The organism is Blautia sp. 2227st1_G12_2227SCRN_220401, assembly GCF_039062885.1.
Taxonomy (GTDB): domain Bacteria; phylum Bacillota; class Clostridia; order Lachnospirales; family Lachnospiraceae; genus Blautia_A; species Blautia_A fusiformis.
The window spans coordinates 1-57671 of the sequence record NZ_JBCLNI010000012.1; the positions used below are offsets into that span (position 1 = coordinate 1).

The window sequence follows — 57671 nt, forward strand, 5'->3', positions numbered from 1 at the left end:
TTGAATAAACGGGAGGCACTGGTTTTTGACAAGGAATGTTACGAAAAAAATGTCAAAAGGCAGTGCGAAAAAATAAATATATTATTCAAACTCAATCGTTCCAGGCGGCTTACTAGTAAGATCATAGAATACGCGGTTTACGCCCTTAACTTCATTAATAATACGGTTCATCACCTTATTAAGTACTGCATAAGGAATCTCAGCAGACTCCGCAGTCATGAAGTCAATGGTCTTAACGGCGCGAAGCGCCACTGCATAATCGTATGTTCTGAAGTCTCCCATTACACCTACGCTTCGCATATTTGTAAGGGCTGCAAAGTACTGGTTCGGCATCCAGGACGGATCTTCTCCGTGTTCTTTTTTGTAGTCGGCGGCTGCATTGTCGACTTCTTCACGGTAAATGTAGTCTGCATCCTGTACGATGCGTACTTTTTCCTCGGTGACTTCACCGATGATACGGATTCCAAGTCCCGGGCCCGGGAATGGCTGACGGAATACCAGTCTTTCCGGAATTCCAAGCTCAAGGCCGGCTTTACGGACCTCATCTTTGAACAGGTCACGAAGCGGCTCAATGATTTCTTTGAAATCAACGAAATCCGGAAGGCCTCCTACGTTGTGATGGGATTTGATCACTGCGGATTCTCCGCCGAGACCGCTCTCTACAACGTCCGGATAAATGGTTCCCTGTGCAAGGAAATCTACAGCACCGATCTTCTTGGCTTCTTCCTCGAAGATACGGATAAATTCCTCACCGATGATCTTACGCTTCGCTTCAGGCTCTGTAACACCGGCAAGCTTGTCGTAATATCTCTGCTGTGCGTTCACGCGGATAAAGTTTAGATCAAACTGACCATTCGGTCCGAATACACCTTCAACCTCATCACCTTCATCCTTACGAAGAAGGCCATGATCTACAAATACGCAAGTAAGCTGCTTACCGATCGCTCTGGAAAGAAGTCCTGCTGCCACGGAGGAATCTACACCACCTGACAGGGCTAGGAGAACTTTTCCATCACCGACTTTCTCGCGGATCTCTTTGATCGTATGTTCAACAAAGGCATCCATCTTCCAGTCTCCGGCACATTCGCAGACACCAAGTACGAAGTTGGACAGCATTGTCTTTCCTTCTACTGTGTGCAGTACTTCCGGATGGAACTGGATCGCATACAGTTTCTTCTCTTCATTCTGTGCAGTTGCTACCGGACAGTCTGCAGTATGTGCAGCGATCTCAAATCCCGGTGCAGTCTGGGAAATATAGTCTGTATGGCTCATCCAGCAGATTGTTTTGTCGGATACATTTTTGAAGATCCTGGAATCTTTCTTATCGATGAGAAGCTCTGTCTTACCGTATTCGCTGACATCTGCCTTCTCAACTTTTCCGCCAAGGACATGCATCATAAGCTGTGCTCCATAGCAAAGTCCAAGTACCGGAATACCAAGCTCAAATAATTCCTTCTGGTAAGTCGGTGAATCTGCCTCATAGCAGCTGTTTGGTCCGCCGGTAAGGATGATTCCCTTAGGATTCATCGCTTTAATCTTCTCAAGATCTGTCTTGTAAGAATAAATTTCGCAATATACATTGCATTCTCTGACACGTCTTGCAACCAGCTGATTGTACTGACCGCCAAAATCAATGACAATAACTAATTCTCTTTTCAAGGCTTTCCTCCTGTTATTTATAACATCTTTAGAATCTGTTACTCATTATAAATGAGTACATGCACTTTTACAATGCTAATTTTATCTCCCGCCGGAATTTTTATTTTCCGGAAAAATTTTTCACTACTTTTTTTGCCTGCTCATCCCAGTAAGCGCAGTCATTTCTTCCAATTACCTCCGATGTAAACGGAGTACCGTCATTCTTCTTATAATGTCTGGTCGCCCGGAAAACATATTTCGCACCGACATAAACGATCGGTACGTTGAAAAATACGATCAGAATATTTCCAAGATCAGAAAATGCCCAGAGATTTCCAAGCTCCAGTCCTGCGATATTACAGAGGATACCAAATGCGGCAACAAAAAGACCGATACAGCGTACAAAATTAATACAGATCTTATCTTTGCGGATACGGTTTGCTGCGATTTCCGAAAAGCTGATCATTCCAAGCAGACAGGTAAATGCAAACAGGCAGAAACATAAGGTTACAAGAAATGTAACGATCCCGTTCATTGCAGTTCCCGGAGTCAGCACAGCAATGGACTCCGTATATTTTGGAAGTTTATCAAGAGCCTGCCAGCTTTCCGCATCTGCTCCCGTCCAGCAATGTGCCATAACTACCACAAATCCGGTAAGTGTACAGATCACAATGGTATCAAGAAAAACTCCCAGAGAAGCGATCACACCCTGCTCACATGGATGCTTTGCGTCAGCTGCTGCCGCTGACATGGTGATCGTTCCCTGACCAGCCTCATTGGACATCAGGCCTCGTTTTACGCCCTGTGCAAGAACCGTTCCAAAAACACCTCCAAAAAATGCATCCGGCTTAAAGGCTCCTGCAAACACGCTTCCGAAGAAATACGGAATACGGGTAAAATTCAATATGATAAGAAGTAACACTACTACCATATAGAGCACCGCCATCACCGGCACCATCATATCTGTCCATTTGGATACTTTTTTGATTCCGCCAAATGCGATAGCTGCTGTGAGGATTACGATCAGCGTACCTACTATATAATAGAAGGCTGATCCGCTTGGGATGGTTTTTCCGGTTACGATCTCTGCCATGCGTCCTACTGATGAAACAACGTTAAAGCCCTGTGCCGGCAGACAGCAAAGCGCATACAGAATATACAATACCGAAAGAAAAACACCGATCCATACCTTATTTCCAAGAAGCTTTCTCCCATAAAAAGGAAGACCTCCTACGAACTCATCGTCCTTCTTCTCCTTGAAAATCTGAGCAAGGACACCCTCCATGTATGCAACTGCCATCCCGAAAAACGCAGATATCCACATCCAGAACAGGGCCCCCGGTCCACCCACTGCAACAGCACCTGTTACGCCCAGGATATTTCCCGGTCCTACACGCATAGCTGAACTCAGGAAAAACGATGCAAGCGGCGAAATTCCTGTTTCCACAACACGTTTCTCCGTCATGGTCCTGATTCCTTTTTTAAAGTAAGTCACCTGCATAAAACCGATCCTGAAACTGAAAAAAATCCCGGACCCAAGAAGTAGTATGATCGCAAAGGATATATTTCCCAGAATCGGGATACTGCTGTACCAGTCAAAATTCGTGGGGAACTCCCACAGAAAATCAGACAGTGGACCGATAAAGCTGAACACTCCATTGATCGCCTCAAACACTTTCTCCATAGCCATCTCCTCCCTTTTCATCTGAATACCTCAGAATTGAACCATCTTTCCGGATATCACATTTTCCGCTGGACATAAAATATAGATATATTCATTTATACCCCTCAGAAAAATTTCCGCACCTGTTCATATAACATGTGTACCACATCCATACTCGTTCATTTCCCCTCCGGATTTTTATGCTATGGTTTATTATACCGTATCGGCTTAAAAAAGTCTTATTTATTTTCACTATTTTTGTACAAATTTCAGAATTTTCTATTCTTACAAGCCCCACCGACTGCTATTGCTTTTCGCCCCCCGCAGGGGACTTACTTGATTCGAGTCAAGCGGATATTCGCAATCCGCTTCGCTACGCGGCTCTACACCGAATAACTGCTTCACAGTTTATCAGACTTTATAAGATATTTAGACTTTCCTCACAAATTTTTAAAACGCTTCTCACAGTTCCATCACATTTTGACGGTATATTATTAATCAAATAAAGCACAAAGCTTTTTCATCTTATAGATCATTACTTATTTTTCTTTTCATACTCTGCCGGGTCCCTTCCAAGACCCGGCCCTCCTTTTTATCTTCTTACAAACTCCCATAGTATACCATCCTTTCTTTATTCAAAAGGATCTATACCTATAATCATGGTGTCTATATTAGACATTCTGATTCTATCTGATGATCGACATTTTCATCTCGGTCCATTTACTCCGCATCACTTCACGCCCAGATATCCTTATCCCCTCTTAAAACCCGAATAAACACAACAAAAAAACACCGTCCCCGCAGCTCTATATCTGCAAAAACAGTGCCTTTAGTGCGTCTTCAGGGGTTCGAACCCTGGACACCCTGATTAAGAGTCAGGTGCTCTACCAACTGAGCTAAAGACGCTTATTTAATTGTTTGTCTTTCGTTTTTTGTTTCGTTCGTTCCTCAAGACATGTTGTATTATACGTTATGATTTGAGGAAAGTCAACACCTTTTTTTAATTTTTTTTATTTTTTTCTTTTTTATTTTTTATATCTTCATTTGATGCAATTTTGTTCAGTGATTTTTCTATTTCTGACAGCGAATTTCTGATCTGGGCAGCCTGGCTGTTAATGCTGCGGCTTACCGTATGGAGATTCTGCTGCATGGATCTGAATTTTCTTTTTTTCAAAACTTATGGCCTCCTGCTTTGCGCAAATACCTTTCCAACATCACGGATATTTTATTATATGAAAATATCCTGATCTGTTTCCTGATATTTGCGCAAAGTATTTAAAGCGGACTCTTAGAAATCCACTTTTTTCCACCAGCGCCATACCAGCACCACCGCCAGCACTGCCGTAAGGAAATCCGAGATTGCCTGAGAAGCCAGAACGCCATAATACCCTGCCACCTTAAGAGCGATCATCAATACAACCGCAAAGACCACTCCCTGTCTGCTCACTGATAACAGAAAAGCTCCCATAGCCTGTCCTGCAGACTGAAACGTACAGGTGCTGATCAGCACGATTCCCATACACAACATTCCCGCCAGCTGCAACCGAAGCATCAGCGCGCCATTTTCCACAACGGAAGGATCGCTCATAAAGATCTTTACCATCTGCGGGGCAAAAAATCCAAGTACCGCCATCAGTACAAGCGCCATTCCTCCCTCAAGAAGATATGCAAACTTCAAAGTTGCTTTCAACCTTGTGCGGTTTCTCGCGCCGTAATTGTATCCGGTCAGCGGCTGTCCACCAAAGGCAAAACCAACCAGGACCAACGCAGCGATCATATTAATTTTCATAACGATTCCCATAGCTGCAACCTTATCGTCACCAAATCCCAGCAACGCGCGGTTTGTCAACGCAATTCCGATGCTCTGCATCAGATTAGTAACAGAAGCCGGAATACCAATGGCAAAAACCGCTCCTATCTCCGACCTGGAAATGTGAAATCCCCTGGGATCCACAGAAAGATTTTTGCTCTTTTTAATAAGAAACCATACAAAGAAAATATCGGTACAAACATTTCCGATCACGGTCGCTGTAGCTGCGCCGGCCGCACCCCAGCCCAGTACAAAGATCATGATCGGATCCAGAATAATGTTTACAACTGCGCCAAGTACAGAACCAACCATCGAAGCCGTCGCAAATCCTTCTGTTCGTAACTGATTGGACGGTGTCAGCGCAACAATGATAAACGGCGCCCCCAGTGCAATACAGGTATAATACTGTGACGCATACTCCCAGGTGGCCTCGCTTGCACCCAGAAGTCCCAATACCAGACTTCTGAAGATCATCAGTACAGCCGCAACTGCAACACCGCTGACGATCGCGCCATAAAAGCTGAATACGCTGATCCGCTTTGCGTCCTCGTATCTTTTTTCTCCAAAAAGCCTGGAAATAAAAGAACTGCCGCCAAGTCCGAAAATATCTCCCAGCGCGATCATCAGGGTAAAGATCGGTGATCCAAGGGCAACCCCCGCCACCAGATCCGTATTGCCGGTTCCTGCGATAAAATACGTATCTACCATATTATAAACAAGCGAGATAACCATACTGAACACAACCGGAAGTGCCAGCTTAAAATATGCCTTTGGTATAGGATACTTTTCAAAAATTTCTTCCTGCATCTTATTCCCTCTATTTCTGTCTGATCACCATTTTACAGATCGGATTTCCCATAGAAGAAAACTTCTCCTCATATTCCGTCATGACATTTCCCTTCACCAGCTCCTCATCATGATGAAGATCAAAGGTACACACCTCCAGATTCCAATCGGAATCCCTAACCTCTTCCAGGGAAAACTCAAACAGACCACGGTTATCTGTCTTAAACTCTACAGTTCCTTCTTTTTTCAAAATCTTCTCATATCTTGCCAGAAATTCCCTGGACGTAAGTCTTCTCTTTGCATGACGCGCCTTCGGCCACGGATCCGAAAAATTCAGATAGATCCCATCAACCTCATCCTTCTCAAAAATCTCCGGCAGCAATCTTGCATCCACCCGGATAAAAACAAGATTGGAAAACTCCTCTCCTGCCGCTTCCAGTTCCTCTCTCTTCTGCAGCGCCCGAAGAAGCACACTGTCATACATCTCAATTCCTACAAAATTTCTCTCCGGATGAAGTCTTGCCATATCCATCAGAAAACGCCCCTTCCCCATACCAACTTCCAGAAAAAGCGGTCTCTTCACTCCAAAAACCTCATTCCACTTTCCTTTAAACCTCTCCGGCTCATCAATTACCCACTCACAATCCAAAATAGCATCCTTAGCACCCGGAATATTTCGTAATCTCATAAACAACCTCCAATAATCTTTCCATAATAATGTCTCAATGATTCTTATCAAACAACATTCCAATACTCAACTATACATGTAACCCCCACCCCGCCGCAAGCAAAAAATAAAAAAATTCTCAACCAAGCAACAGCAAAAACGCCTCGTCGTCCACCCCAACACCACCGCATCCTCTCAAACCCAACCAACCAGGCGACAGCAACGCGCCTCGCCGTCCACTTCCAACACCATCCGCATCCTCTCAAACCCTCTCAACCAGGCGACAGCAACGCGCCTCGCCGTCCGCATCCACATACATCGGCTCAACCTCACACATCCAACACCGCAGCATACATACACAAGTCAACAACCTCACACCGCCACAACCAAGAACTCCTAAAAAAAGCCCGAGGGGTGTGCAGAGGGGCCGTGGCTTTACGGCCCCTTTGCGGTTTTCATTTTTTCCCAAAACTCAATCATCGTCTAATAAACAAATTTCTTTTTTTCGTCTCTTTTTGAACATATTTATTCAATAATTGCAAAAAATTTAACAATTTTTTAGTTGTTTTTACCATAAAAAAGGTGTATCATATAAAAATCAATTATAAACAATAACCAAACAAGGAGGGCGTTATGGAACAAATCCTAAATAAGCTTTCGGAAATCGAAGCTACAGCCAATGCCATCATGCAGGACGCTGCGCGACAGAAACAGGCTCTCTCGGAAGAAGCAGAAAAACAGACGAAGGAATTCGACGCTTCACTTGAAAAAGAAACCAGCGACGAGATCCGGAAGATCCGTGAAGATCTGGCCCGCGAGAAAGACGCCCGGATCAATGAGCTTCGTGCAGAAACCGAAGACCAGCTATCCAGGCTGGATGCCTATTACGAAGCCCATCACGAAAGTCTTTGCAGTGAGCTGTTTCAGAAAATAACAGGCATCACCGAAACCTGAAGGGAAAGGAAGTGATTCAATGGGCTCTGTCCTCTCATACAGCGGACTCTCCACCAAGATCCGCGCCATGCAGAGCAGGCTTGTGACAGATGAGCAGCTGGAAGAAATCGTTCAGCTTCCCAATGTCCCCCAGGTAACAGCCTACCTGAAACGGACTCCCGAATATCAGAATATCTGGTCCGGTCTCGATGAAAATGATCTTCACCGCGGACAGATAGAAAAACTCCTGAAGAAATCCATCTTCCTGAATTTTTCAAGGCTTTACCACTTTGCAAATCAGGAACAGCGAACGTTCCTGTCGCTTTACTCGAAGCGTTATGAGATCCGCGTCCTGAAAGAAATCATGACGAATCTCTTTGACCACCGGGACACCGATCCCGTGGATATTTCTCCCTACCGCGATTTTTTCAGACATCATTCCAAGCTGGACATTGACAGGCTTACCGCCTGCACCAATATGGATGAATTCATTGCGGCACTGAAAGGAAATGATTTTTTTATTCCGCTGTCTCAGGTCAACGAACGTGGAAATGCCACGCTTTTTGACTTCGGCATGGCACTTGACCTTTCGTATTTTTCACAGATCTGGAATGTGCGGAAGAAGCTTTTCAAAGGTAACGATCTGAAACAGATCACCAAGGCTTACGGTGAAAAATTCGATATGCTGAACCTGCAGTTCATCCAGCGCTCCAAACGCTGCTTTCAGATGGAACCGGCTGCTATTTACGCATTGCTGGTCCCCATGAACTACAAGCTCCGCAAAGAGGAGATCACCACCCTTGTGGAGGCCCCTACACCAGAAGAGTTCCGTCGTATCTTCAATGGAACTTATTATGGTAAGAAATACGAACAGCTGACCGTCGCCAGTCTGGAAGAATTTTATAACTATATTCTTCGCAGCATACTGGAACAGGAAGCACGCAAGGATCCCTATTCCGTAGCAGTCATCTATTCCTATTTATATCACAAAGAACATGAAGTCAACCGTCTGACCATTGCCCTTGAATGCGTGCGCTATGGCGTGGACCCAGAACAATCCCTGCGTTATATACGCAACGGTTAATAACCAGGAGGTAGCAACGTGATTGAAAAAATGAATTTTCTAAGCATCACCGGTCCCAAGGCAGATATCGACCGGGTTGTAAACACCTACCTGTGCAAGTACGAGATCCATCTGGAAAACGCTCTCTCAGAGCTGACCACAGTAGAAAGTCTGACGCCTTTCCTGGATGTCAACCCCTACAGAGATGCCTTAAATTCCATCAATACCATTTATGAGGAGCTGAAAACTCCTCCGTCCACTTCCAACAGAAGCCCGGGTATTGAAACAGCACTTTCCACAGTAAAGGAGATCCGCTCCCAGGCGGATCAGCTCCAGAAGGAACAGTCCGAACTGGAAGAAAAATGTTCCTCTCTGGAAGAGTCACTGCGGATCATACGTCCCTTCCGAAATATTGATTATGATATTTCATCCATACTTCATCTGAAGTATATCCATTTTCATTTCGGACGTATCGAGAAACAGTATTATGAGAAATTCAAGAAATATATTTACGACAATCTGAACACGATCTTCCTTAAATGCGATGAAGATGACCAATACGTCTGGGGCGTCTACTTCGTACCGAAGCATGATGCGCACAAAATTGATGCCGCCTACTCTTCTATGCACTTTGAAAAGATCTTTGTGCCGGATAATTATACCGGAACTGCCCAGCAGGCATTTTCAAGCGTAAGCAAACAATACGAGGATGCTCTGAAGCATCTGGAAGCACAGAAACAGAAATACCAGAGATTTCTTGCGGATCAGGCAGAAACCATCGTTACCGCCAGAAACACACTTCTTCAGTTTTCCAGAAATTTCGATGTCCGGAAAGCGGCAGCCTGCACCGGAAAGCATGAAAATTTCTATATTCTCTGCGGATGGATGACAGAAGCCGACACCAGAGCTTTTCAAGCCGAAATCTCATCCGACGAAAAAATCTTCTGCCTGGTAGACGGAGAAGATACCAATACGCCGGAACACGACCAGAACCATCAGCCGCCGACCAAGCTGAAAAACCCGAAGCTTTTCAAGCCCTTTGAAATGTATGTAAAAATGTACGGACTTCCCGCCTATGGCGAGATGGACCCCACCTGGTTTGTTGCCATCACCTACTCCTTTATTTTCGGAGCCATGTTCGGTGATGCAGGACAGGGACTCCTGCTCTTTATCGGAGGATTGCTCCTGTACAAGCTGAAGCATATCGATCTTGCCGGAATCATCAGCTGCGCCGGAGTCTTTTCCACATTTTTCGGTCTGATGTTCGGAAGTATCTTTGGATTTGAGGATGTCATACCTGCTCTGTGGCTGCGGCCTGTGGACAGTATGACGACCATACCTTTTATCGGAAAACTGAATACCGTATTTATCGTTGCCATCGGCTTCGGCATGGGAATCATCCTCTTGTGTATGGTTTTCAACATCATCAATTCCTTTAAAACGCATGATGTTGAAAAAACCTGGTTTGACACCAACGCTGTGGCAGGACTTGTATTTTATGGCTCCGCAGTTCTCTGCATCGGACTCTTTGTATCCGGGCATGCAGTTCCGGGTGGTGCAGTCCTTGCCATTATGTTTGGTTTACCGCTGCTTCTTATTTTCTTCAAGGAGCCTCTTACAAACCTGGTAGAAAAAAAGGCCGAGGTTATGCCAAAAGAAAAAGGCATGTTTATCGTACAGGGTATCTTTGAACTGTTCGAGGTTATCCTAAGCTACTTTTCCAATACACTCTCCTTCGTGCGTATCGGTGCTTTTGCAGTCAGCCACGCAGCTATGATGGAGGTTGTACTTATGCTTGCAGGCGCGGAGAACGGCAGTCCGAACTGGATCGTCATCATTCTCGGAAACCTGTTCGTATGCGCTATGGAGGGCCTGATCGTAGGTATCCAGGTACTCCGTCTGGAATATTACGAAATGTTCAGCCGTTTTTACAAGGGCAGCGGACGGAAATTCGAGCCGTTCTGCTCAAAAAACAAATAAAATGCCAGAGTCGGAACGCATTCTGATCCGGGCATTCAATTAAACGAATATTAAGGAGGTCATCATCATGACAGTCATTACACAGATCACAATCGCAGTTGCACTTGTACTCAGCATCATTCTTCCATTTGGTTATTATCTTCTCGGCGAAAAAAGCCGCGGCCGCTACAAAACAGCTCTTGGTGTCAACGCCTTTTTCTTCTTCGGGATCATGCTTGTTGCCATTGCAGTAACATTTGCAGGCGGAGCTTCCGTACAGGCTGCTACAGGCGCTGACGCAGGCCTTGCAACAGGTATGGGTTACATCGCAGCAGCACTTGTTACCGGACTTTCCTGTATCGGTGGTGGTATTGCCGTTGCCAGTGCGGCAAGCGCAGCACTTGGAGCGATCAGTGAGGATCAGAGCATCCTTGGTAAATCTCTTATCTTCGTAGGTCTTGCCGAAGGTGTTGCTCTTTATGGACTGATCATCTCCTTCATGATCCTGGGTAAACTTTGATATGAAAATGTATCTGATCAGTGACAATATTGATACTCTGACAGGAATGAGACTGGCCGGTGTAGAGGGTGTGATCGTTCATGAGCACGACGAGCTGAAGGAAGCTCTGGAGCGCACCATCGCAGACAAAGAGATCGGAATCATACTCCTGACCGAAAAATTCGGCCGGGAGTTTCCTGAGATCATTGATGATGTCAAGCTTCATCACAAAACACCTCTCATCATTGAAATTCCTGACAGACATGGTACCGGCCGCAGACCTGATTTCATTACATCTTATGTAAATGAGGCCATCGGATTAAAATTATAGGCAGGTGATATTATGACAATTGAAGAGAAGCTTAAACACTTCTATGACACCTCCGTGGACGAAGCACGCCGTCAGGCGGAAAAAGATGTCCGGGAACACAAGGAAGCCCTGGATGCCGCACTGGAGGAACATAAAAAAATGTCTCTGGGAAATGCTGCCAGTTCCCGCAAAGCCGAGATCGCAAACGCAAAGCGTGAGATCAACAAGGCACTTTCCGCAGAGCAGCTTCACATCCGGCGAAACTGGACTGCCAGACAGAGCCGCTTAAAAGAAAAACTTTTTGCAGATGTCCGGGTACAGATCCTGAAATTCATGGAATCTCCCCGCTATGAAGAATATCTTTGTACAAAGATCGAGGAAGCTGTCTGCTTCGCGGAACACGATGAGATCCAGATCTATCTTTCAAAAGAAGATGAACCCCGTCTGAAGTCTCTCACTGTAAAGACCGGTTTCCCGCTGAAGGTTTCCGATGAATCCTTTATCGGCGGGATCAAGGCGATAATCCCTGAAAAAAATATCCTCATCGACAATTCCTTTGAGGAAGGCTATCAGGCAGCTTACAGAGAATTCAAATTTGACGGAGGTCCAGCACATGAGTAAAACAGGTATTATCTACGGTGTTAACGGTCCTGTTATCTACCTCAAGGGCGACACCGGCTTCAAGATCTCCGAGATGGTCTATGTAGGCCCCGAAAAACTGGTTGGAGAAGTCATCGGTCTTAAGAAACATATGACGACCATACAGGTTTTTGAGGAAACTACAGGACTGAAACCCGGAGAAACTGTTATCGGAACAGGAGACGCTATTTCCGTTCTCCTTGGTCCGGGAATCATCCACAATATTTTTGATGGTATCCAGAGACCTCTGGCAGAGATTGCCCAGGCCTCTGGAAAATATATTTCCCGTGGTGTCAGCGTTGACTCTCTTGACACAGAAAAAAAATGGGAAACCCACATTACCGTAAAGGAAGGTGACGTCATCGGCGCAGGCACGGTTATTGCCGAGACACAGGAAACCGCCTCCATCCTTCACAAATCCATGGTTCCGCCCACGATCACACACGGAACCGTTATCCATGCAGCTCCTGACGGTGCCTATACCGTTCTGGAGCCCATTGTTACCATCCGCCTTGATGACGGAACTGAAAAAGAACTGGCACTTGCCCAGAAATGGCCGATCCGTGTTCCACGGCCGACCTACAAGCGTTTCCCGGCCAGCGTTCCGCTCCTTACCGGTCAGCGAATCCTGGATACCCTTTTCCCTATTGCCAAGGGAGGCACTGCCGCAGTTCCCGGCGGATTCGGAACAGGAAAAACCATGACACAGCACCAGATCGCCAAGTGGTCTGACGCAGATATCATCATCTACATCGGCTGTGGCGAGCGTGGAAACGAGATGACACAGGTTCTTGAGGACTTCAGCAAGCTGATCGACCCGAAATCCGGAAACCTGATGATGGACCGTACCACACTGATCGCCAACACCTCCAACATGCCGGTTGCAGCCCGTGAGGCTTCCATCTACACAGGTGTTACACTTGCGGAATATTACCGTGATATGGGTTATGATGTAGCGATCATGGCAGACTCCACATCCCGATGGGCCGAGGCTCTCCGTGAGCTTTCCGGACGTCTGGAGGAGATGCCTGCAGAGGAAGGCTTCCCTGCATATCTGGCAAGTAAGCTTTCCGCCTTCTATGAGCGTGCGGGAATGATGCAGAACCTGAACGGAACAGAGGGTTCCGTATCCATTATCGGTGCAGTTTCCCCTCAGGGTGGTGATTTCTCCGAGCCGGTCACACAGAATACCAAACGTTTTGTCCGCTGTTTCTGGGGACTGGACAAGGCTCTTGCCTATGCCCGTCACTTCCCTGCCATCCAGTGGCTGACCAGCTACAGCGAATATCTGGAGGACCTGACTCCCTGGTACAGAGAGCATGTCTCCCCGAAATTCGTTTATGACAGAAACCAGATCATGGCTATCCTCAACCAGGAAAGCTCTCTTATGGAGATCGTCAAGCTGATCGGAAGCGATGTTCTTCCGGATGATCAGAAGCTGACGCTGGAGATCGCCAGGGTTATCCGTCTGGGCTTCCTGCAGCAGAACGCTTTTCACCAGGAGGACACCAGTGTTCCTATGGAAAAGCAGTTCCTGATGATGGAAACCATCCTCTATCTCTACGAAAAATGCCGTGCCCTTGTAAACCGTGGCATGCCGGTTTCCGTGCTGAAGGAGGATAAGATCTTTGAACGTATCATCGCCATCAAATACGAGGTTCCAAATAAAGAGCCGGAGCGTTTTGATGAATATCATAAAGATATCGACCGCTTCTACGACAATGTACTGGAAAGAAACGGTTAAAGGAGGGATCAGTTTATGGCAATCGAATATCTTGGCCTGAGTGAAATAAACGGCCCTCTTGTTGTCCTTGAGGGTGTAAAAAACGCATCTTACGAGGAGATCGTGGAATTCCACATGGAGGACGGCACTCAAAAGATCGGCCGTATCGTAGAAATCTATGAGGACAAGGCCGTTATCCAGGTTTTTGAGGGAACTGACAATATGTCCCTCGGCAATACACACACACGTCTTACCGGACATCCTATGGAGATCGGGCTTTCTCCTGAGATCCTGGGACGTACCTTTAACGGTATCGGCCAGCCCATTGACGGGCTTGGCGAGATCACACCGGAGGTCAGCCTGAACATCAACGGGCTCCCACTGAATCCGGTAACCCGTGAATATCCACGAAACTATATCAACACCGGTATCTCCGCTATTGACGGACTGACCACACTGATCCGCGGCCAGAAGCTGCCGATTTTTTCCGGTAACGGTCTTCCACATGATAAGCTGGCTGCGCAGATCGTTCAGCAGGCTTCCCTGGGAGCAGACTCCGATGAAAAATTCGCCATTGTTTTTGCGGCAATGGGTGTGAAATACGACGTAGCAGAATTCTTCCGCAGGACCTTCGAAGAAAGTGGTGCGTCCGACCATGTTGTGATGTTTTTGAACCTTGCAAACGATCCGGTTGTAGAGCGTCTTCTGACACCGAAGATCGCCCTCACTGCCGCTGAGTATCTTGCTTTTGAAAAAGGCATGCATATCCTGGTAATCCTGACTGATATCACCTCCTTCTGCGAGGCCATGCGAGAGGTTTCCTCCTCCAAGGGTGAGATTCCTTCCCGAAAGGGTTATCCCGGATATCTGTACAGTGAGCTTGCAACCCTTTACGAGCGTGCGGGAATCGTCCGTGGCGGCACCGGTTCTGTAACCCAGATTCCGATCCTGACCATGCCAAACGACGACATCACACACCCGATCCCCGACCTTACCGGATATATCACAGAAGGCCAGATCGTACTGGACCGCCAGCTTCACGGTCAGGCGATCTATCCGCCGATCAATGTTCTGCCATCCCTGTCCCGTCTGATGAAGGACGGTATCGGTGAAGGCTTCACACGTGCTGATCATCAGGATGTTGCCAACCAGCTCTTCTCCTGCTACGCAAAGGTAGGCGATGCAAGAGCTCTGGCATCCGTTATCGGTGAGGATGAGCTTTCTCCGCTGGATAAGCAGTACCTTGTATTCGGAAAAGCCTTCGAGGCAGAGTTTGTAGGACAGTCAGAAACAGAGAATCGAAGCATCATCGAAACTCTGGATAAGGGCTGGGAGCTTCTTGGCCTTCTTCCAAGAGAAGAGCTCGACCGTATCGATACCAAAGTTCTGGATCAGTATTACAGAGAAACCGTCCGTTAGTGAGGTGATTTTATGGATCCGAATACCTTTCCCACCAAGGGAAATCTCATACTTGCAAAAAACTCTCTGGCTCTTTCCAAACAGGGCTATGAGCTTATGGACAAAAAGCGTAATATCCTGATCCGTGAAATGATGGAGCTGATCGATCAGGCAAAGGATATCCAGTCACAGATCGATGAGACCTTCCGTACCGCTTATGCGGCTCTTCAGAAGGCAAATATGGAAATTGGAATCGCTTTCGTAGACCAGATCTCTCATACCGTTCCTGTGGAAGATTCCATCCGGATCAAAACCAGGAGTGTCATGGGAACCGAGATCCCTCTTGTGGAATATGACAAAAAAGCAGGCAACACGCCGACCTACGCCTACTACAGCACCAAGCTGTCCCTGGACGAGGCCAAGGCAGCCTTCGAGCGTGTAAAGGAGCTGTCCATCCAACTCTCCATGATCGAAAACGCCGCCATCCGTCTTGCCACCAACATCAAAAAAACCCAGAAGCGTGCCAATGCGCTGAAAAACATCACCATCCCCAGATACGAAACTCTCACCCGAGATATCACCAATGCTCTGGAAGAAAAAGAGCGTGAAGAGTTTACACGTCTGAAGGTGATCAAACGTATGAAACAAAATAGTTAAAAAAATCCTCCGCAGATCTTTCCGGTTCTGCGGAGGATTTTTTGGTTATCCACATTTATCCACACCTGAAAATGACTTTTCAACACCTTGCAGTGATCGTTTTAACTGGGCACTGTTCTTTTTTATCCTCATTTCCATACATCCGATAGTCCCCTTTTTAAATAGATTAGTTTTTCAAGAATTCATTTACTATTATCTGATTATTTGTTTTTATTCTTTTATATTATGTCTTTTTTGCAATAAATTTTATGATATTTAGAATTTAACAATGTCAATAGTTTTAAAAACTTTTTTCCCATTTTTTACAATTTTATCATTTTACACAAAACATATGTTTAAATTTATTTATGTAAATCAGGTCATCCACATGGTTATCCTTGTGGATAATGTGGATAAATTTGTGCATAACTTGATTATTGGCGGATTTGCGGATTTTTGTCATGTGGAAAACTTTTTGGAAAGTTTTTCACTTATCCACCATGGTTCGACAAGTTTTGTGCATATTGCCAGAACGACCTTTTCAAGGCTGATATTGCCCGTATCCGCACGCACCTGTCTAATGTTGCCAATCCTCTCTGATTTTATATCAAGCCTTTCTTTTTGCATCTTTTTATGGTGTTTCTCCTGCGTGCGGTCTTGACATCAGCACTGTTTTTTGTTAATGTGAAAACACTAAAACAACGTGTGGATTTTTCAGTTTTGAACTTTTTTCGCCACACAATCTGTCCGATTCGAGAAGACAGATTGTGTGGCTTTTATTATGCACAAAAAACACGCTCTGTTTTCCGCACCTGATATTCTTACGATTCTGATATAAAGGGGGATTTTTCATGAACAGCACATTTATGAAGGAAAAGCCTGTCGGCCCGCTGCTGGCATCCATGGCACTGCCTATGGTCTTTTCCATGCTTGTAAACTCACTATACAACATTGTGGACAGCTTCTTCGTGGCACAGATCAGCGAGCAGGCCATGACCGCCCTGTCCCTTGTCTATCCGGTCCAGAACATGATCAACGCCGTTGCCATTGGCTTCGGGATTGGAATCAACGCCAGAGTTTCCTATCACCTTGGCGCAGGGGACAAAAAAATGGCAGACACTGCCGCAACCCACGGATTTTTTCTGTCTGTGATCCACGGGATCCTGATGACTGTGATCAGCATCGCTGTTATGCCCGTATTCCTTCAGATGTACACCCAGGATGAAACCGTGATCCGGATGGGGCTGGAGTATTCTACCATCGTTTTCCTGTTTTCCACAGTAATTGCCATCAGCCTTTTCTTCGAAAAACTTTTCCAGGCTGTAGGACGGATGAAAGTATCTATGCTCGCCCTGCTGGTGGGATGTATCAGCAACATCATCCTGGACCCGTTCCTGATCTGGGGAATCGGCTTTTTCCCGAAGCTGGGTATCCGGGGCGCAGCTCTGGCTACTGGCATCGGCCAGGTGCTCACCATTGCAGTCTATATGGTCTTTTATATCCTGAAGCCTATTCCTGTACGTGTAACGCCCAAAGCCCTGAAAACAAGCAAAGAAACGGATCTGAGCCTGTATGCCATCGGTGTTCCCGCGATCCTGAACCTGGCACTGCCATCGTTTCTGATCTCTTTTCTGAACTCCGTGCTGGCCGCTTACTCGGACAGCTATGTGGTGATCCTTGGCATTTATTACAAACTGCAGACCTTCCTGTATCTCCCGGCCAACGGAATCATCCAGGGAATGCGCCCGCTGATCGGTTATAACTTCGGTGCCCGTGAGATGAAGCGTGTGAAAAAAATCTTCCGGCTCACCCTGGAATCCAGCTGTGTGATCATGCTCTTTGGAACCGTTATCTGCCTCCTGGCTTCCGGACAGCTTATGGGACTTTTCACAACTACCCCGGAAACCATTGCCGCTGGCTCCAGAGCACTGAAGATCATCAGCGCCGGCTTTCTTGTTTCTGCTGTATCCGTTACCACTTCCGGTGCCATGGAAGGCCTTGGAAAAGGCACGCAGTCCCTTGTAATTTCCCTTTTCCGCTATGTGGTCGTTATCATGCCCACCGCATATCTTCTGTCCCATTTTATGGGTCCTGATGGCGTGTGGAACGCATTCTGGATCACAGAGGTGTTTACAGCCATCGTTTCTGTCATGATTTATCACAAAACGTTGAAAAAAGCCTGAGAATGCAAATGTCCGGCCCACCGGCCTGTTTGCAGCCACCTGCAGGTTTACGTCCCGAAAGCACAAAAAGCTTCGATCCACTCTCTGAGCACATCGCTCATCGATGAGAGTTAGATCGAAGCTTTCTTTATTAACCAAACCGGGAAAATCCCATGAGTGATCGCTGATATCCTCTTGACTCAAACGGATATCCGTGATCTGCGTTCATTTAATTCGCGGAAATTTCCTCTGTATCTCTTACAGAAGTCCCTTCTCACGGATCAGCTTTAAAGCGCCTTCATCGGCCACTACCGTCACATCCGGGTGAAGCTGCAGGATAGATGCCGGCACGTTGGGCGTGATCGGTCCGTAGAGAGATTTGTAAAGAGCATCTGCCTTTGCCTCTCCGGTAGCGACCAGAAGGATTTTCTTTGCAGTCATGATGTTTTTGATACCCATGGTATATGCCTGCTTCGGCACATCATCCATAGTCTCAAAGAATCTTGCATTTGCCTTGATGGTGCTCTCCGTAAGGTCTACGCAGTGAGTCTCCTTCTCAAATGCTGCACCCGGCTCGTTGAAGCCGATGTGGCCATTTCCGCCGATTCCAAGCAGCTGCATATCGATACCACCCACGCTGCGGATGATCTCATTGTAATCCGCGCAGGCTTTCTCACTGTCCTCTTCCAGTCCGTTTGGCACATAGGTTCTTGCCTTATCGATATTTACATGGTCAAACAGATTTGTGTTCATAAAATAACGATAGCTCTGATCGTTATCTCCGGAAAGTCCTTTGTATTCATCAAGATTTACGGATGTGATCTGCGAAAAGTCCAGATCTCCTTTTTTGTACCACTCGATCAGCTGCTTGTACATTCCCACCGGTGTGGAGCCTGTAGCAAGTCCGAGAACGGCATTTGGCTTCATGATGATCTGTGCAGACATGATATTCGCTGCTTTTCTGCTTACGTCATAGTAATCTTTTCCTGTATAAATGATCATAATCTTTTTCCTTCTCCTTGTTTCGTATAGCTGATTTTCTTGTTACGTAAAACGTTTCGTTTTTTGTTAAGACTATCTTACCGCATCCGAAGCAGCTTTTCAAGTAAAATCATAGGGCAAAAATCATTTTTCCTATTTTTTACAATTATTCCGTCTTATTTTTGTGTACTTTTTTGTATCAGATTTTGTTAAACGTTTCATTTTTATCAATTTTCTGTACAATACGCTCGTTTTTTCTGATACTTTATGTGTGAAAAATGCCATGTGTATTGAGGCATTTTCTTTTTCATGATATAATATGAAAATACTATATTATCTGTAAATGCATCAGAACCGGAGGCTTTACATGAACGTTACGATCAATGATATCGCCCGTGCGACAGGCCTGTCCACCGCAACGATCTCCAAATATATAAACCACAAAAAAATACGGGAAGAAAATCGTATTCTTATAGAAAAGGCAATTCAGGAGCTTGGATATACCCCAAACCGGAATGCCCAGCTTCTTCGTGCCAAAAACACACATACCATCGGTATCCTGATCTCAGATCTTGGTAATTATTTCTGGGGCGAGCTTGTCAACTCCATTATCAAGCATTTCACGGATCATGGCTATACAGTTATTGTCTGTTCTTTCTTTTTTGAACATCAGAAGGAGATCGATACGATACAGGATATTATCTCCCAGCACTTTGACGGAGTTATCATGCTCCCATCCTGCTGGCATGATGACCTGTACCAGCTTTTACAGAATGCCGGCATACCGGTTGTAATGCTCGATCAGATTCCTGCTTCCATGAGACATTTTCCTGTAGACTGTGTTATTTCTGATAATTACAGAGGCGGTGCACTGCTGGCAGAGCACCTTTTGGAAAAAGGCCACACAAAGGTCTGGATCATGGAACAGTATCTGGCCTCCTACACCATCGAGCAGCGGATCCAGGGCTTTGTGGATGTATATCAGAAAAATGGCATTGACCTTCTGAAACAGCAAGATTCTTTTCCCCCTGTTTCTTTTGATTCCACTGCAGAAACGATCATCCAGAGCAACCTGCATTTCCAGAAGCTTATTGATTCTTCCGATCCCCCTACTGCTGTCTTTTTTGACTGCTATCTCTCCGCAATGGGTGGTTTAAGCGCTGCCAGCCAGGCACGGATTTCCGTTCCTCAGGATATTTCCTTTGTGTGCTTTGATGATGATCCGCTTTTCAAGACCATGAGCGCGACCATGACCTGCGTCTCACAGGATCTGACAAGTATGGGGAAACATGCTGTGGAATTACTTTTAAAAAGGATCCATGGAGACTATACGGATTTTCCCAAAATAGACATGCTGGATGTTGTATTCCACCCGCGGCGCTCCGTAAAAGACCTGTCCGAACACAACAGTACAGCATCCGGAAAGGATTGATTTATGAGTGCAACCATCAAGGACATTGCCAGAGAAACCGGTCTGGCACTGGCCACCATTTCAAAATATATCAACGGCGGAACTGTACGGCCGCAAAACAAAAAGCAGATCGACGAAGCGATCCGGAAACTGAATTACGTTCCACGAAACACGGCCCGGGGACTTCGTTCCTCCAAGACTTACCGTATCGGTCTGGTATCCGGTCCTCCCAATAATCCGCATAATGCTTTTCTTCTGAGCAAAATAGAAAACACCATGCGCGCTCACGGTTATTCTCTCACATTTATGAGCGACGACAAATATAAGGATCATGTCAATAAATTCGTCCCTCACATGCTTCGCTCCGGGATCGACGGTCTTATCATTTCTTCGTTCTGTCTGAGCAAGGACATCTGTTCCGCCGTAGAGCATACCAAGATCCCTGTTGTGGAACTGGAAGAGCACAGTCATTTCCACCGTACAGACTGTATACAGACCAGCTGTACCTCCGGAGCCTATGAGATCGTGGAGCATCTGATAAAAATGGGGCATCAGAAGATCGCCCTTGTCAACGGTTCCCCTGCATCCTATACTGCATGTGAACGAAAAAAAGGCTATCTCCGGGCACTGGAAGACTACGATATTCCTGTTAATCCCGATTATATCATCGCTGAAAATTACGCAAACAACTTTGGATATCAGGCAATGCAGAAATTATGGAATCTTCCGGAACGTCCGACTGCCGTATTTTCTGCGAACTATACACTATGCCTCGGTATTTATGAAGCGATCTACAGCCTTGGCATCCGGATCCCGGAAGACCTGTCTGTTGTCTCATTTGATGATTTTGAGCTGTCCATGCTGCTTTCTCCTCAGCTGACCGCTGTCCGTCAGCCGTTGGCTGATCTGGCAGAGCAGGCCTGTGATCTGCTGCTTCGAAGGATAAACGGAGACTACAGCGATTTTCCAAGGACGATCCGCCTGAAGCCGGAATGTATTTACCGGGATTCTGTGCGTAATCTCTTTTCTGATGGTAAGTAATGCAAAACAACTTTTATTACGGCAGTTTCGGGAAGTACAACAGGTATTCTCATTCCAATCTGCCCGCATATTCTGAACATCTGAACCACTGCAATAATTTCACAGCTTTTACAAAGGGCACAGACCGTCACCGACACAGTCGATGATACGGCCTGTGTTCCTTCTGTATATATCCGATATATCTGTTACATCAGTCTCAACAGCATATCTCCGGTTCCCACATTGTATCCGCTGGTTGCATAAATCCCATTCAGGCTTTTGTTTGTCACAATGATCAGCGGGAGCTTATCCGGATCTACGTACATTCTTCTTCCCAGTATATTGATGATCTCTGAAAAATCATCATATAAGATCTGAACATTTCCAAGCTTGCCCAGTGCTCTTGAAAGGGTAGGTGTCTCCAGCGCTTTTTTGCTTTTTACTACAAAAATGATTCTCTTCGCATATCGGGAAAAAGCTTCTTCCTGCTCCATCATCTCATTTAAGATATGCTCCGTCGGTTCTTTCTCCTCTTCCAGAAACGCCAGGATATGCTTCCCATCTGCCGTCAGTTCTGACGCCTTCACGGTGCTCCCATCCTCTTTTCTGAGAGTAAATTCCGGTATGGAAATATTCTCCAGCATGTCTTCCAGGTTTGCATTTCGAAATGCCAGCTCCACCCTCTTCATTTCTCCGATCTGAACCTCAAAATAATACTCCGCTGCAAATATATTTCCATTTGGCAATCTGTTTGAGGTAAGGATCCTGTAATTTCCCGCTTCCAGCGGCAGCTTCATCACCTGATCTCTGAAATTTTCGGCTTCCAGCTTCCGTGTGATATATTTTCCGGCTTCCAGTTTTGCGATGCTCCAGTTCTGGAAATATTTCCACTGTGTATCCGCACTTGCCTTCAGAAGGATCGATGCCTTTTTCTCCGTTTCCGCAGATACCGGGATGAATTTTTCGTTTTTCATATACTCCATGGAACGGTCATGAGGGTTCAGGCGTGCCGGAATTCCCAGCGTTCTCGCCATTGCCACAAAAAGGATCTTCTTTGACAGAAGACTTCCTGTTCCCGTTTTCAGACATCCGGACGGCGTAGTGATCACACTGCTGCGTTCTTTCTCCGGGCTGGAAACGATCTTATCCTCAATCCACTTCCAGATCTTCGCCGGTTCCTTTTGCAGCATATTTTTTTCTTCTTCCGACAGTTGCTCAAGAATCGCGTTTCTGTATTTCTGCAAAACTTCATCGTCAACTCTCGGGTTCAGTACATATGGTACAAAAATATCTGCATCCATGTTTTTTTCATACGGTAATGCAAATTTCAGGTGCTCCTCCAGAACCTGGCTGATACAGTCTGTTCTGTCTTTCTCTGTGAGGACTTCAAGGAGCTTTTTTCTCATTGAAGAATCTCCAGTTTCTTTTTCCAGGAATTTCCGACACTCCAGATTGCTCAGGTTTCTTACCTTCTGTTCCCTGTAAGCGTTTGCCTCTGCCAGACGTCTGCTGCCTCTTTCCTTCTGCTCCGGTGTTGGCATATCTTTATTTACAGGTGCATCATGAGGTGCGATCATATCGATCTCCGTCCACTCCTCATAAAAAATACCCTTTTCCTTTCCTACGGGCATCAGACAGATCTCACAACAATCCTCTGTTTTTGTATCTAGGCTGTTTTCTGCATGCAGCCATTCTCCCTCTGCATACATCCTTGCAGAAATATGGATACTTCCAAGCCCTGTTGTCAGGCTGACTTTTCCCAGACTGTCGGTTTTCAGTTCTGCGATCGGGGCATATTCCGAATAATTCAGCACCTCAAAAGAAACTTCTGCACCTTCTGCCGGTTTTCCATGTGAATCCTTTACGGACACAGTGATCTCTTTTGTCAGTGCATATCGTTTCAGCTCGTTGAGCATAGTCACCATACCATCTTTGCCGATCACTTCTCCCTCCGGGATCATGGTATCAAAAACTCTTGAATGGACCATCATGGCCCTTGAGGAAGCGTTGGTAAACCATCCCTTATTCAGGATCTCCTCCGGCTCACAGGCTCCCAGAAAATACCAGCTTCCATCGCACCAGATTTCCACCCAGGCATGATTGTCATCACAATGAGACCACTTTGGTGCATATACCTGACGGGCAGGTACACCAACACTTCTCAGTGCATTAACGGTAAATACAGATTCCTCTCCGCATCTTCCGTTTCCTCTGCGGTATACGGCAAGTGCAGACAGGGTACGATCATCTGTACAATGATAGGTAGCCTCCTGTGCACACCAGTAGTTCACCTCCAGGGCAGCTTCCCGGAAGCTCATTCCCCCAGTTCTCTCTCCGATCTCCCTGCGGAAAAATGTACGGCAGGGTGCGATCTCCTCCTCATTTACTCTATGAAACAGCACATAATTCAAAAAGATTTCCTCCGGCAGCTCTGCCACCCCGGAGTTTTTCTTCCATAAATATACGCCATTCTCCGCATAATCCAGGAATACTTCAAACGCGTAATTTCCGATATCACTGTACGGCATGAACGCATATAAATATTTGCACGCCAGAGCCACTTCGTCTGTGCATTCCGCAAGCTTTTTATCAATCTCCGCAAAAACCTGCGGTAACCCCATCATCTGCTCCCGATATTTTTTTTCGATCCGATCACGGTTTTCTTTCAGAAAAATCTTCCCCTCAGCCATTATAATTCCTCCAGAACTTTCTTTGCAGCACGAACATTTTCAATATCTGTACGCCATATCTCATATTCACTGAATGTCGGAAGTCCCATATTGACACCTTCCTTGCGAAACTGCATCGCACTGTCCGTTACAACCTTGCCGCTCATATGATAAGCCTTGATCCCGGTAAGGGGATAAAGCTGGCGGATCACTTCCGCACCGACGCCACTCCCCGCCTGGATGGTGATACGTCCCTGACTCCTGGTTTCCAGTTCCTTCAGAAGCTCCGCACCCTGAAGGCAGGTATTCTTCTGTCCGGATGTAAGGATCGTATCGATTCCCAGCGAGATTGCCTGTTCCATAGCCTCGATCGGATCTGCGCACACATCAAAAGCCCTGTGCAGCGTAACAGACATATCTCCCGCCGCATCCATCAGTTCTTTCATCTGTTCCATATTCAAGGTGCCATCCGGTTTCAGGATACCTACCACGACACCCTCCACTCCCATTTTGCGGAAATCCTTTACTGCATTCCTTATCATGGAAAATTCCGCATCTGTATAACAGAAATCTCCAAACCGCGGACGGATCAGCGCATGGATCCGGATATCCGAACGCTTCCTTATTTCCTCAAAAAGCCATGGGCCGGGAGTTGTTCCCCCGATGATCAGATTGCTGCAAAGCTCCAATCTGTCCGCACCACCTTCGGCTGCTGCCATAGCGGATTCCACAGAATCCACACAGGTTTCCAGAATATAGTCTTTCATGTAAAAATCCCCCTTTGTTACTGTCTACTCAGAGTAATTTCACTCCGGTATTCCTCAGTATGTTCACAATGGTATCATCCGGAAATTCATCGGTAATGATCCCGCTGATATCATCAAAATGTGTATATTTATAAGATTCGTTAAAATAAAACTTCTCTCTCTCCATAACCACATATTTATGTCTGCTGCTCTGCACTGCCGCCTTCTTGGTCAATCCATCCTCCACTCCGGATGTAGTAACTGCAAAATCTGTCATATCCACGCCACAGCTTCCCAAAAATGCCCGGTCAAAGCTGTACTGCTTGATCACCTCAATGGCCGCAGCTCCCATAAATCCGTTCACCGAACGGTACATAGTTCCCCCTGTGCCTATGGCCGTGATGGACGGATTCGCAGCAAGGACCTGCAGGATATCGATCATATTGCTGACAACCACAACATGCATACCCGACGAAGCGATAAGCCTTGCCAGCTCTATATTTGTAGTGGAAACATCCAGAAAGATCGTTTCGTTATTTTTGATCAGCTTGAAGGCTTTCGCAGCGATCACTTTCTTCTTATCAAGATTGTACATACGCCTGTCTACTACGTTTCTCTCCAGAGGATACTCCTGTGACAGGATCGCTCCTCCGTAAGTCCTCTTTAATCTGCCTGCATTTTCAAGGATCTTGAGATCCTTGCGGATACAGTCCTCCGTAACCTGAAACATCTCGCTTAATTCTTTGACCCTGACTTTTCCTTTTTCGCGGAGACATTTCTCTATTGCATTCTGTCGTTCTTCTGTAAACATGGTCCTATCTCCTCATTCCTGATTTTTCTGTGATAAAAGTTCCAGAAATCAACGCTCCGCAAAACAATATCCGGCGCATTGATCCCTGGAAAGCCTGTGATTTCAGTATAACAGTTCGATATCTTACTATCAATTATTTTGTATTGTTTTTTATTGTTTTATCGTATTTCGATCAAATCAAGTAATTCCACTGGTTCAATTGCGAACCTCCGCTTGCCCCCTGTTCCGGGAATCCCTTACAAAGCTGCAAATATCCCCCTGACTCAAAGCCACATGTTCTCTTGCGAAATTATAAAGGTCAATAAACATTGAAAATATTGAATAACTTATGGGGACTTGCCTGTACTCTTCCGAAACAGACAAGTCCCCACAGTTCCATAACAAATATCCAGTTATGAGCAGATAAAATCAGATTTTTACTATCTGCACATATATTCATCCAGCTCTCTGATAAATTTCCCCGGCATCTTTCTCTCAAATGGGAAAACCTCCGCATTCCCCAGTTCATCTGCAATACATCCCAGAAGGATCGCACTTCTCTCCAGCGACCAGGCAGACAGCAGATCAATGGTATCGTAACGGGTATGCATGCCAAAACCATCCCGGTTCAGAGTCATGGCCGGAATTCCCTTCCATGCAAAAGAATTGGAATCACTTCCCCAGATCTGATTCTTCACAGACGCTCCGATCCCTGCTCCGTCAGCGATCTCAAGAAGCTTATCACAAACAGAAGCCTCTCCCGTCACTCCCAGAACATTTCCTCCGATCAGCTGCCCGGCCAGATCTACATTCATATTAAAACGATGCGGTCCAAGCTCACTCTCATGAACTCTGATATAATCCCGGCTGCCCAGCAAGCCCTTCTCCTCAGCACCAAACCACACAAACTCCATAGTCCTGCGCGGTCTGTACTGCTGAAAATATCTGCAAAGCTCCATGATGATCGCCGCTCCGGCCATATTATCATAGGCCCCCGGTCCCTCCGGTACCGAATCATAATGCGCCGTAAGCGTTAAAATCTCATCTTTCTTATCCGTACCTTCAATCCTCGCCACTACATTTCGGGATGTACAGGCCGTCACTTCCTGTTCTACAGCCAGACAAACCACAGCTGCACCCTCCGTCACCAGCTCCACCGCATCTTTATAATGAAGATTCGCACCCGGGATCCTACCACTATATTTTTCCTGCATCTCGTGAATATCCTCTGAAGACTCCGACAATCCTTCTATCTCTCCTTCTGCATTTCCCGGAAAGATCATCGGCAGGCTACGCTGACAGGGAACCCTGTCCACTCCTTCATCCAGCGGAGAACCCTCCATACTGACAAAACCAACAGCCCCGGCGCTCACCAGTCTCTGATACACATCACCACTCACCCGGCCATTCACCATAACGATCTTACCCTTCGCCCGGGAAAGACTGACAGCATCTCCATTCTCCACATACAAAAAATCCGCTTTCAGACCTTCTGCCCCAGTATTTCCACATCTTCCATACCCGGTCACCACATACTCCTTCTGATAAGGCTCCACAACCTTAAGCACCGCCCTGTTGATCCGAAAACCCCAAAAAGAAAACTCCTCCATCCAATTCTTCACTCCGAAGCTGTCCAAAGTATCCCTGATCATCTTCGCCGCCTTCACTTCCCCAGCAGTACCCGCTTCTCTGACAAAATCAAACCCGGCCAGAAACTCCATCTGCCGCTTACCACTGATTTCCTTCGTATTCATAACCCCACAACCTTTCTGAATTTTATCTAAGTCCCCACCCACTGCTTATTGCTTTTCGCAACCCCGCAGGGAACTTCCTTGGTTCGGTTAAATTATACACTATTTTTCTTCAAAAAAACTGCCCGCAGCTATTTTTCAGCCAACCCAACCAAAAAATCTCCGCAGACAGTTTATATTTCATATCAGTAAATCATTTATATCTATATCCTAAGCCACAAACGAACCAACCGCAGCCGGAGCCCGGTAATCATAGTCGGAAACCTTAATCCCTGTAGCTGCTGTACTGGCGTGAACGATCTTGCCATCACCAATATAAAGAGCCACATGATCAATACCACCATCACCATAAAAAACCAGATCACCAGCCTCAATATCCGCAACACTCTTCTTCTCAGAAGCCGCACACTGAGCCGCAGCAACACGAGGAAGCTCATACCCAAACTCCGCAAACACTGACATCACAAACCCCGAACAATCCGCCCCGTTAGTCAGACTCGTACCACCATAAACATAAGGATTCCCCACAAACTGCAGCGCAAAATCCACAATCCCCTGTCGCATCTCCAGACGCGCCTCCTCAGCAGCCTTCCGCTCCTCTTCCGCCTTACGCGCAGCCTCAGCAGCCGCTTCAGCCTCAAGCCTCTCCTGTGCGATCACCTCAGCCTCAGCCTTCGCCTCCTGATACCCCTGAACCTCAGAAACCGTCTTATCCGCCAGAGCACTGGCAAAAGCAGAAATAGAATCCGCTCCATCCGAAAAACCATCCTCAATGGAAAGCACCTCCACATCTCCATCAGACACAGCACTAACATCATCCACATCCGCAAAAACAACAGAAGGAACCACACCCACAAGAACAGCACTCAGAACAACAGCAGCAAATTTCTTATAAAACATAAACAATAAAACTCCTCTCAGAAAACCACGCAGCAACACAATCCATCCATTCAGACAGAGATTCACAATCCACTTCGCCACGCTCCTCGCTCACTAATTTGTTACAATTTTATTAATTTTGTTACGTAAGTGTGTATCCTACCATAAAAATCCCCACCTGTCAAACCCTTTCACAAAACCTTCACACACCAATCAGCCATCCAGCACAGCGACGATGGCACATCCCTCACCTTCAGGCCACAGGAAACTCAGCCTTTCCTCCCAGCCATCCAGCGCAGCGACGATGGCACATCCCTCACCTTCAGGCCACAGGAAACTCAGCCTTTCCTCCCAGCCATCCAGCGCAGCGCTGATGGCTCATCCAACTCCCGGGAATCCACTCAATCCTCCAGCCCTCATCAATCCCCACTTCCGCCAGTCGCCCCACACCCCCATCACTACCTCCCGCCCGGAACCGAACAGCCGGGGAGACGGGTGCCGGTTGGCTACGACTCTGCAGGAGGGGAGCTGATTCTTGGCTGGCGGAAATCTGCGTTGTTTTTAAAAAGTCCGCTGTCTGAGCGGCAGCAAGCCGCGAGTTCGGACTTTTTAAAAACGGTTTTAGCAGAATTCCGGCAGCCTAGAAGCCAGCCCCCGACGAAGCCCGGAGCCAACCGGCACCCGTCTCCCCGGCGTCCGTCATCCGCCATCCGCCCTCCACCCTCCACCACAAAAAAAGAGCGCCCCGCAGCCCATCCAGACCACAAAGAACGCTCTCCTAATTCCATCAGCTTACAATCATACACAATCACCTACGATCAGCATACAATAATCCCATACGATCGCATCAAATATAACTCATAAACCCCTTCCCAACAACCTCACTACTCTTAGTAACCATCAAAAACGCCTGCGGATCCACCTCATCAATAAACCTCTGCAGAAGCACCGCCTGTCTCACATCAACAACCGTCAGAATAATCTTCTTATCCTTATGCGAATAACCCCCCTCCCCATGATAAACCGTAGCACTCCGATCCAGCCCATTCATAATAAACTCACAGATCTCATCCGGCTTACTGGAAATGATCGTAAAATACTTATTCAGCTTCATCCTCTCAATAGACTTATCGATCAGCAACGTCTTAGCCATAAGCCCCAGCACAGAACAAAGCCCCGTAGTAAGATCAAACACCATAAACGAAACAACAACGATCACACAATCCACCGCAAACAATGCACCCGAAATATTCATCGTAGAATACTTCTTAATGATCATCGCCACAATATCCGTGCCACCACCCGAAGCATTCTCAAAAAACAGCAGCGCCGCAGCCAGCGCCGGCAAAATGATCGCAAAGCAAAGCTCCAGCATAATATTCCCCGTCAGCGCCCTGTCCATAGGAAAAACCTTCTCAAACACATTCAGAAGCAAAGAAGAAACAACCGTAACATAAGCCGTCTTCACTCCAAAATCCCGGCCAAGAACAATAAACCCGATCACCAGCAAAATCAGATTGATCACCAGGTTGATCTGCGCAGACGTCATCGGAATAAAATGCGAAAACACAACCGCCATACCCGAAACACCACCAAAGGAAAAATTATTCGGAAACTTAAATACATAAATCCCCACATCCATCAGAACAACAGCAAATGTGATAATGATATACTCCATCACACGCTTTGGTATCAGATTTTTCATTAAAAAATATCCTCCTGATCTCCTCAAATAATTTTCACCGGTAACTACCAGTCAAAACCAGCAATCCCCGTATCCTCTTCGTTTATCATACCTTATATCACCAAAAATGCAAATAAAAAAAGACAGAGAAAAATACATTTCCCTGTCCCTTATATCAACGATCACGATCAACCACAGCTTACAGCCCGAAAAACCTCTCCAGAAATTCCGCCACACCATCATGATCGTTATCTCCGGTCACCTCATTCGCTGCATCCTTTACATACTGTTTGGAATTGCCCATAGCAACACCGATACCTGCACCCTCCAGCATTTCCAGATCATTCTCATTATCTCCGAAAGCGATCACATGCATCCGGTCAATACCAAGCTTTGTGCGAAGCATGGCAAGACCCACACCCTTATCCACGCCTGCTGCATTAAACTCCGCATTACCGCTGATAGAAGTAGTCACTGCCACATCATCCAGATCCTTCCATTTCTCACGAAGTGCCCTGCTGGTCTCCATATCATCAAAATAAATATTGATCTTCTCTGCCTGATCCAGAATATCTTCCTGATGATAAAAATCCTTAACATATTCATGTCTGCTGAGAAAATAATCTACAAAAGTTTTTTCCAGCAGAGCTTTATCCGCTACAGATGCCACATAATCTCTGGCATCCGCATCAGAATAGGCGATTCCGTTTGCATAAGCCTCTGCGATCCAGCCTTTTGCGCCACTGTTTTCCACATCCTTCAGGATTTTACTTACCATTCCTTTTGGCATGGTTTTTCGCCAGATCATCTCATTTTTATCGTAATCCCAGACAACACAGCCGTTTTCCACGATTCCCCATTTCACACCCCGAAGCACAGAAAACTCCCGGGGGATCAGCTCTCTGGTCCTTCCGGTTGCCGGTACCACATAATGTCCGTCATCGATCAGACGCTGCAGAACATTTCTGTTCCTTTCAGAAATCTTATTCTCACTGTTCAGAAGAGTTCCGTCCATATCCACTGCAATGATATATTTTTCCATAAATTCCTCCTGTTTGTCTTCTCCTCACAGGCAAAAAGCGCATCTGCACTGCACCCGGATATCCTTTGGCAGTACAGATACGCACAAATACTCATACCTGCTCTCTGTAAAGCAGAGACTTTTCTTCCACTTTACTACATATACAACAGCTCAGGAATTACCGAATCCTCATCATAAACGCCTCGTACGGTCTTAAGTCCGCTTTGATTCCTGTTCTGTCCTTATAGTTTGCAATCTTAAGATCCTCTTTATCGGACACATATTTCGCAAGACCTTCTGTACTTACCGTATCCTCAGAAAGGTTTGCCACCACGATCCACTGCTCTTTGTCGGAAGTTCTTAAATATGCAAAGATCTTCTCGTCTTCTGGAAGAAGGAGCTGATAGTCACCTTCTGTGAGAAGCTCTTCCTCATGACGAAGACAGATCAGATCCTTATAATAATAAAACACGGAATCATTTTTTTCCAGAGCTTTTTTTACATTGATCTCCTGGTAACGATCAGAAAGGCGGAACCATGGCTTACCGGTTGTAAATCCTGCATTTTCGCTGTCATCCCACTGCATCGGAACCCTGGCATTGTCACGACTCTTGTTCCATACTGCCTTGCGGAAATCATCCTCAGAAATGGTTTTGTTCTTAACGACAAGATCCTGATATGCATTACGAACCTCGATATCCTCGTACTCCTCCAGCGGGAACTGCACGTTTGTCATACCGATCTCCTCTCCCTGATATACATAAGGAGTTCCCTGCATACCATGGAGAACGGTAGCATAAGCCTTTGCACATTCCTCGCGGTAAGTAGTGTCATTTCCCCATCTGGAGATCACACGTGGCTGGTCATGATTTTCAAAATACAGAGCATTCCAGCCCTTGTTATAAAGCTTGTTCTGCCACTCACTCATAACACGTTTCAGATCACGGAGATCAAAAGGCTTCAATTCCCACTTTCGGTTTACAGAGCCCGGAATACGGTCGATGTTCATATGCTCAAATGTGAAGATCATATTCAGTTCCTCACGCTCCGGATCTGTAAACAGTCTTGCAACCTCCGGTGTGGAGCCCGGCGCCTCACCTACCGTCATACAGTCATATTTTGAAAGCACCTCCCGGTTCATCTCATGGATAAACTCATGAAGTCTTGGTCCGTTGCTGTGATATTTTCCTGTATAATACTTGCGGTCATCAGTCTTCGGGTAATCCGGGAAGGACTGATCCTTGGAGATAGACGCGATCACATCCATGCGCCATCCATCAGCACCTTTATCCATCCAGAACTTCATCAGATCATAGATTTCCTTACGGACAGTTTCATTTTCCCAATTGAGATCCGGCTGTTTTCTGCTGTAAAAATGAAGGTAATACTGGCCGCGCTCTTCATCATATTCCCAGGCACTTCCACAGAAGCTGGAGCCCCAGTTGTTTGGCTCACTGCCGTCTGCTTTCGGATCCTTCCAGATATAATAATCACTGTATTTGCTGTCTTTTGATTTCCGGCTTTCCACAAACCATGCATGCTCATCGGAAGTATGGTTGACAACAAGATCCAGAATGATCTTGATACCATGCTCATGAGCTTTTCCGATCAGCTCATCCATGTCCTCGTTACTTCCGAAGCCTGCGTAGATCTTCCGGTAATCACTGATATCGTAACCGTTGTCGTCCTGTGGGGAGTCAAAAACAGGGCTAAGCCAGATCACATCGATCCCAAGGTTCTGAAGGTAGGGGAGTTTTTCAATAATGCCCTGGAGATCGCCGAAGCCGTCTCCGTTGGAGTCCTTAAAGCTTCTTGGATAAATCTGATATACAACGGAATTCTTCCACCAATCTTTCATTTCTTATGTCTCCTTTATTTTGCATTGAGCAGATATTTATAATCCGTATTTGCTGCTTATTTATATCCGGTCAGGTGTTCTTCAACTGCCCTTTTTGCGGTCAGTTATTTCGATATAACTTTTTTAGGCTTTTTTATAGGCGGACCCTATACGGCCCGCCTTTTCATAATTCTGATCTTTATTCCTTATCCTTAAGGCTTATGCAATTCCAAGAAGAGAGAGAAGGATGCTCAGGATGATAACACCGATGATCAGAACTGTGATGCTGACATTTTTCTTTTTCAGCAGATAGTAACACAGAAGAGTCAGTCCAAGGGGAACAATGCCGATAAAGATCTGGTCCAACATGTTCTGTAGATTCAGAACAGATTCACCCTTCATGGTGAGTTCATAAGTGGAGTTAAAGGTTACCATGCTGGCAGTCATACCGCCGACCATGATCAGACCTACAATGCTGGCAGCCTTTGTCAGGATGTTCATAAGACCGCTTGCATAAACCTTCTGGATGTATTCGGAACCAAGCTTGTAGCCCAGGAATGTTCCGTAATATTTCACAAGAATAGACGGAATGTTGAAAAGAAGCAGGAACACGATCGGTGCCAGAACGTTTCCGGATGCACCAAGTCCTACTGCGATTCCGGCTGCGATTACACGGAGAACGCCCCAGAAAATGGAATCACCGATACCGGCCAGAGGTCCCATCAGGGAAGATTTCACCGCATTGATGGAGCTTGCATCAAAATCCTTCTGCTCGCTGTTTTTCTTCTCCATGGATGCCACAAGACCCATGATGAATGTAGATAAGGTGATGGTTGTATTGAAGTAAGACATACTTCTTGTGAGGGCAGCTTTTTTGCCTTCCTCATCGTTTTTGTAAAATTTATTGATAAAAGGCATCAGGGAATAGCAGAAACCGGAAGCTCCCTGTTTTGCCGGGCTTACTGCCGCATACAGAGTGAAGGAACGCCAGAACGCTTTTCTCAGCATTTTTCTTTCATCTGCTAGAATGGATTTCGTTAAATTACTCATGAGAAAAATTCCTCCTCTTCTTCATCAAGATATTCGTCAGAACCACCGACCGGTGAAGCTGCCACTCTCTGCGCCGCAAGCTGGTTCAGCTTGTAATCATTCATACCAATGGAAATGGCAATGATCACACCGATCACGGCAAGAGCGATCAGCGGAAGCTTTAAGTATGCTGCAAGGACAAAGCCCAGGAAATAAAACATACAGATCTTGTTATCCCAGAGCATCTTCATCAACATTGCCATACCTACTGCCGGAAGAAGTCCGCCGCAAACTGTCAGACCATTCATAACAACATCCGGGATGGCATCCAGAAGTGCACTGACTGCATCAGATCCGAACAGGATTCCGAAGAATGCGAACAGGGAATACAAAAACCAGTTTACAGCCCAGAGTCCGTAATGAAGGGCGATAATCTGTTTCTCCTTGCCCTCTGCTGCCAGACGGTCGAAAGTTTTTGCAAACATACCTACAATAAAGATGTAGAGAACGGTCTTGATCTGAAGACCAAGGATACCAATTGGAAGTGCCAGTGTCAGGGCTACCTCAGAACCTTTGCCCAGCATGATGGCAAAAGCAGTTCCTACGGCTGTGGCGATTCCTGGTTCTGCCGCGGAAGCACCTCCGATGTTTACAACTCCCATAAATACGGCTTCCAGTGAAGCTCCGATGATCACTCCTGTATGAAGATCTCCAAGAAACAGACCTACCAGCGGTCCGATGACGATCGGACGGTTCAGCATGGTAAATCCGATCAGCTCTGCACCGCCGACACAGATAAATACGGCAAGTGCTACAAGAAATGCGTTTAACATTTTTTTCTTTCCTCCCTTTTTGTGCTACGTTTTATTTATTCAGTGGATGTCAGTCAAGCTTGTCCAGTACATCCTTCACAAGCTTCTGCTCATCATTGGGTACCTGCTGCATACAGGCCTTCGGATCAAGAGCCACCAGCTCTTTCAGTGCCTGCTGTTCTGCTTTTGTCAGCATGATAGTCGGGGTCAGGACAAGCTTCTCGGAAACATCGATTCCATCAAAACGTCCCGTATTTCCTACATTGAGGAATCCGATCTCACCAACACTTTGTCTTATCTTCAGAGCATCCTTTACCGTTCTTGTCAGAACCAGAATACGCATCCTGGATGCCTTCGGATTGTTTAAGATACGAATGGCTTCATCCACCGGTTTGATCAGCGATTTGATTCCGCCCGGTACGGCCATTTTCAATGCCATCTTCTGGGTGTTATCGTTAGCTGCCTCGTCGTTAGCTACCACGATTCCCTGTACAGCCAGCTGTTTGGTCCAGGTCATGGCAACCTGTCCGTGGATCAGACGGTCATCTACACGAAGTGCGGTGATCTTTGCTGTGGAATTGTCATAGGACTGGGAAGCCAGAGCTTTTTTCGGTGCGGATTTTTTTGCATACGATGCAGCACCTTCTGAAATCTGCGCAGTATTTTCGATACCCTGTGCAGTATCTTCTTCAGCATTTTTTTCAGATGTGGATTTCTTTCCACCGCCAAGGTCTACCATCTGAAGCTCTTCTCTGGCATCATCGATGAACTCCTGGACCTCCTCCTCTGTCACATCGTCATCCGCCATCAGGACCTGCATCAGGACCGGAAGGTTGGTTCCTGTGATCAGCGTAACATTTTCTTTCTGGCTGTATCCCAGAAGCTTCTGATTTACGCTTCCTCCCATCAGATCTGTGAAAACGAAAATCCTGTCGTTTTCATGCTGTGCGAAATATTCTTCAAACTTTTTCTCCACATTGTCTTCCGGTGTCACATAAGCGTCGATGGTTGTGATCTCATCCATTTTTCCAACGATCAGCTCTGCTGTATAACGAATGCCGGAGGCCATTTTTCCATGTGTGGCGATCAGAATCTGTTTCATCTGGTATTCACTCCTTCTGTACTCTTTCCCTTTGGTTATGTACCTAACCTTTGTGCTCACACTATAGCATTAAGCTGTGTAAATAGGTTATGTACATAACCTATCATTGTAACAAGTTCAAAATCATAGTTTTGTGCAGGTTTCACATAGAACAGCAAATGCTTATTATCCACATCTTCAGCACGAACCTACACAGGATAACTCTTTTACGATTTCAGGTAAATTTACAAAAAGCCGAAAATACTCTGACTGTCAGACACTGACAGTTCCCGTATATTTCGGCTTTTGATATCTTTATATCTCAGATTTTCTGTACTCTTTCTCTGTACACTTACTATATTGAAAGTCCCGATTTTCTATTTTTCACAGTTCTGCAGTGACTTCTCGTATCTACCCCCCCTGATCAGATCAGGTACATTCTCTGCAGACTTACTTTTCCTCATGCTGCGGCTGTACAGATCTCCTGGGGATCAGCGTGACCGGAAGCATGATCTCATTTTCACGCTCTTTTTCCACTCCATTGATCCGTTCCATCAGAATTTCCACTGCAAGAGACGCCTTCTGCTCCACATTCTGGCTGATAGTAGTCAGACGAGGCACGGAAAATTCCGCATAGCTGATGTTATCGTATCCTGCAATTCCGATCTCCTCCGGAATCTTTACTCCACGACTGCTGAAAAAGCTGATAGCCTCCAATGCATAGAGGTCCGACAGGAAAAACAGTGCGGCCTTTGGTTTTTTCCGCTGGAGCAGCCACGCATAGCTTTCTTTTCGTTTGGCGTAGTTCATTCCAAGAGCAGTAAACTGCACCTTCTGCTTTTTCTTTGCAAAATCCTTCGCCGCCCGCTGAGCGCCCATGTAACGAAGATGATCCACACCATTATCACGGCCTGCACAAACCTGGATATGCTCATAGCCGCATTCCAGAAGATATTTTGTCATAAGATAGCCGCCACTTTCGTCGTCCAGTCCGATATTCAGGACATGGTTTTCCTGGCCTGCATCAAGCTCACCATATGCATCAATAGAAACGATCGGTTTGTTGATCAGCTGATAGATCTTTTCACAGTTGCTTTTGCTGAAGGAGATGGCAATAACGCCATCTACATCCCAGCCCATGACCATCTGGAATATCTTATCTGTATCCTTTGCGAAATACAGCATCAGATAATATCCCAGCTCCTGCACGTATTTCTCGATAAAACCGATGATCTTTCCATAAAAAGGATCTCCGATGATAGAATCCCTGAAGTCTTTATGATAATTGATCACAACTGCGATCAGCTGGGATTTTTCTTTATTCAGAACTCTCAGTCCCATTTTCTGGACATATCCCATTTCCCGGATAAGATTCTCGATCTTCTGAATATTGGCAGGAGATACTTTTTTTGTTTTTCCATGTATGACATTGGAAACAGTTGTTGTACTCACGCCTGCTCTTTGTGCGATTTCCTTAATCGTTGCCATTATCTTTCCTCCAGAGATATTTCTGTGCGGAAGCCACTGCATTGGCTCCATCTGAAACAGCAGTTACTATCTGGCGAAGTGCCTTGGTACGAATATCCCCCGCTGCAAAAACCCCAGGTGCGCTGGTAACCCCCTCTTCTCCTGCACAGATATATCCATTTTCATCCAGCTTGAGCTGATCCTTTACAAGTGTCGTATTAGGAACGATCCCCACAGCAATGAAAACACCATCTGCGGTCAGCTCCCTCTCTTCATTTGTTTTTATATTACGGATCTTAAGACCGGTCACTTCGTCCTGTCCCAGGATCTCAAGGGGAACACTGTCCCACACCATTTCTATATTCTCACAGGCAAAAATTTTCTCCTGAAGTGTCTGATCTGCTCGAAGCGCATCACGGCGATGAACAAGATATACCCTTTCACAGAGGCCGGAAAGAAAAACTGCATCCTCTGCTGCCACGTTTCCTCCCCCCACTACCACTGCGGTCCGATCCTTATAAAAAGCTCCGTCACAGGTAGCGCAGTAGGAAACACCAAGGCCGCTCAGATCATCCTCTCCCGGGATATCAAGTTTCCGGTGCTCTGCCCCAAATGCAAGGATCAGAGTTTTCGCCTGATATTCATGCTTTTTTGTACGAATCGTCTTGATCTCTCCGGAAATATTTTCCAGGGAAAGAATCTTCTCTCGCTGCGGTTCCAATCCCAGCTTCCGGGCATGCGCCCCAAAGGCTTCTCCGAGATCCATGCCCGATATCCCCGGCATTCCCGGATAATTATCCACCGCATAGGTAGCTGTGACCTGGCCGCCCGGTGCAAAGTTTTTATCGATCCATATGGTATTTAACCTGGCCCTGGACGCATAGATCGCTGCCGTGATCCCTGCCGGACCTCCGCCTAAAATTGCAAGATCATAAATATCACTCATGTTATTTCTCCATTTTTGTATATTTCCGCTCACATAATATCATAGATTCCGTAATTTTCCAATATGATAGAACAAAGCGCCACTCTGAAAGGACGTTACTGTTTGCTTCGAGACCATCAGCACTCTACACATGGTATATGTCTGTAAACAGTAATGAAAGATTGTCTTATGTCTCTTAAAATCAGGAAAAATAAATCTTCTATTTTCATCACTCTGCTTCTTATCCTGGCACTTCTCACCGGCCTTACTGCCGGTTATTTTTCCACTCACGGGATCACAGAAAACGGAAAATTCGAAGCCTTTTCCGGAAAAGTTTTTCAAAATGAAGTTTCCGGCAGCACCCTTACCCTCCATTATACCCTGGCACATCCGGAAAAACAGGGTATCCGGCGAAAAAAAGCTTCTCTTGGCACTGTCCCCACAGATATGAAAAATACATACCAGATCTGCAGCCAGTACGAAAAAAAGCTGAAATCCTTCCGCTACAGCCGCCTTTCCACGGAAAATCAGCTGACGCTGGACTCCATGCTCCTCTATTACCACACGGAAAAATCACTGGGCGACAATTATCTGCTTCAGGAGCCTCTTGGCCCAAGTCTTGGTATTCAGGCTCAGCTTCCGGTTCTTCTGGCGGAATATGCCTTTTATGAAGATCGTGATATCACCGACTATCTCACTCTTCTCACCACCATCCGCCCATACTTTCGGAGCATCCTGGAATTTGAGAAAAAGAAATCCGAAGCTGGCTTCTTTATGAGCGATACTACCCTGGACCGGATCCTTGCACAATGCAGTGCTTTTATCCAGAATCCCGACAACAATTATATGCTGGAAATTTTCCAGAAAAAGCTATCCGAATATGGAAAACTTCCTTCCTCAGAGCAGAACGCTCTGGTCCTGACCCACCAAAATCTTATGAAAACAGAAGTCATCCCAGCCTATCAGGAACTTATGACCGGTCTGGAAGCTTTGCGTGGCACAGGAAAAAACACTCGTGGCCTGACTTATTTCAAGGGAGGAAAAGCCTACTATCTCTATCTTCTTCAGAGTCAGACCGGCTCTTACGTTCCTGTAAAGCAAATGGAAAAACGACTCTCCGGACAGCTTTCCGACGAGATCGGCATCGCAGGAACCATACTTCGACAAAACCCGGAGCTTCTGACTACTCTCAGCCGGGGAATCACTTTCAGAGAAATAAAGCCTGCCCAGATGCTGAATGCCTTGCAGCAGAAGATCCAAACAGACTTCCCACCTCTCACAGATGTCACCTTTGAGCTCCGCACAGTCCACGATTCCATGAAAGAATATCTAAGCCCCGCCTTTTATCTCACCCCACCTATGGATACCGGAACCCCCAATGTGATCTACATAAATCCGGCTGCCAGCTACCAGGGCCTGGAGCTTTTTACCACACTGGCACATGAAGGATTCCCGGGGCATCTTTACCAGACTGTCACCTTCCAACGCCAAAAATCCTCCAACATCCGAAATCTTCTCTGCACCTCCGGCTTTGCAGAAGGATGGGCCACCTACATCGAACCCTATGCCTACCAGTACGCCGCCGATTATATTCAGGATCCTTCTGCCACAGAGCTTGCCAGGATCTCCTGGCTGAACCGAAGCATCAATTTATGCATGTACTCCCTTCTGGACATTGAGATCCATTACAACGGCTGGACTCAGGCCGAAGTCGCCAGCTTTCTAAAAGCCTTTGGTATCGAAGACAGCGCCGTTGTCTCCGAGATCTACCAGTATATCCTGGAAACCCCGGGAAATTATCTGAAATACTACTGGGGCTACTTAAGCCTTCTGGACTTACGCACTTCCGAACAGAACCGCCTTGGCCAGGACTTTGATCTGAAAGCTTTCCACAGCCAGATACTGAAGATTGGTGGTGTACAGTTCCCGGTGCTGGAGAAGTATATTGATGCGGAATTTTGAAACTATTTTTTCACTCCAACCCAGCAAAAAACAGTTCATAAAAATCATCCTCACCCTCAAGCATCGGAGAATTCTCTCCGCCGCCATTGGTACTCCTCTTCATCGCTGCATAAAATTCCTCACCAGCTGCGATCAGATCCATCTCATAAACCGGAACCCCAAGCTCCCGGCACTTCTTACAGAAAGCAGCCAGCGGCGCTTTCTCCCTGCGGGTAGCAAGCAACATCTCCCGAAGCGCCGGGTCCCTGCGGGCCTTTTCCTTCAGATTATCAAGCATCTCCACAACTTCCATCAGACTCAATCCCCCTTCACACAGCTTCTGAACAGCACATCCAGTTCCGGAATCTCTTTTTTCAGAGAAACCAGCTCCCCATTCCTGGTAAAACAATGCTTCGAGGAAGCCTCTGTACAAACCTCACTTCTGGTCACATTAAAAAACTCATAAGCCAGCTCCAGAACCACACCACTGTACTTCTTCACCGAAACCGAAATCCCAACTACATCATCAAAAAGCACCGGCTTCTTATAAGAAACTGAAACCCCTGCAACCGGAGAAACAATCCCCCTCTTCTCCACCTCACCATAACCAAAGCCCAACTCCTTCATGAAATCGATCCGGGCCTCTTCCATCCATTTCACATAATTGGAATGATGGATGATCCCCATCTGATCCGTCTCATGATACTGTGCCTTACGCCTGTAAACACCCATGTTTATATCCTCTCTTCTGTAAAAATCTGACATTTGTCACCAGTAACAAAATATCCTCTTTATTTCTCACAAACCATACTCTTTATACAACTCCCTGCAAGCCTCCGCACTGTCTATGATTTTCCCAATCTCATCCATTCGACCATCCGCGATCAATTCCCCATCCTCCAGCTGATGCTCATTCCGAAGATGCACAATCTTTACATTCTCCGGATACGAAGTATGAAACACCTCATTGATAAGCGGGACGATCAGATAAGTCATCTTCTCCATCATCGTCCGAAAAACATCATCAAATATAGTATTATTGGTCATTAACACTCCTACTGGTATATACAAATTATACCACACAAACAAAACATGAAAACACCATAAACCAGCATTTCACAAAATACACAGTAACAAAAAATGGAAAACGCTTCAGAATCTAAAGCTCCAGAAATGTCCATACAGACAAAAAGATCTTATAAGATAAACCAACCATACCACACACTATAATAAAAAGCACTGAAATTTCATCCAAAAATTCCGACACACTCAAACCAACAACACAACACCTCCACACCACCAGGCCGACAGCAAAGCGCCTCGGCCATCCCCTCCGTCAGACCACAAGGAAACTCAGCCTTTCGCCCCAGGCATCCAGCGCAGCGCTGATGCCCCATCCCCTACCGGAAAACCACTCAACCTACCACTCCAAACAAACCTACCACCCAGCCACCCTAGCCCTACCGCCTTGAACCTCACAGCCCGAGCCGGGGAAGCTGTCTGGTCTGCCTCTGCAGGAGGGGAGCTGATTCTTGGCTGGCGGAAATCTGCGTTGTTTTTCAAAAGTCCGCTGTCTGAGCGGCTGCAAGACGCGAGTTCGGACTTTTGGAAAACGCTTTTAGCAGATTCCCGGCAGCCTAGAAGCCAGCCCCCGACGAAGCCGCAGACCAGACAGCATCCCCGACTCGGGCGTACGTTCACCCCCACCACCCTCTTCCCACCAAAATAAAAATCTGCTATAATACAACCACACAATAAAAATCAAAAATAACAAAGCGAACAATCACCAATCAATCGCATTCAAAATCCAAAGAAAGACAAGGTAAAACATAAATGAAATTTCCACCCAACATCAAAATCCCCGACTCCCTCAAAGGAGTCTTCAAAAAAAGCTCCACCCCGGATCCCCTCAGAGAACCCCGGCGCAACCCCAAGGACAACATCCCTCTGAACTTCCGCGAACGCAGCAATGCCCGCGTAAGTCTTATGGCATCCGTCATCGTCCTTGCGATCCTGGTCCTCTTCTTCAATCAGCTGGACTACCGCCTCATCCGCAAACCAGCTATAGACGCCCAGAAAAAAGCCGCGGCAGTCAAAGCCAAGGCCGATCAGGAAGCAGCCGACACCACTGCCGAAACTACCACTGCCTCCGTCATCGCAGTAGGCGACAACCTCTATCACCAGAGTCTCATCGACGCAGGCGCATCCTCTGACGGCAACTGGAACTACGACAAGATCTACACCCACATCCAGGACGCCATCAAGGACGCAGACATCAAAATGATTGATCAGGAAACCGTCTTCACAACCGACCATGACAGCGTAAGCTCCTACCCATCCTTTGCAACACCCACAGAAGTAGGAGACGCCATTATAAAAGCAGGATTCAATGTAGTAGAATCCGCCAACAACCACATCGATGACTTCGGAGAAGGCTTCCTCACAGACACACTGAACTTCTGGAAAACCAAATATCCGGATGTCACACTTCTGGGGATCCATGACTCCCAGGAAGATGCCGACACCGTCAAGATCCGTGAAGTAAACGGTATCAAGATCGCATTTCTGGATTACACCTACGGCACAAACGTAGGCGGCATTGAAGGAAAAGACTACATGATCGACATGATCCGCAAAGACAAGATCACAGCCATGATCCAGAAAGCAAAACAGCAGGCCGACTGCATCATCTTTGTAGCACACTGGGGTACCGAAGACGAAACCATGCCAAACGAATACGAAAAACAGTGGGCAGCCTACCTTATGGAGCAGGGCGTAAATGTCATCATCGGCGGACATCCACATGTACTCCAGCCATATGGCCGCCTTACTGATGACAAAGGCAATGAAACTGTAGTCTTCTACTCTCTGGGAAATTTCGTATCCACCCAGCAGAAGCTGGAAGAACTTCTCGGCGGAATGGCAAAATTCACCATTCAGAAAACCGTACAGGACGGCAAGACCTCAATTGAGATCCTGACCCCTACAGTGGAACCTCTGGTCATGCATTACAACAGCGATGCCGGTGAATTCGGACCATATATGCTTTCCGATTACACAGAAGAACTTGCATCTCAGAACGGTGTACAGTCATACATTGGTTCCGGTGTATTCACTCTTGACAACCTGAAAAAAAAGTTCAACGAGATCATGTCCATGAATGTCACTCCATCCACAGGGACCAACCTCCTGGATGTGACTATTGACACAGACCTGAACATGATCGATGCATCCGGAAATGTCGTAGAAGATACCGACTCCATCACAGCAGAAAAATATTACGCAGATAAAGGCATTGACATCACTTCCGAAGACTTTAACTCTGCTGATAATAACTCAGGCAGCACAGACGACTCCTCGGATGACGGTTCCTACGACGACAGTTACTCTGACGACGGTTCCTACGATGACGGTTCCTACGATGATGGTTCCTACGACGACGGTTCCTACGATGATGGTTCCTACGATGATGGTTCCTACGACGACGGTTCCTACGATGATGGTTCCTACGACGACGGTTCCTACGATGATGGTTCCTACGATGATAGCGAAGAATAGCGATAACTTTTCGTAACCAGTTTATACCCAGATCCATAAAATACCGGAGATCCGGCACCTCTGAAGCCAACACTTCAAAGGTACACAGATCTCCGGTATTTTTATTTTATCTCTTATATTTTCTTTCAAAGATTTCGCTATACAGAATATCAGTATGTAAATATACCAACTCCATAAGCTTCCAACGGATATGCAAAAGAAAACTCCCGGTTGTCACAATTTTTCTTTTCGGCTTTAAATACCTTGCCCTTCGGAAGAAGCCCCTGCTCATCCATGATCAGCTTGTACTGTTTTTTCTTCGGAACGCCTACACGGTAATCCGGACGTGCTACCGGTGTAAAGTTGCATACTATCAGGATATTATTACGTCTTGTAGGAGATTTTCTCACAAAGCTGAAGATACTTCTGTCGCCATCGTTGGCATTGATCCACTCAAATGCAGATGGATCATTATCTGCACCGTAAAGTGCCGGATATTTGCGGTAGATATGCAGAAGATCACTGACATACTGCTGCAACTTCTGATGATTTTCCTCGCCAAGAAGATACCAGTCAAGCTCTCTGGCCTCACTCCACTCACGCAGCTGTCCGAAATCCTGTCCCATAAACAGAAGCTTCTTACCCGGATGCCCGAACATAAAAGTATATCCGGCCTTCAGGTTCTTGAATTTATCATCCAGCTCTCCTGGCATCTTCTCCAGCATAGAACACTTCAGATGTACTACCTCATCATGAGACAGAACCAGAACATATTTCTCACTGTATGCATAAGTCATAGAAAATGTCATCTTATTATGATTAAATTTACGGAAATATGGATCTAGCTTCATGTATTCCAGGAAGTCGTTCATCCAGCCCATATTCCACTTCAGAGAGAATCCAAGCCCGTCGTCTTCTGCCTTACCTGTTACCATCGGCCATGCGGTAGATTCCTCTGCGATCATGACAGTTCCATGATTTCTTCCGAGAACAACGGTATTCAGATGCTTAAAAAATTCAATAGCCTCCAGATTCTTGTTTCCGCCGTATTTATTGGCAATCCACTCACCGTCTTTCTTACCGTAATCCAGGTAGAGCATGGATGCAACCGCATCTACACGAAGACCATCAACGTGGCATTCCTCTACCCAGTAAAGAGCGTTTGCGATCAGGAAATTCTTCACCTCCGGACGTCCGTAATTGTAGATCTTGGTTCCCCAATCCGGATGCTCACCCTGTCTCGGATCTGCATGCTCATATACAGCAGTTCCGTCAAAGTTAACCAGTCCGTGTGCATCCTTCGGAAAATGTGCCGGTACCCAGTCAAGAATGATACCGATTTTCTGACGGTGAAGATAATCCACCAGATATTTGAAATCCTGCGGTGTTCCGTAGCGGGAAGTCGGTGCGTAATAGCCGGTTACCTGATAGCCCCAGGAACCGTCAAAAGGATGCTCTGCGATACCCATAAGCTCCACATGGGTGTATCCCATTTTTTTGACATACTGTGCAAGCTTCGGCGCCAGTTCTCTGTAGGAATAGAAACCATCCTCATCCTCTGCTGTCTGCGGATGCTTCATCCAGGAACCCGGATGCACCTCATAGATAGACATGGCACTTGTGTCCGGATCAAAGTTCTCGCGATTTTTCATCCAGGTATCATCTTTCCATTTATAGTTGGTGATATCTGTAATACGAGAGGCTGTTCCGGGACGCATTTCAGCGGCATTGGCATATGGATCTGCCTTGTAAAGCTCCTCACCATGTGCACCTGTAATGTAAAATTTATACAGCTGTCCGATCTTCGCTCCCGGTACAAATGTCTCATAAACACCAATGGGTCCAACTTTTTTCATGGGATTCTTCTCCGTATCCCATTCGTTGAATTCACCTATAACAGAAACCGCCTGTGCATTAGGTGCCCACACTGCAAAATAAACCCCTTTTTTCCGGTTCTGCGTATCTGGATGTGCTCCCAGCTTCCTGTAAATATCATAATTCGTGCCCTGACCAAACAGATACTGGTCAAGCTCCGTAAATTGTAATTTTTTTCCCATTTTCAGGTACCTCCCTTTATAGTTCTGCCACCGTCCATTCCCCAATTTTAAGTGGAATTTTTTATTCTATAATTATACCAATCCCCATATTTTCAGTCAAGGAAAAACCCTCTCCGGCTAATATGTGTCTATTATCCGACAATGTCAGATAAAGTCAAAAAAGAGACCTGAATGACGCACATTTTGTCATTCAGGTCTCTCCTGTCATTTTTTAGTATTCTTCGCTTCCATCGTCATAAGATTCGTCGTAGGAACCATCATCATAGCTTCCATCATCGGAAGATCCATCCGAATAATCACTTTCGTCAGAGCCATCGGAATAGTCCCCTTCATCGGAAGATCCGTCACTGACATCCGATCCGTCAGAAGAATCGCTTCCATCGGAGCCATCCTCAGAGGAATCCTCTGAATCACTGGAATTTCCTGCATATCCTGCAACACGACCAGCCTGAAGAGAGCTGTCCCAGAAGTCAGAATAGGAAGCACTCTGTAACGTAACATCCTTCGCTTCTGCAAGCTCGCTGACTGTTACAAGCTTATATCCCTGGTCGATCAGTGCCGGGATCAGCTTCTCTGTGGCACACTTCACAGATGGTTCATGAATATCATGCATCAGGATGATAGAACCATCTCCCAAGGAAGAATCATTCATGATCTGATTATAATCTGCATCCGCATCCATCAGCTTCCAGTCCAGAGAATCTGTAGACCACATGAAGAAAGGCTTGCCAACTGCACTCATCTGCTCATCTGTGATCGCGCCATACGGTGCACGACATACCGTTGATGCCTGCCCACAGGCTTTTACCAGTGCATCATCCGTCTTCTGGAACTCCTGCATAACAGAATCCAGATCCATATTCGGCAGCGTCTGTTCCGGATGATCCCAAGTATGGTTACCGATCTCGCAGCCAAGCTTTACCATTCGCTGTATGGTAGATTCACGGCCCTCCACATTCTGTCCCAGCATAAAGAACGTAACATGGATATTATATTTCTCAACAGTATCAAGAAGTGTCTCTGTATACTCTCCAGGACCATCATCAAAAGTCAGAGCGATCATCGGGCGCTTCTTGGAAGGATCATAAGAGCCATCCTCATTAAAATAATAGTCCTTCACACCTTTCTCCACCCATCCGGTCTGCATGTATCCCTTTTTATCAAAGCTATATGTTGTTCCGTCAATATCCGCAAAACCATTTACATAATATGTACCATCCGGATTCTGATACCACTTTCCTGTAGAATCCTCATGCCATCCCGGAGTCATAACAGAAAGCCTTTCGCCTGCTGCACTGCCCTTTACCGGCATCACCGTTGCATCCGTACCGGAATCCGCGCTGTCTGTATCCGAAGCAGCCGTATCCGTCGATGCCGTACCGTCCTTCGTACTGCTGTCTGTGGAAGCTCCGGCGGTATTTGCCTGAACATTTACTGTCTCCGCATCCTTATTGCTTCCGCCGCCTGCATGGTTGACGATGGGAAGAATTACCCCTCGAACAACAAAAACCAGCAGAAGAATCGCCGCAACTACACAGGTTATCCGCTTCATCATCCGCCGCCGTCTTAACTGTTGCTGTTTTCTGCGCATCCTCTCACGCAAAACTCTTTTGTCCATTTTTTACATCCCCGTTTATATACTCATATCTTTCTTTGATATTTAATGTCTGTCTTTAATCATACCGCATTTAACGCTTAAATACAATGGAAATTCCCGAAAGAATCTCTTAATTTGTTACTGTTCACTCCGTTCTCAGTAACACACTTCGCGATGCACATGTAAAAAAAATGGCACCCGGAACACATTCCGGGCACCACACTTTTTTAGCTGCTGATACTGTCAGATCACTCCTGACCCGCTGCATCCGATGTGCTGCTGTCTGCATCCTGATCCGCCTCGCCGTCTTCCGGCACCATATCTGTAGCCTCTGCCGCTTCCAGCTCTTCATCCACGGTACCTTCCGCACTGCTTCCGTCCGAGGAAGGATCATCTCCGTTTACTCCCTGGGTATCACCGGCAGAAACCTTCTCCTCAACCGTTGCATTGTCCAGGATAAAATCTTCCACTCTGAGAAGTCCGATGGATTCATCCACGGCTGCCTGTCCGTATTTATCTACCAGCGCAGCCAGATCCTTCACACTGTATGCTTTGATCAGTTCATCCTGGATACTGAGAGATTTTTTATCTTCAAGTGTCATATTCTCCTTATCCATGATCCCCTGTACGATCAGGTTCTGCTTTACTTTAAACTCCGCATACTGACCGCTCTGCTCCTCAAAATCATCCATGGAGATTCCCTGAGCTTTTACAAAATCCTCCAGCGTCATATCACCCTGTTTTGCATAATTCTCATACAGACTGCGAAACTCTGTCTTGGCTGTATCCAGATCCTCCTGTGGATATTCCTTCACTTCAGATGCTGAAAGCACTGTGTTCCATGCAGTTTCACGCAATGTGTTCTGTGCACTTGTCTTCGCTTCATCCTCCAGTGTGGTACGGATTTCCTTCTTGTAATCATCCACACTCTTGCAGTCTGTATTCTTGGCTACCCAGGTATCGGTAAGCTCCGGTGCACGCTTAAAGCTCTGCAGAGTGACCTTAAATACCACTTCCTGTCCGGCCAGCTCTTCCGAAGAGTATTCCTCCGGGAAAGTCAGATCGAGATCCTTGGTCTCACCTTTTTTCATTCCGATGATCCCGTCCTCAAATCCGTCGATAAACGTTCCGGAGCCTATGGTCAGCTCATAATTATTTGCAGTACCGCCGTCAAAAGCCACTCCGTCCTTGGTTCCCACATAATTAATGGTAACCACATCTCCGTTCTGAACACTGCCTTCCGTTACTTCCTCAGCCTTGTTCTGAAGCTCTTCCTTGATCCTTCCGTCAACCATATCATCGGTTACGGCTTCTACTGTGTTATCAAGAGTCAGTCCCTTATATTCTCCGATGGTCACATATTTGCTCACATCATCCACGGAAACAAGCCTTGTATCTCCGGAGGCTGCCTCTTCGCTGTCTTTATTGGAATCCGTTTCTTCTGACTCTTTGGAATCTGCAGATCCGGAATCTTCTTTATCTGTTGTATCCTGCGCTTCTGCTGCAGGTTTTTTGTCATCTTTCTGGTCTGTTGATGTGCCACATGCAGTGATCGCCAGTGCCGCACACAGTGCAAGAACCATGAGATATGCTTTTTTCTTCATAACCTACTCCCTTCATCAAGTACTGTCGGTTCGATTATAATCTTTTTTTATACAGATTTGTAAAGTGTGTTTGCTGTCTTACATTTCCGGTACCGGTGTCGGTCTGGAAGAATCCCACACCTCCGATACATCAAACAGGTCACTGAGCATATCCGGATTGTAATACATTCTGTATCCATCCAGATTCCGTCTTCCCTGACGGAAATATTCACTTGTGATCTGCACAAAATACTGACTGGAATCTACATTGCAGAAATAGCGGTAGCCACGGCTTTTGTAATACTCATACTTCTCATTATCCGAGGTGTATCCTTCCCAATCGCCGATATCCGCACCAAAGGCAAAAATGATCATATCGGTTTTTCCGAGGATGGGTGCCACATATTTTTCCCATTTTTTATTATCGGTCTTCAACTCCGCTGCTGTGGAGCTTGTAGCGTTTCTGTGACCCCAGGTATGGCTTGCAAATTCCCACCCGTCCTTTTTCATGGCCTTCGCCACTTTTTTGGCTGCTTTTACTTCTTTATCATAGTCAAAATCCGGATTGGCCTTGAGAAAAGCCTTCTGGTCATCCTGAAGATTCTTCTTGGTCTTATATGCCCCATCTGTACGGTAGCCCAGAACACCATTATAACCGGTCATTGCCAGAATACCCTTTCTTCCATGATAGGAAAAATCCGGATGTTCTTTGATAAAGGAATCCAGGATCGGCACCACATCGTAATCTCCGGTCACAACTGTACCGTCTGCCTTCTTATACTCGCATTTGATATCTCCGTTGTCGTCGATCACCAGCTTTGTGGCAAATCCGTCTCCGTCCATATAATGATAGTAGCTGACGTCATCCTCTGAAAGAACAAAAGGAATCTTGCCTTCCGGCAGCATGATCTTTCCCCTGCTCATGGTTCCGTCATCATTGATCACAGCCATATCATGAGGACTCACCAGTACGTAACCCTTATCATACATGATCTGGAGCATTTTTTTGAATTCGCTGACTGTGGTCATCATCTGATTATATCCGGCCTCATCGGAATCTCCGTCAAAGGCCAGTGAAGTATTCACGATCAGGGAATGAAAAAATACATGGGTGATATTCTCAAGTGGATATTCCACACAGGCATCTCTTTTTTTCATGTAGGCTGCTGCTGCTTCCTGCATCTTGTCACTGGTGGCAAATTTCCAGTTGTTTTTCAGCACGGAGATCGCGCCGGTGTAATCATATTGCTGTGCCAGTTTTTTGGCTTTTTTGAGAAGTGTTTTTTCGTCTGAGGAAGTACTGTCGGAGCTGTTCTCGGCTGCTTCCCTTTTCTGTGTTTCTTTTTCTGCCTTTTTTTCTTCCTTCGGTGTCTCGGTAGCTGCCGGCTGATCCTCCGGATCCGCTGCTACTTTGGCTTCTTCGGACTGTTCTTCTTCGGCTTCTGCAGCTTCTGCTTCCGCTTCATCAGACTGTGTATCCTCGTCATCCTGTGTCCCGGAGATCATATTGTCCACCTGAACAGTGACCGGATGGTTTCCGCCCACAAGAAGTGACGCCGCAAGCACTGTTGTCAGTACACCTGCAATTTTTTTCTTCATAATAATATATATGCCCCTTTCTAAAAGTCCCCTCGTATCTCCGGATATGACCGTTACATCGGCGGTACCGGTGTCGGTCTTGCCGGATCAAAAACATCTTTTACGTCAAAAAGATCGGATAACAGTTCCGGGTTATAATACATACGGTATCCATCCAGATTCCGTCTTCCCTGACGGAAGTACCGATCCCGGATCTGTACATAATACTGGCTGGAATCCACGTTGCAGTAATAATTATATCCCTGCCCCTTCAGATATTCGAATTTATCCCCGGAATACTCCTGGTCATTGGTAATGTCGGTTCCAAAAGCAAAAATGATAACATCCGTTCCCCCGATCAGCGGATCTACATTTTTCTTGAAACGTTCGGTATCTGCCTGAAGCTTCTCCAGTGTGACCTGTCCCACATTCTGATGTCCCCAGGTATGGCTCGCAAATTCCCAGCCTTCTGCCTTCATGGCATCGGCAACCTTTTTTGCGGCTGCCCGTTCTTTTTCCAGGCTGAAATCCGGATGTGCATCCAGCCACTGTACTTTATTTTCATCCAGATCTGCCGGACGGGTCTCATAGCTTTCGTCGGTCCGATATCCCAGGATCCCGTTGTATCCGGTAAGTGCCAGGATTCCTTTTGCACCGCGGTATGAGAAATCCGGATGCTTTTCCACAAAACGGTCGATCAGCGGAACCATGTCATAATCTCCCACGGAGACACTTCCGTCATCTTCCACATATTCATTGCGGATCTTTCCTTTATCATCCACGATCAGCTTCGTGGCATAGCCGTCACCGTCCATGTAATGATAATAGCATACATCATCCTGTGAGAGGACAAACGGCGTTTTCCCAGGCGGAAGAAGGATCTCTCCCTCTGTGATATTCCCGTTGTCGTCTGCCTTTGCCATGTCCTTGATGCTTACCATCACATAGCCCTTGTCATACATGGTCTGCGTGATCTTGTTAAACTCATCAATGGTTGTCATGACCTGATTATAATCTGCTTCTTTGTAGTCTCCGTCAAACGCTTTGGATGGATCCTTGATCAGAATATGATAAAAGACATGTGTCACCTTTTCAAGGGGCCATGCCGTACAGGTTGCTTTTATGTCTTCGTATTTTTTTGCAGCTGCCTGCATCTTCTTATCCGAATCATAGGACGGAGCCTTTTTCAGAAGATCGATAGCTTTGTCATAGTTATACTGACTGGCCAGAAGCTTTGCCTCTGCGAGAGTATCTTTGGAAGTGGTCTCTGTATTTTTAGTACCTGCTTCTAAAGCTTTTTCTCCGGAAACGGTCTGTTCTTTCTGTTTGTCAGAAGAAACCATCTTCTCTTTTGAAGCCTTCTCACTTCTGCCCTTCAGCGCACCGACCCCTACGGATGCCCCGACTGCGACGATCATTGCCGCTGTTATGATGGCCAGACGTTTTCTGCGTTCCTTCAGCTGGCGCTTTCTGCGGCGTTTCAATACCTCTTTCCGCCATTCTTCGTACTCAGGAGTTCCCATTTCCGGTCGGGTTCCCCCGGGCTTTTTCTCTTTCATATAATATTTCCTCCATCTCTGGTTTATCCATTACATATGTTAGCTCAAAGATAGTTATGTCCTGTATTCTCTGCAGCATACACAGATGAACTGCATCGTAATCATTATAACTGGTAACTGCTGAAATTTCCACCGTTCCACCTGTCTTTTTCACTTTTTTAATTGCCTTTTTGACGAAACAATGCTAAAATGTTGTTTGCGTAATGTAACCGATTGCGAAACAAATATATATACAGGGGGATTCTCAAATGAGTACAGTTACCATCGTTCTTCTGGTCATCCTCGTTATTCTGATCGCAGCAGTGATCGCACTCTATTTCTTCGGAAAAAAAGCTCAGAAAAAACAGGACGAACAGCAGGCTCAGATCCAGGCTAACAAACAGACAGTTTCCATGCTGGTCATCGATAAAAAACGGATGCCGCTGAAAGATTCCGGACTTCCACAGATGGTCATCGACCAGACACCTAAGCTTATGCGCCGGTCCAAGCTTCCGATCGTAAAAGCCAAAGTCGGTCCGAAGATCAACATCCTTATTGCAGATGAAAAAGTTTTTGATCTGATCCCGGTCAAAAAAGAGATCAAAGCTGAAGTCAGCGGTCTTTACATCGTTGGCGTAAAAGGAATCCGTGGTTCTCTCGAAGCACCACAGAAGAAGAAAAAAGGCTTCCTCGCAAGATTCCGTAAATGATCAGAATCCAAAACAGCCGCCATGCTTTCAGGAATTCCTCTGATGCATGGCGGCTGTTCTTATGTAGTGTAATTATATATCTTTTATTTTCTGCAGGATCTATAAAACAAAATCCTTGCAGTCTCTTGGCTGTACCTGGATCGCCAGATAGCAGTCTGCCACATGTTCTTCATTCATATCCAGCGCATAATCTGCTTTGATCTGAAGGTTCTCTTCGCTTTCCGTCAGCTCCAGATTCGTAGCTGAGATTCCCATCTGAAGTGTTCCGTAAGGGGTAGTATAATAGGTCATGTTTTTTTTGCCCTGTTCAAATACCATGTGTACATTGACCAGTCCCTTCTTGCTGACCTCCAGACCCTTTCCGGATACTTTTATGTAATTGATGGTGGGTTCTGCTGTTTCATCCAGCAGTTCCTCATATCTGAGATAATGAGAACCATTGCGGAAATAATACTGTCCCGGAACAATGATCTCTATAGGTTCCTGATCCCCCTGTGCATCCATCATCTGAAGCCCTCTTACATGGATCAAAACTTCTTTCTGCATTCTTTTCTCCTATCATTTATGTACAGATCTGTTTAATATTTTTCGATATCGATCTTCTGTGTTTTTTCTACGTTATACGGCAGGATGGAATTGGCAAAATCCTTAAACTTCTCTGCAAGATCACTTACATAAAAGCGATACGGGAATTCCTCCTGTGCTACCTCATTGCTGGCAAGATCCAGTCTGGAGAGCAGCTTTTTAAGCTCCAGCGCCGTCTCATATGCAGGATTCACAAGGCAGACCTCCTCACCCATGATCTTGCGGATGGTAGATCTTAAAAGAGGATAGTGCGTACATCCGAGGATCAGTGTATCGATCTCCTGCTCCTGCAGCTCCTTCAGATATCTTCTCGCAACTTCCTCAGTGACCGGATCATGATACCAGCCCTCTTCTACCAGCGGAACAAACAGCGGGCACGCTTTTCCGATCACGGTGATCTCCGGATCCAGTTCTTTCAGATAAGAGGCATGGATACCGCTTCCTACCGTGCCCACCGTTCCGATAATGCCCACCCGTTTATTTCTGGTTTCCTGGGCAGCAACTTTGGCACCGGCCTCGATTACTCCAAGGATCGGGATATCCAGTTCATCCTTCACCGCATCCAGAGCAAATGCACTGGCTGTATTACAGGCCACCACAATGGCCTTCACCTTCTGTTCCTGCAGAAAATGAATGATCTGGCGGGAATAACGGATCACCGTTTCTCTGGATTTGCTTCCATAGGGAACTCTGGCTGTGTCTCCGAAATATACGATTTTTTCCGATGGGAGATTGCGCATGATCTCCCGGGCTACTGTCAGTCCTCCGATACCGGAATCAAACACACCCACCGGTGCGTTTCTGTCTATATTCATTGATCTTATCTCCTGAAATAATTAATCGAACGTGATTGGTCCGTTGAAATATTGTATCACCAATCCAGGGCTTGCGCAAGCCAGAAGGATATCTTCACCGGCTTATTTTCCCCGTTATCCTCTGCTTTTTCAAAACAGAATTCCGGGTAGATCGTTCCCCACCAGGCATAAAACTGTGGCTGCCGATCACCGGCAGTTCTTCTCTCCCAGGTACTCCCTGCAAGGATCACTGCCGTGAGCAAAAGGAACCCTCCTGCTTTTTTTAATACATGCTTCTTCGTTTTTATATGCTCCATGAGCAAGCCCTCCTGTCAAAAATCTTCTGATGATCTTATCCAGAGATATACTGTACGATTTATCGTACTGATCATCATCTATATTATTAACAGTCCGGCTCCCATCTATTCATTACTGCCGTAATCCACTTCCAGAAGCTCACCTTCCACCCATATCTCCGGAAGCCAGGGCAGCGTTCCATCCTGACAGAACTGATGATATACCTCCCGCAGAGTCACACCCTTCTTCTGCTGCCCGGATGTGCGGTTCTCCTGGATTCCCTGAAGGTATTCCCCTATGGAGCTTTCCCGAGCTCCCTTCCAGTGAAAAACATCTCCCAGCATATCCGTCCGGAACACGTAGACATCCTCTCCGATATGCTCTTCCTGTTTCAGATATCCGATCAGTGCTTCCCGGGATCCCTCTTCCAGGATCTGTTCATCCAGGATCAGCACTTCAAGATGACCCAGATCCAGAAATTTTTCCTGAGACCGGTTGTAAACTGCCTCGATCTCCTGAAAGTCCCGGCCGGAAAGAGTCAGCACAGAAATCGGATCTTCGTCCGGTTTTTCCTGTCCGGTAGCTGTACTCATATCCGGCATTGCATATTTCAGCACAAAGCCATTCTCTGAAACACCGGCCCCCAGTGCCAGCGGATAAGCTCTTTTTTCCGGTTCTACTGCCGCACAGCCTGATCCCGTCAAAGTGATGACCAGGACAAGTCCTGCCACAGTTACTTTTTTCTTCCGTCTTCCCCGGTTTTCCGTACTGAGAAAAAGCTGTATCACAAGCAGAAACGGTACAAAGATGTACCCCAGATACCAGCCATAATACTCCCGGATCCCCATCCCGTTTCTCTCATACAGGGAAAGCAGCCAGCCTGCTGCCGGGATCCAGTACCGACCGGTCCCGAATCCGGTTTTTTCCGCGATCTGATTTCCGTAATGAAACAAACTTCCCAGAGAAAACAAAAGTCCGAATACCAGAAACCCCATCCATATCACATCAAATCTCGCCAGTACGTTTCCCGGAAGATCTGCACCCTCCAAAAGAGGCAGTACCGGACAGATCTCGTTTTTAAGGCGTGCACCTCCAAAGACTGCCGGAAGAAGGAGCTGCATTCCAAAAATGATCCCGCAAACTGTAAGAAAAGCCAGGATCACAGGTTTTCTGGCACTTCCTTGTTTTTTTGCATACTCCAGCCCGAAAGGAAGAAGTCCTGCTCCTGAAAAAGCACACAAAAGTGTATACAGATCACGGAGCCATCGCTCTCCTGTAAATCCTGTTTCCGGATCTTTCATCACTTCCATAAAGTACTCTGTTTTTCCCTGCCCTGCACATAAAAGCATCAGAAGAAGAATCCCTGCCAGAAAAATCCTTCCGGACACCTCAGCGATCCGCCCTCTTCTCTGCATTCCGCGATGCGTTCCCAGACTACAGGCTGCAACTGCAAGAAGAGACAGCCATTTTCCGGAAATCCCGCTGATCAGACTTTCCGGGATCACCTCCCCCAGAAGGCCCGAAAGAAATGCCGAACTTGCGATCACATATACCAAAAAGAACAGGCCAATAAATCGTACAGTAAAACTTCCTGTCCTTTTGGAAAGCTCTCCATATGCAGGTGTCAGACGTATCAGCCAGATCACATAAAAAGAGAGCACTACGGCCGCAGCAGCTGTCCCTGCCATGGCACTGATGCCCAACATCGCTCCATTCTTAAACAGGCACAGCAGAAACGGCGCCGGAAACACCAGTATGATCTGCCGAAAAAGCTGTCTGTGGGAAATCCTGTTATTCTCCGCAAATCTCATAACCTTTATCCTTTCCGGCTCCATGGCCTTGTCCGAAGCCTGCGTTTCTGGGCATTTCTGGCATACAGCGGCCGGAATTTCCGCTTCCGGAAGGGCTGTCGCAAAATCCTTCCACCGGTTTCCGCCTCACTGTTCTTCTCTACAAAAGGTACCAGATATGGGACACCGAAGCTTAAAAGTCCTGCCAGATGCGCCATGGTGAGATACAGTCCCAACACGATTCCGAATATACCTAGAAATCCTCCCAGAAACAGAAAAGCGTACTTCAGAAGCCGGAATGCAGAAGCAAATTCCTCATTAGGTATAGCCAGTGATCCCAGTGCTGTCAGTGCCACGATGATCACTACCACCGGGCTGACAAGATTGGCCTCCACCGCAGCCTGTCCGATGATCAGTCCTCCTACGATCCCAATGGCATTTCCAAGAGCTCCCGGGATCCGCACACCAGCCTCCCGTATCAACTCAAAAGACAGTTCCAGGAACACCAGCTCCACTACACTGGAAAATGGAACGCCCTCTCTTGCCTGTGCAAAGGAAAGGATCAGATTCGCCGGAAGGATCTGTGTATGAAACCGGATCACAGCCAGATAAAGTCCGGGGAGCAGCGTTGCCACAGCCATGGCCAGATACCGGAGCACCCGCAGGAAGGATGCCATCTCAAAACGGTTGTACCAGTCTTCACTGCTTTCCATAAAACTGTTGAATGCTCCGGGAACCACCAGTGCCACCGGCGAATTGTCGCAGAGCAGAACTGCTTTTCCATTCAGCAGCTCCTGGGCAGCCCGGTCCGGCCGCTCCGTTGTCTGAAACTGAGGAAAGGGAGAATACCATGCTTCTTCTGTCAGCTGTTCCAGCATCCCGCTGTCCAGGATCCCGTCCACTGTAAAAGATTCCAGGCGCTCTTTCACAGCAGTCAGAAGCTCCTCATGGACCAGATCCTCCACATAAAGAAGCTGTACCACCGTATTGGAGCGTACACCGATGCTGCTCTGCTCCACCTTCAGCCTGGTATCCCGGATCCGCTTTCTCACAAGGGCCGCATTGGTTTTTACACTGTCACAGAACCCCTCCTTGGAGCCTCTGAGGACCTTTTCCGTTTTCACCTCTGATACAGCCAACCCCGGATATCCTTTACTGGAAATTTTCATTGCTTTGTCGTATCCATCCAGAAAGAAAACTGCATTTCCCGAAAGAATGGCACCAAATACCTCCTCCATGGAAGACAGCTCCTTCACATCTGCAATTCCAAGACTGTTTCGGCGGATAAATTCCCGGATCTTTTCCTCCGGGATCTCCCAGAAATGATTGATCATTTTTCCGATAGCAGAATCATCCAGCATCATGTTTGAAACCGCAACCTCAATATAGACCATCAGACAGTCCGCCTTATGTCCCTCACCAAGGCGCATGGGCCTGATCAGGATATCATCGCAGTTTTCACACCGTTTCCGGATATACGATTCATTTTCATGAAGAGATATCGATATCTTCCTTGTTTCCATAAAGTCACCATCCTTTACAGCAAGTTCCCCCACTGCTTATTGCTTTTCGCAATTGAAACAGGGGACTTACTTGATTCGGTTAAAAAAAGAGATGCCCCAATGACATCTCTCTTAATATTCCCGCATATCCGGTTCTTATTCTTTTTTCTCGG

Annotated in this window: 50 protein-coding genes and 1 tRNA gene (1 of these 51 running past the window's edge); 15 read left to right on the forward strand and 36 right to left on the reverse strand. The window is 46.4% G+C overall.

What is annotated here, in order from left to right:
- Positions 1-81: 81 nt before the first annotated feature.
- From guaA to trmB, 6 genes are all read right to left on the reverse strand, one after another.
- Entirely contained in the window at positions 82-1659 is a 1578-nt protein-coding gene (gene guaA, locus ABCM67_RS07800) for a glutamine-hydrolyzing GMP synthase (RefSeq protein WP_021652384.1), read from the reverse strand.
- A gap of 100 nt (positions 1660-1759) precedes the next feature.
- Positions 1760-3322 (reverse strand): sodium:alanine symporter family protein, encoded by a 1563-nt coding sequence (locus tag ABCM67_RS07805; RefSeq protein ID WP_147603149.1) that lies wholly within the window; start codon positions 3320-3322, stop codon positions 1760-1762.
- An 812-nt stretch (positions 3323-4134) separates the two neighbouring features.
- Positions 4135-4207, reverse strand: a tRNA-Lys gene (locus ABCM67_RS07810).
- A gap of 94 nt (positions 4208-4301) precedes the next feature.
- On the reverse strand, positions 4302-4475 hold the full coding sequence (locus ABCM67_RS07815; RefSeq protein ID WP_156906934.1) for a hypothetical protein: 174 nt from the start codon (positions 4473-4475) through the stop codon (positions 4302-4304).
- Positions 4476-4589: 114 nt separating this feature from the next.
- A complete protein-coding gene (locus ABCM67_RS07820) occupies positions 4590-5918 on the reverse strand; it encodes an MATE family efflux transporter (protein ID WP_022426539.1) in 1329 nt (442 codons plus the stop codon).
- Positions 5919-5928: 10 nt separating this feature from the next.
- Complete coding sequence (gene trmB, locus ABCM67_RS07825) at positions 5929-6585, reverse strand: tRNA (guanosine(46)-N7)-methyltransferase TrmB (protein WP_021652379.1); 657 nt, start codon at positions 6583-6585, stop codon at positions 5929-5931.
- Positions 6586-7197: 612 nt separating this feature from the next.
- On the opposite strand from trmB, the gene ABCM67_RS07830 reads away from it, so the two are divergent.
- The 9 genes from ABCM67_RS07830 to ABCM67_RS07870 all read left to right on the forward strand — a co-directional run bounded on the left by ABCM67_RS07830 (position 7198) and on the right by ABCM67_RS07870 (position 15745).
- Positions 7198-7518, forward strand: coding sequence for a hypothetical protein (locus tag ABCM67_RS07830; protein WP_021653134.1), 321 nt, complete (start codon positions 7198-7200; stop codon positions 7516-7518).
- A 19-nt stretch (positions 7519-7537) separates the two neighbouring features.
- Positions 7538-8581, forward strand: a complete 1044-nt coding sequence (locus ABCM67_RS07835; protein WP_021653135.1) for a V-type ATPase subunit — start codon at positions 7538-7540, stop codon at positions 8579-8581.
- 18 nt (positions 8582-8599) lie between these two features.
- The gene (locus ABCM67_RS07840) at positions 8600-10540 is read left to right on the forward strand and encodes a V-type ATPase 116kDa subunit family protein (RefSeq protein WP_147603148.1); all 1941 of its coding nucleotides are present in this window, start codon (positions 8600-8602) and stop codon (positions 10538-10540) included.
- A gap of 67 nt (positions 10541-10607) precedes the next feature.
- Positions 10608-11039: an ATP synthase subunit C gene (locus ABCM67_RS07845; RefSeq protein ID WP_015525392.1), complete on the forward strand. Its 432-nt coding sequence runs from the start codon at positions 10608-10610 to the stop codon at positions 11037-11039.
- 1 nt (position 11040) lies between these two features.
- Positions 11041-11349 carry a V-type ATP synthase subunit F gene (locus ABCM67_RS07850; protein WP_021653137.1) on the forward strand — a complete coding sequence of 103 codons (309 nt, stop codon included), beginning with the start codon at positions 11041-11043 and terminating at the stop codon, positions 11347-11349.
- A gap of 12 nt (positions 11350-11361) precedes the next feature.
- Positions 11362-11949, forward strand: a complete 588-nt coding sequence (locus tag ABCM67_RS07855) for a V-type ATP synthase subunit E (protein WP_092072620.1) — start codon at positions 11362-11364, stop codon at positions 11947-11949.
- On the forward strand, positions 11942-13711 hold the full coding sequence (locus tag ABCM67_RS07860; protein WP_015525389.1) for a V-type ATP synthase subunit A: 1770 nt from the start codon (positions 11942-11944) through the stop codon (positions 13709-13711). Before ABCM67_RS07855 ends, ABCM67_RS07860 begins: the two co-directional genes overlap by 8 nt.
- 15 nt (positions 13712-13726) lie before the next feature.
- Positions 13727-15109: a V-type ATP synthase subunit B gene (locus ABCM67_RS07865; RefSeq protein WP_015525388.1), complete on the forward strand. Its 1383-nt coding sequence runs from the start codon at positions 13727-13729 to the stop codon at positions 15107-15109.
- A gap of 12 nt (positions 15110-15121) precedes the next feature.
- On the forward strand, positions 15122-15745 hold the full coding sequence (locus ABCM67_RS07870; RefSeq protein WP_059086266.1) for a V-type ATP synthase subunit D: 624 nt from the start codon (positions 15122-15124) through the stop codon (positions 15743-15745).
- A 438-nt stretch (positions 15746-16183) separates the two neighbouring features.
- On the opposite strand, the gene ABCM67_RS07875 is transcribed toward ABCM67_RS07870, so the two are convergent.
- Positions 16184-16351 (reverse strand): hypothetical protein, encoded by a 168-nt coding sequence (locus ABCM67_RS07875; protein WP_342992720.1) that lies wholly within the window; start codon positions 16349-16351, stop codon positions 16184-16186.
- Between the two features lie 224 nt (positions 16352-16575).
- Here ABCM67_RS07875 and ABCM67_RS07880 point away from each other — a divergent pair, with 224 nt between their 5' ends.
- Positions 16576-17907 carry an MATE family efflux transporter gene (locus ABCM67_RS07880; RefSeq protein WP_147603147.1) on the forward strand — a complete coding sequence of 444 codons (1332 nt, stop codon included), beginning with the start codon at positions 16576-16578 and terminating at the stop codon, positions 17905-17907.
- Between the two features lie 237 nt (positions 17908-18144).
- On the opposite strand, the gene nagB is transcribed toward ABCM67_RS07880, so the two are convergent.
- On the reverse strand, positions 18145-18888 hold the full coding sequence (gene nagB / locus ABCM67_RS07885; protein ID WP_015525385.1) for a glucosamine-6-phosphate deaminase: 744 nt from the start codon (positions 18886-18888) through the stop codon (positions 18145-18147).
- Between the two features lie 346 nt (positions 18889-19234).
- Here nagB and ABCM67_RS07890 point away from each other — a divergent pair, with 346 nt between their 5' ends.
- A complete protein-coding gene (locus ABCM67_RS07890) occupies positions 19235-20299 on the forward strand; it encodes a LacI family DNA-binding transcriptional regulator (protein ID WP_147603146.1) in 1065 nt (354 codons plus the stop codon).
- 3 nt (positions 20300-20302) lie between these two features.
- Positions 20303-21319: a LacI family DNA-binding transcriptional regulator gene (locus ABCM67_RS07895; RefSeq protein ID WP_147603145.1), complete on the forward strand. Its 1017-nt coding sequence runs from the start codon at positions 20303-20305 to the stop codon at positions 21317-21319.
- Between the two features lie 185 nt (positions 21320-21504).
- Here the strand turns inward: ABCM67_RS07895 and ABCM67_RS07900 are convergent, their stop codons facing one another.
- The 13 genes from ABCM67_RS07900 to trxB form a co-directional block, all read right to left on the reverse strand.
- Complete coding sequence (locus ABCM67_RS07900) at positions 21505-23988, reverse strand: transglutaminase domain-containing protein (RefSeq protein ID WP_147603144.1); 2484 nt, start codon at positions 23986-23988, stop codon at positions 21505-21507.
- Positions 23988-24734, reverse strand: a complete 747-nt coding sequence (locus ABCM67_RS07905; RefSeq protein ID WP_147603143.1) for a copper homeostasis protein CutC — start codon at positions 24732-24734, stop codon at positions 23988-23990. Before ABCM67_RS07905 ends, ABCM67_RS07900 begins: the two co-directional genes overlap by 1 nt.
- A gap of 28 nt (positions 24735-24762) precedes the next feature.
- Positions 24763-25524, reverse strand: coding sequence for a DeoR/GlpR family DNA-binding transcription regulator (locus tag ABCM67_RS07910; protein ID WP_147603142.1), 762 nt, complete (start codon positions 25522-25524; stop codon positions 24763-24765).
- Between the two features lie 419 nt (positions 25525-25943).
- Entirely contained in the window at positions 25944-27257 is a 1314-nt protein-coding gene (locus ABCM67_RS07915; protein WP_147603141.1) for a M28 family metallopeptidase, read from the reverse strand.
- A 207-nt stretch (positions 27258-27464) separates the two neighbouring features.
- A complete protein-coding gene (locus ABCM67_RS07920; RefSeq protein ID WP_021977197.1) occupies positions 27465-28154 on the reverse strand; it encodes a C40 family peptidase in 690 nt (229 codons plus the stop codon).
- An 826-nt stretch (positions 28155-28980) separates the two neighbouring features.
- On the reverse strand, positions 28981-29838 hold the full coding sequence (locus ABCM67_RS07925; protein ID WP_147603140.1) for a YitT family protein: 858 nt from the start codon (positions 29836-29838) through the stop codon (positions 28981-28983).
- Between the two features lie 178 nt (positions 29839-30016).
- The gene (locus tag ABCM67_RS07930; protein ID WP_147603139.1) at positions 30017-30859 is read right to left on the reverse strand and encodes a Cof-type HAD-IIB family hydrolase; all 843 of its coding nucleotides are present in this window, start codon (positions 30857-30859) and stop codon (positions 30017-30019) included.
- Between the two features lie 157 nt (positions 30860-31016).
- The gene (locus ABCM67_RS07935) at positions 31017-32696 is read right to left on the reverse strand and encodes an alpha-glucosidase (protein ID WP_147603138.1); all 1680 of its coding nucleotides are present in this window, start codon (positions 32694-32696) and stop codon (positions 31017-31019) included.
- A gap of 198 nt (positions 32697-32894) precedes the next feature.
- Entirely contained in the window at positions 32895-33725 is an 831-nt protein-coding gene (locus tag ABCM67_RS07940) for a PTS system mannose/fructose/sorbose family transporter subunit IID (RefSeq protein WP_147603137.1), read from the reverse strand.
- Complete coding sequence (locus ABCM67_RS07945) at positions 33722-34537, reverse strand: PTS sugar transporter subunit IIC (protein WP_147603136.1); 816 nt, start codon at positions 34535-34537, stop codon at positions 33722-33724. Before ABCM67_RS07945 ends, ABCM67_RS07940 begins: the two co-directional genes overlap by 4 nt.
- 49 nt (positions 34538-34586) lie before the next feature.
- Entirely contained in the window at positions 34587-35618 is a 1032-nt protein-coding gene (locus ABCM67_RS07950; RefSeq protein WP_147603135.1) for a PTS mannose/fructose/sorbose transporter subunit IIAB, read from the reverse strand.
- Between the two features lie 429 nt (positions 35619-36047).
- A complete protein-coding gene (locus tag ABCM67_RS07955) occupies positions 36048-37085 on the reverse strand; it encodes a LacI family DNA-binding transcriptional regulator (protein WP_306557190.1) in 1038 nt (345 codons plus the stop codon).
- The gene (gene trxB, locus ABCM67_RS07960) at positions 37072-38010 is read right to left on the reverse strand and encodes a thioredoxin-disulfide reductase (protein ID WP_147603133.1); all 939 of its coding nucleotides are present in this window, start codon (positions 38008-38010) and stop codon (positions 37072-37074) included. The genes ABCM67_RS07955 and trxB overlap by 14 nt, the downstream gene beginning before the upstream one ends.
- A gap of 168 nt (positions 38011-38178) precedes the next feature.
- On the opposite strand from trxB, the gene ABCM67_RS07965 reads away from it, so the two are divergent.
- On the forward strand, positions 38179-39951 hold the full coding sequence (locus ABCM67_RS07965) for a DUF885 domain-containing protein (protein WP_243874195.1): 1773 nt from the start codon (positions 38179-38181) through the stop codon (positions 39949-39951).
- A gap of 10 nt (positions 39952-39961) precedes the next feature.
- On the opposite strand, the gene ABCM67_RS07970 is transcribed toward ABCM67_RS07965, so the two are convergent.
- The 3 genes from ABCM67_RS07970 to ABCM67_RS07980 form a co-directional block, all read right to left on the reverse strand.
- Entirely contained in the window at positions 39962-40243 is a 282-nt protein-coding gene (locus ABCM67_RS07970; protein WP_021651190.1) for a hypothetical protein, read from the reverse strand.
- A gap of 5 nt (positions 40244-40248) precedes the next feature.
- Positions 40249-40662 carry a thioesterase family protein gene (locus ABCM67_RS07975; protein ID WP_227945569.1) on the reverse strand — a complete coding sequence of 138 codons (414 nt, stop codon included), beginning with the start codon at positions 40660-40662 and terminating at the stop codon, positions 40249-40251.
- 66 nt (positions 40663-40728) lie between these two features.
- Positions 40729-40977, reverse strand: a complete 249-nt coding sequence (locus tag ABCM67_RS07980; protein WP_118368547.1) for a hypothetical protein — start codon at positions 40975-40977, stop codon at positions 40729-40731.
- 786 nt (positions 40978-41763) lie between these two features.
- On the opposite strand from ABCM67_RS07980, the gene ABCM67_RS07985 reads away from it, so the two are divergent.
- Positions 41764-43488, forward strand: a complete 1725-nt coding sequence (locus tag ABCM67_RS07985; protein ID WP_286187216.1) for a CapA family protein — start codon at positions 41764-41766, stop codon at positions 43486-43488.
- Between the two features lie 149 nt (positions 43489-43637).
- Here ABCM67_RS07985 and glgB read toward each other — a convergent pair whose 3' ends face one another.
- From glgB to ABCM67_RS08015, 6 genes are all read right to left on the reverse strand, one after another.
- On the reverse strand, positions 43638-45524 hold the full coding sequence (gene glgB / locus ABCM67_RS07990) for a 1,4-alpha-glucan branching protein GlgB (RefSeq protein ID WP_021653063.1): 1887 nt from the start codon (positions 45522-45524) through the stop codon (positions 43638-43640).
- A 211-nt stretch (positions 45525-45735) separates the two neighbouring features.
- A complete protein-coding gene (locus tag ABCM67_RS07995; protein ID WP_021653064.1) occupies positions 45736-47142 on the reverse strand; it encodes a polysaccharide deacetylase family protein in 1407 nt (468 codons plus the stop codon).
- Positions 47143-47369: 227 nt separating this feature from the next.
- Entirely contained in the window at positions 47370-48725 is a 1356-nt protein-coding gene (gene tig / locus ABCM67_RS08000; RefSeq protein ID WP_342992724.1) for a trigger factor, read from the reverse strand.
- Between the two features lie 78 nt (positions 48726-48803).
- Positions 48804-50303, reverse strand: a complete 1500-nt coding sequence (locus ABCM67_RS08005) for a polysaccharide deacetylase family protein (protein WP_021653067.1) — start codon at positions 50301-50303, stop codon at positions 48804-48806.
- A gap of 53 nt (positions 50304-50356) precedes the next feature.
- On the reverse strand, positions 50357-51841 hold the full coding sequence (locus tag ABCM67_RS08010) for a polysaccharide deacetylase family protein (RefSeq protein ID WP_342992725.1): 1485 nt from the start codon (positions 51839-51841) through the stop codon (positions 50357-50359).
- Entirely contained in the window at positions 51792-51995 is a 204-nt protein-coding gene (locus tag ABCM67_RS08015) for a hypothetical protein (protein ID WP_173741147.1), read from the reverse strand. The genes ABCM67_RS08010 and ABCM67_RS08015 overlap by 50 nt, the downstream gene beginning before the upstream one ends.
- A 94-nt stretch (positions 51996-52089) precedes the next feature.
- Between ABCM67_RS08015 and ABCM67_RS08020 the strand changes: the two genes are divergently transcribed.
- Entirely contained in the window at positions 52090-52530 is a 441-nt protein-coding gene (locus ABCM67_RS08020; RefSeq protein WP_021653070.1) for a type IV pilin, read from the forward strand.
- 99 nt (positions 52531-52629) lie between these two features.
- Here the strand turns inward: ABCM67_RS08020 and ABCM67_RS08025 are convergent, their stop codons facing one another.
- The 6 genes from ABCM67_RS08025 to ABCM67_RS08050 form a co-directional block, all read right to left on the reverse strand.
- A complete protein-coding gene (locus ABCM67_RS08025) occupies positions 52630-53076 on the reverse strand; it encodes a DUF1934 domain-containing protein (RefSeq protein ID WP_021653071.1) in 447 nt (148 codons plus the stop codon).
- Positions 53077-53108: 32 nt separating this feature from the next.
- Positions 53109-53930, reverse strand: a complete 822-nt coding sequence (gene murI / locus ABCM67_RS08030) for a glutamate racemase (protein ID WP_021653072.1) — start codon at positions 53928-53930, stop codon at positions 53109-53111.
- A gap of 56 nt (positions 53931-53986) precedes the next feature.
- Entirely contained in the window at positions 53987-54226 is a 240-nt protein-coding gene (locus tag ABCM67_RS08035) for a hypothetical protein (RefSeq protein ID WP_015525350.1), read from the reverse strand.
- Positions 54227-54331: 105 nt separating this feature from the next.
- On the reverse strand, positions 54332-56017 hold the full coding sequence (locus ABCM67_RS08040; RefSeq protein WP_129974692.1) for a GerAB/ArcD/ProY family transporter: 1686 nt from the start codon (positions 56015-56017) through the stop codon (positions 54332-54334).
- A gap of 5 nt (positions 56018-56022) precedes the next feature.
- Positions 56023-57519, reverse strand: a complete 1497-nt coding sequence (locus tag ABCM67_RS08045; protein ID WP_118753280.1) for a spore germination protein — start codon at positions 57517-57519, stop codon at positions 56023-56025.
- A 135-nt stretch (positions 57520-57654) separates the two neighbouring features.
- A protein-coding gene (locus ABCM67_RS08050) for a GntR family transcriptional regulator (RefSeq protein ID WP_173739413.1) crosses the window boundary here: on the reverse strand, positions 57655-57671 show its end. The gene runs 685 nt beyond the window's last position; the window shows 17 of its 702 coding nt (coding positions 686-702); its start codon lies beyond the right edge, outside the window; it ends in the stop codon at positions 57655-57657.

Coding starts and splice junctions, on each gene's coding strand:
- ABCM67_RS07805 (WP_147603149.1), bottom strand. CDS start 3,322: ATGGAGAAAGTGTTTGAGGCGATCAATGGAGTGTTCAGCTTTATCGGT.
- ABCM67_RS07820 (WP_022426539.1), bottom strand. CDS start 5,918: ATGCAGGAAGAAATTTTTGAAAAGTATCCTATACCAAAGGCATATTTT.
- trmB (WP_021652379.1), bottom strand. CDS start 6,585: ATGAGATTACGAAATATTCCGGGTGCTAAGGATGCTATTTTGGATTGT.
- ABCM67_RS07830 (WP_021653134.1), top strand. CDS start 7,198: ATGGAACAAATCCTAAATAAGCTTTCGGAAATCGAAGCTACAGCCAAT.
- ABCM67_RS07835 (WP_021653135.1), top strand. CDS start 7,538: ATGGGCTCTGTCCTCTCATACAGCGGACTCTCCACCAAGATCCGCGCC.
- ABCM67_RS07845 (WP_015525392.1), top strand. CDS start 10,608: ATGACAGTCATTACACAGATCACAATCGCAGTTGCACTTGTACTCAGC.
- ABCM67_RS07850 (WP_021653137.1), top strand. CDS start 11,041: ATGAAAATGTATCTGATCAGTGACAATATTGATACTCTGACAGGAATG.
- ABCM67_RS07855 (WP_092072620.1), top strand. CDS start 11,362: ATGACAATTGAAGAGAAGCTTAAACACTTCTATGACACCTCCGTGGAC.
- ABCM67_RS07860 (WP_015525389.1), top strand. CDS start 11,942: ATGAGTAAAACAGGTATTATCTACGGTGTTAACGGTCCTGTTATCTAC.
- ABCM67_RS07865 (WP_015525388.1), top strand. CDS start 13,727: ATGGCAATCGAATATCTTGGCCTGAGTGAAATAAACGGCCCTCTTGTT.
- ABCM67_RS07870 (WP_059086266.1), top strand. CDS start 15,122: ATGGATCCGAATACCTTTCCCACCAAGGGAAATCTCATACTTGCAAAA.
- ABCM67_RS07875 (WP_342992720.1), bottom strand. CDS start 16,351: ATGCAAAAAGAAAGGCTTGATATAAAATCAGAGAGGATTGGCAACATT.
- ABCM67_RS07880 (WP_147603147.1), top strand. CDS start 16,576: ATGAACAGCACATTTATGAAGGAAAAGCCTGTCGGCCCGCTGCTGGCA.
- nagB (WP_015525385.1), bottom strand. CDS start 18,888: ATGATCATTTATACAGGAAAAGATTACTATGACGTAAGCAGAAAAGCA.
- ABCM67_RS07890 (WP_147603146.1), top strand. CDS start 19,235: ATGAACGTTACGATCAATGATATCGCCCGTGCGACAGGCCTGTCCACC.
- ABCM67_RS07895 (WP_147603145.1), top strand. CDS start 20,303: ATGAGTGCAACCATCAAGGACATTGCCAGAGAAACCGGTCTGGCACTG.
- ABCM67_RS07900 (WP_147603144.1), bottom strand. CDS start 23,988: ATGGCTGAGGGGAAGATTTTTCTGAAAGAAAACCGTGATCGGATCGAA.
- ABCM67_RS07905 (WP_147603143.1), bottom strand. CDS start 24,734: ATGAAAGACTATATTCTGGAAACCTGTGTGGATTCTGTGGAATCCGCT.
- ABCM67_RS07910 (WP_147603142.1), bottom strand. CDS start 25,524: ATGTTTACAGAAGAACGACAGAATGCAATAGAGAAATGTCTCCGCGAA.
- ABCM67_RS07915 (WP_147603141.1), bottom strand. CDS start 27,257: ATGAATACGAAGGAAATCAGTGGTAAGCGGCAGATGGAGTTTCTGGCC.
- ABCM67_RS07920 (WP_021977197.1), bottom strand. CDS start 28,154: ATGTTTTATAAGAAATTTGCTGCTGTTGTTCTGAGTGCTGTTCTTGTG.
- ABCM67_RS07925 (WP_147603140.1), bottom strand. CDS start 29,838: ATGAAAAATCTGATACCAAAGCGTGTGATGGAGTATATCATTATCACA.
- ABCM67_RS07930 (WP_147603139.1), bottom strand. CDS start 30,859: ATGGAAAAATATATCATTGCAGTGGATATGGACGGAACTCTTCTGAAC.
- ABCM67_RS07935 (WP_147603138.1), bottom strand. CDS start 32,696: ATGAAAGATTGGTGGAAGAATTCCGTTGTATATCAGATTTATCCAAGA.
- ABCM67_RS07940 (WP_147603137.1), bottom strand. CDS start 33,725: ATGAGTAATTTAACGAAATCCATTCTAGCAGATGAAAGAAAAATGCTG.
- ABCM67_RS07945 (WP_147603136.1), bottom strand. CDS start 34,537: ATGTTAAACGCATTTCTTGTAGCACTTGCCGTATTTATCTGTGTCGGC.
- ABCM67_RS07950 (WP_147603135.1), bottom strand. CDS start 35,618: ATGAAACAGATTCTGATCGCCACACATGGAAAAATGGCCTCCGGCATT.
- ABCM67_RS07955 (WP_306557190.1), bottom strand. CDS start 37,085: ATGGCAACGATTAAGGAAATCGCACAAAGAGCAGGCGTGAGTACAACA.
- trxB (WP_147603133.1), bottom strand. CDS start 38,010: ATGAGTGATATTTATGATCTTGCAATTTTAGGCGGAGGTCCGGCAGGG.
- ABCM67_RS07965 (WP_243874195.1), top strand. CDS start 38,179: ATGTCTCTTAAAATCAGGAAAAATAAATCTTCTATTTTCATCACTCTG.
- ABCM67_RS07970 (WP_021651190.1), bottom strand. CDS start 40,243: ATGGAAGTTGTGGAGATGCTTGATAATCTGAAGGAAAAGGCCCGCAGG.
- ABCM67_RS07975 (WP_227945569.1), bottom strand. CDS start 40,662: ATGGGTGTTTACAGGCGTAAGGCACAGTATCATGAGACGGATCAGATG.
- ABCM67_RS07980 (WP_118368547.1), bottom strand. CDS start 40,977: ATGACCAATAATACTATATTTGATGATGTTTTTCGGACGATGATGGAG.
- ABCM67_RS07985 (WP_286187216.1), top strand. CDS start 41,764: ATGAAATTTCCACCCAACATCAAAATCCCCGACTCCCTCAAAGGAGTC.
- glgB (WP_021653063.1), bottom strand. CDS start 45,524: ATGGGAAAAAAATTACAATTTACGGAGCTTGACCAGTATCTGTTTGGT.
- ABCM67_RS07995 (WP_021653064.1), bottom strand. CDS start 47,142: ATGGACAAAAGAGTTTTGCGTGAGAGGATGCGCAGAAAACAGCAACAG.
- tig (WP_342992724.1), bottom strand. CDS start 48,725: ATGAAGAAAAAAGCATATCTCATGGTTCTTGCACTGTGTGCGGCACTG.
- ABCM67_RS08005 (WP_021653067.1), bottom strand. CDS start 50,303: ATGAAGAAAAAAATTGCAGGTGTACTGACAACAGTGCTTGCGGCGTCA.
- ABCM67_RS08010 (WP_342992725.1), bottom strand. CDS start 51,841: ATGAAAGAGAAAAAGCCCGGGGGAACCCGACCGGAAATGGGAACTCCT.
- ABCM67_RS08020 (WP_021653070.1), top strand. CDS start 52,090: ATGAGTACAGTTACCATCGTTCTTCTGGTCATCCTCGTTATTCTGATC.
- ABCM67_RS08025 (WP_021653071.1), bottom strand. CDS start 53,076: ATGCAGAAAGAAGTTTTGATCCATGTAAGAGGGCTTCAGATGATGGAT.
- murI (WP_021653072.1), bottom strand. CDS start 53,930: ATGAATATAGACAGAAACGCACCGGTGGGTGTGTTTGATTCCGGTATC.
- ABCM67_RS08035 (WP_015525350.1), bottom strand. CDS start 54,226: ATGGAGCATATAAAAACGAAGAAGCATGTATTAAAAAAAGCAGGAGGG.
- ABCM67_RS08040 (WP_129974692.1), bottom strand. CDS start 56,017: ATGAGATTTGCGGAGAATAACAGGATTTCCCACAGACAGCTTTTTCGG.
- ABCM67_RS08045 (WP_118753280.1), bottom strand. CDS start 57,519: ATGGAAACAAGGAAGATATCGATATCTCTTCATGAAAATGAATCGTAT.